Here is a 57,671-nt window from a genome sequence, read left to right as displayed (position 1 = left end):
ACCAAGGTCGTGATCACCTACGCGACCGGAGACTTCCATGTCGGCACGAAGGATTTCCCTTACACGGCGATGGATGGGTCTTCCCGGGTGCTGCACCACCGCGGTTACCTCAACTACCGGGCCGTCATGACGGAGGTGCAGAAGTGGATCCCGAGTCCGGAGAGTCTGGTGGTCGCGGGATGCAGCGGAGGGGCATGGGGCGCCGCGCTTCTGGCCGACGATGTCATCGGGCACTTTCCCGAGTGTCCCCGCATTGTCTGCTGCGCCGACAGTGCTCTCGGGCTCAAGGAGGACTGGCACCGGATCGCCACCGACGTCTGGGGGGCACCTGACGAAATCGTCGCGCGCCTCCAGTCCGAGGACATGGTGAGCGACTCTCTGGTCGCGCTCGCACAAGCGCACGGCGACCGGGTCCGCTGTCTCTACGCGAGTTCGGTCCGCGACAGCGGCTTGGCGCGGATGCAGAACTACCTCGACGGAAAGGGGCTGGTCTTCACCCAAGAAGCGGGAGGGAAGCTCGAGCGCGATATCGCTGGCATGGCTGCCCGTCTGATGAGCGACATCCCCGGGGTGGGCTTGTACATGTTCGACGCCCCAGATCCTGGCCAGAAGGGGTTGGGTCTGACGAAGCACTGTGTCATTGGAGACAAGGGTTTCTACCGCATAAGAGTGGATGGAAAGACCGCGCGCGATTGGATCTGGGATGCCGTCAACGGCGACGTGCGCAGCTATGGGCTGAGCCTCTTGACGGGATGATTCGCATACTCCGCACCTGAGCGCGCGTTCGTGCCTGGTGAAAATATAAGTACACTCAGATGTTGCGATGACCGATCGAGGAGGATCAGCATGACCGATCAGTATTGGAACCGGCTGCTGGCCAAGTACACGGAGATGACGCAGCTGGGCGCGGCGCATCCCAGCGCCGTCTTTCCGGACCCGAGCCTGGGCAGCCTGCTCGAGGCCCCGGTGGAGGGCGAGGAGGACTACACGCCCCCTGCAGTTCACACGCGTGATCTCCCGCTGGGAGTGGGGGCCGAATCCTTCCAGATCCGCGTGTACACGCCTGCGACGCCAGAGAGCTCCAACCGAGCGCGTGCGCTCTTCGTATGGGTGCACGGGGGAGCTTGGGCTTTCGGCGACCTCGAGGGAGGGGAGGGTGACGCGACCGCCCGCGAAGTAGCTGCACGAGCGGATGCGGTCGTCATCGCCATCGACTACCGGCTGGCACGCGCCGGTGTCCACTATCCCGTGCCGCTCGACGACGTGATCACCGCGTACCGGTGGGCGGTCGCCCACTGTGACGAACTCGGTGTCGACCCCGCACGCATCGTTCTGGGTGGCGCCAGTGCCGGTGGCAACCTCGCGGCCGGCGCGGTTCTCCGGCTGGCAGATGAAGGCGACACGATGCCAGCCGGCATCGTCCTGGCGTACCCGACGCTTCATGCCGTGCTCCCGCCCGCATCGGCGGAGCTGCAAGCGCGACTGGACCGGATGAGTGCTGCTTCAGGCTTCAAGCCCGAGATCTACACGCCCATCGTGGAGAACTACCTCGGCGGTCCGGCCGACGCGGCTCCCCCAAATGCGATGCCCGGCGTCGCGGACGATCTGTCCGTGTTCCCGCCGACCTACATCTTCAACTGCGAGTTCGACGGGCTCCGCGCATCTGGCGAGCGATTCGCGGAACAGCTTCGCGATGCAGGTGTGCCCGTTCGCAGCGAGACGGTGCGCGGCGTCGCGCATGCACATCTTGCTCGCCCGGGTCTCCCGCAGGCCCGTCAGTCCCACGCCGACCTCGCGGCGTGGGTGGCGGCGCGGGTCGCTCAGCCTGTTTGACCAGCACAGAAGGACATGATGAACATTTCGGCATCCGAACTTTCCCTCGACCAAAAATCGCGACTCGTCTCGGGAGACGGGTTCTGGCACACCTACGGGATACCGGAATCCGGCATCGAGGCCGTGAAGCTGTCTGACGGGCCTCACGGCCTGCGGTCCCAAGGCGAGGCGGGTGACAATTTCGGTCTCACCGCAAGTGAGGAATCCACGTGCTTCCCGCCGGCGGTCGCCATCGGATCGAGTTGGGATCCCTCCGTGGCCGAGCGGGTGGCTACCGCGATCGGCCGTGAGGCCCGCGCCCTCGGAGTCGACATCGTGCTCGGACCGGGCGTCAACATCAAGCGATCACCCCTCTGCGGCCGCAATTTCGAGTACCTCTCGGAGGATCCGCTGCTGTCAGGCGTTCTCGGGTCTGCCTACGTGACCGCGATCCAAGCCCAGGGCGTCGGGTGCTCGGTCAAGCACTTCGCCGCGAACAACCAGGAGAGCGACCGAATGCGCGTGAGCGCCGACGTCGACGAACGCACCCTGCGCGAGATCTACTTCCGTGCCTTCGAACGCATCGTGAAGGAGGCGCGTCCCGCAACCCTTATGTGCTCCTACAACCGGATCAACGGCGTCTTCGCGTCTGAGAACCGCTGGCTGCTCACCGACGTGCTGCGCGGAGAGTGGGGGTTCCAGGGCGCGGTCATGTCGGATTGGGGAGCAGTGCACGACGGGCCTGCCGCCGTTGCGGCGGGCCTGGATCTCGAGATGCCGGGGACCGAAGGGCGCACGCCGCCGCTGATCGCCGAGGCGGTCCGCGCCGGGACGCTCGCCGAACGAGAGCTCGATGTCGCGGTTGCGCGAATCCTCGGCCTTCAGCAGTGGCATGGCGCCGGGCGCCGGGTTGAGGCGGACTTCATCAAGCATCACCAGCTTGCCCGCGAGGTGGCCGCGGAGTGCGCTGTGCTCCTGAAGAACGACGACACCCTCCCTCTAAGCGCAGCGACGAAGCTCGCTGTCATCGGAGAGTTCGCGCGCAGCCCTCGATTCCAAGGGGGCGGAAGCTCGCATGTCCGCGCGACACGCACCGAGTCCTTTCTTGATGCGCTCCCCGAGTTCACAGACGGCGCCGTCGCCTTCGCGCCTGGTTACAATCTGGAAGGGGGCGGTGACGAGGCTGCGCTGCTTGACGCGGCTGTCGGGATCGCGGCGGATGCTGACGTCGCGCTGATCTTCGCAGGGCTGAGCGAGAGCGACGAGTCGGAGGGTTTCGACCGGACCAGCACGGAGCTCCCCGGCAGCCAGGTGGCACTCATCCGCGCCGTCGCCGCGGTCGCCCCGCGCACGGTCGTCGTGCTATCCAACGGTGGCGTGGTGACCGTGGAGGAATGGCACGCTGACGTGGCGGCCATTCTCGAGGGTTTCCTTCTCGGACAGGCAAGCGGGGGTGCACTCGCAGATCTGCTGTTCGGCAAGGTCAATCCGTCGGGCAGGCTGGCCGAAACCATACCGCGTCGCCTCGCAGACCACCCGAGCACACCCAATTTCCCGGGTGAGCGCGGCCACGTGGTGTACGGCGAGAGGCTGCTCGTCGGATATCGGGCCTTCACTACCCTCGGCAACCCGGCCCGCTATCCATTCGGGCACGGGCTGAGCTACACGGCATTTGAGCTCACCGACTTCCACGTGGATGTGACGAGGCCTGACTCCGCCGTCGCCACCGTCACAGTGACGAACACTGGTTCGCGAGAGGGCGCCTATGTCGTGCAGATATACGTGGCCGCCCCCTCCACCCTCGACATCCAGCGCCCTGCGCGGGAGCTCCGTGCGTTTACGAAGGTAATGCTCGGTGCGGGCGAGTCGATCTCTGTCTCGCTTCCGCTGGATCGCCGGGCATTCGCCTACTGGGACGTAGACGCATCGGACTGGGTCGTCGAAGCCGGTTCCTACACAGTGCAGCTCGGCCGTGACAGTGAGACGGTTCTCGCGGAACAGACGATATCGCTCACCGGTGATGACATCGTGCGCGAGCTCACGCTGTGGTCGACGCTCGAGGAGTGGATCACCCATCCGATGATCGGTCCGACCCTGCTGGATGAGATCGATTCGGACAAGCTCCGCTACGTATCGCAGCCGCACATCCTCCGCGGCATCGGTACGCTTCCCATGCGCAAGATCGCCGACACGCTGCGCGACACGGTTCCTGAGGACACGTTTCTGACGATCATGGCACGCACCCGAAAGACGAAGACCGCCGCAGACCCTGAGCCGAATAGGGTGCGTGCGACGACGGGGTGATCGGCGCGAATGCAAGAGCCGCGACGGGACCTGTTCACGGTCCCGTCGCGGCTTCGTTGTTGGGCTTGAGGGCTGAGCTCCGCGTCAGCGCAGGAGCCAGTCGGCCATGCGGCTCATGCCTGCGCGGCCGAACTCGGACTCCGGCTCGTTCAGGAATCCATGCTGCGATCCGGGGAGGTACTCGACCTCGACCTGGACGTCGGCTTCGCGCAGCTGGTTGGCGTAGAGCTCGCCGGATGCGCGCAAGGGATCGGCCTCCGCATTCAGAACGATCGTCGGCGGGTGGCCGGCCGGGACGGCACCGTTGCCGGGAAATGCGATCTCATCGTGGACCCCGGCCTCGCCGGCGAAGTGCCCAGTCGTGAAAGCGAGCAGCCCCGCGATCATGTCGGGCATATCGACCCGCGCCAGTGCCTCCGCGAGTTCGGCGGACGGCGCGGGTAGCTCCGCGTGGATCGCGGGGTACGCGAGGACCAGCGAAGTCGGCGCGGACCCACGGCGTGCAAGACGCTTCGCGACTCCGGCCGCGAGATTGCCCCCAGCGCTCGCGCCCCCGAGGTGCATAGCGATGCCCTCGAGGCCCAGCACCGGCCGCTCCGCAAGGGCCCAGTCGTATGCGGCGAGCAGATCGTCCGAGGGTATAGGGAACGTCACACCGCGCAGGGAGAGGTGATAATCGACTGAGAACACGGCCACGCCGCGCGATGCGAGGGCGAGACCGACCCAGTGCGATTCGGGCATCTCGATGCTTCCCCCAACCCACGCTCCGCCGTGCGCCCATACGAGCCCGGCACGCGCTGGCTTCGAGATCGGAAGATACCGCCGCACCACGATCTCTCCTGCGGGGGCGAGGATCTCCTCGTCCTGTACCTCGACATCCGAGAGGGCGTCATCGAGCTGGATCAGGCGAGCGGTGTCATATCCGTTCGACTGATCCTGGGGCGGGGCCGCCTCGAGCGTCGCGAGGATGGTCTCGAACGATGGTGTTGTCATGGGTGTCCTGTCAATCGGTATGAGTGGGGGAAAGCACGCTGGGAGACGCCGACTCACCAGCGGCCATCGCCGGGAGGACGACCGTCAAAAAGCGTCGGATCTCGGAGACGAGGTCGACCGAGTCCCGGTCGAGAAGCCATTGGAGCTGTAGCCCATCGGCAAGAGAGATAAGCTGCGTCGCGAGGCTGCGCGCTTCGACCGCGTTCCCGATGCGCCCCTGGTCGATCAGTTCCTGGAAGTACCGGGTGCCGGCTTGACGTTCGCGCCGATAGCGTTCGACGAAATAGTCATGCGCGGGGTGATCGGGGGACGTCGCCTCGGCGGAGAGCACGCAGTGCAACTCGGTCAACTCCGGCGTGTGGACGTTGCGCGCCGCGATCGCGATGAGCTTGTCGGTTGCATCCTCGCCGACCTCGATCCGGTTCTCGTCTCGCGATCGCCGATCGCGCTCCTCGAGCACGGCAGCCAGCAGCGAGTCCTTGTCCGGAAAGTGATGCTGTAGACCGGTGAGGGTCATGCCGATTCGATCTGCCACGTCGGTCAGGGTTGCCCCGCGATATCCCGTCGACGAGAAGAGCTCGAGAGCCGCATCCACCGCCCGCTGGCGCGTGATCGCCGACTTCGCGTAGGGGCCGCGCTTCTTTGCGGGTGTTGTGGTGGTCATCTCAATCCGCCTCGCTACGTGGAATTCCGGTGTGCGGTCAACATTAGGACTTCATCTCGGTCGCGAGCGGCGCCTCCGCGGTGAAGGGCGAAACAGTGCGGTACCGGATGAGGATCTCGCGTGCCTCGTGGTCCTAGATGGCGGGATGCCCCGGTACCTGATGGACGGCTGGCACACCAGACCGGCTTGGTCGGCCAGACTCCTTCGGCTGGGAGATCCTCAAGCCGCTGGCGATGGCGAGGGACTCGTTCTCGTCTGGGAATGCTTCGACCTTCACGAGACCCTCTGTGCACGCATATGCGGTATATATGAGTATACACATATATTCAGGTCACCAGATTGAACTCGCCGGCGCGCTAGCTGCCGCGACTACCCTCGCGGCGGTCTTTAGATTCGCGAGGGCAGCGTCGACGCCCGGTCGGGGTAACTTCGCCGGGGGGGTGGGTCAAAGTTCGACGGCGAGCAGAACGCCGATGTAGGTCCGAAGCTCCGTAGCGACGTCGATCGAACGGTTGCGCAGCCAAAGCGACTGCAACCCCAACGTCGTGGACAGCAGCAGGCGCGCGGCGACCCCGGGCTCGATCTCGGCGCGCAGTTCGCCCTGCTCAGCCATGGTGACGAAGGCCCGAGTGAGCAGCTCTTCGGCGCGTTGATACAGGTCGTTGAAGTACCCGTGCGCCGGGTTGTCGGCCGATATCGCCTCTGCAGAGAGCACGGCCTCGAGCTCGACTAGCACGGGTCGTGTGGTGTTCTCGGCGACCGATGCGATCCACGCGCGGATGACGTCGATTCCGATCGGCTGGGCGAGCCGGGCGCGTTGGAGTGTGTCGACTTCGCGCCACTTGAGCACGGCCTCGAGGAGGTCCACCTTTGTCGGGAAATGATGCCGCATACCCGCGTGCGTCATCCCTGCGCGCTCGGCGACTGTCCGCAAGGTTCCGTCACGGAACCCCGACTCGGAGAAGACCTCGACCGCGGCGGAGATGATGTCCGTGCGCCGCTGAGCGGACTTGGCATACTCGCCGCGCGCGCGAGGCGCCGCCTCCGATGTCGCCATGTGCTTGCATCCTCTTCATGGTGCGGCGGCCGCAGCGGGCCGCCAGCGTTCTCCACTACACCGTAGTCCGCCCCTGACGCGCTGATCTACGTGGAGTCAGAGAGCGAAAGGTGCACACAGAGAGGCGGAGGTCGGCTGCGGATGCCGGCGATGGCCCGCTCGGCCTCGCTCCTGCTGAGATCAGTACCTGCGGGAGAGCTGCGCTTCGCACTCCTCGCGGGAGATCTCGCCGCTGTTGCACTGCGCCATCAGTGATGCATCGCGGTCCCGGAGGCGGTAGAAGGCCATCATGACCCCGAACGCAAGGCAGCCGAGGGCAGGAAGCAGCGAGATCGTCAGCCAGAGCGCGGTGAGCGCGCTCGGGGGCTGCTCCATTCCCTGCGCGGCGAGGTCGGAGAAGTCCGTCGCGTTGACGGCCACCCAGCCGCCGAGAGCGAGGACGAACATCGCGAACGCCGCGGAGACGCCCGCGGACGCCTTGTGAACGAAGGACTCCAGCGCGTAGAAGATTCCGGAGCAGTCCTGGCCCGTCTTGTAGCGGGTGTACTCGATCGTGTCGGGCACCACGAACGTCATGACGACCACGATGAGCGCGCCCGGAATCGACATGATCGCCATGAGGGCCACCACGACCGTGACGTTGCTCGGGCCGAGGAGGAACATCACCACGCCGGTGATCGTGGCGAGCAGGGCGGCCGCCAGGAGGGTGTTGCGTTTGCCGAACCGGCGTACGATCCGGTCGGCGAAGAATTGGAGGATGAGGCCCGGCAGGAACGCGACAAGTACCGGCAGCGTGAGAATGAGCGAGTTGTTGAAGAGGAAGAACGCCGCGAACATGCCCGTCGTGAGTTGGGTCAGGCCAAGGCCGCGGACGACGTCGGCCGACAGCAGCAGCAGCATGTACTTGTTCGTCCGAAGAGCTCTGAACATCTCGCCCACGGTGTAGCGGGGGGCGGCCTCTTCGGCGACGTTTTTGAGTCCGACGTTGTGCTCTTGGACCTTGCGGGCGAGCGGGAGCATCAGGAGGAAAGCCACGATCGCGGAGCCGATGGCGACTGCGGCGACCGGCCAGCCGACGAACTCGCTGATCATCGCCTGCCATGCGAGCCCGGCGACGACGGCGAACACGACCATCAGGACACCCTTGACCTTGAGCAGCGCGTTCCGCTCGGTCACGTCGTCGGTGAGGGTCATGATCATCGAGCTCATAGGCACCTGGCTCAAGGTCGTCGCCACGTCGTAGAGCAGATACGCGATAGCGAACCAGGCGATCTTCGCGTATTCCGGCAGTCCAGAGGGCATCGCGAAGAAGATGATCGTCGCCAAGGGCAGAAGCGCGAACGTCACTCGATACCACGGGAGATACTTGCCGGTACCCGCGAGCCGACCGAGCCATTTCATCTTCGTCGGGTTGATGCGGTCGATGACGTAGCCGAAGAGAAGATCGTCTGCGGCGTCGATCAACTTCACGATCAGGATTAGCGTTCCTACGGCGGCGAGGCTCATTCCCTGCAGCATGAGGAAGATGGTGAGGAACGAGGCGAGTATGCCGGAGCCCGTCTGCCAGCCGGAATAGCCGAGGTAGTAGCGCACGCGCTCGCCGCGGCTCAGACGCCATCCTCCGCGGAGTTCTTTCCGCGGAATGTCGTCGCGAGCCGCCTGGACGGCTTCGACGGTCTCGTTGTCGATGGGGGGAAGAGCCACCGGCGATCCTCCTTGATCATGGTGTGCGGTGGAGCTGGTGCCGATCACTCGGGAAGTGGGCTGAGCTCAATTTCTGAATTGCATCATATATTCGTCGCCTGTGCAAGCTATTCTTGGAATGAGCGCGCGAGATGATTTCACGATGTCGGACTATGATGCCGATAGTCGGATTCAGGGAGCATCGTGGCCGGAGCGGAGTTGAGCCCAGACGGCGCTCGCGTCGTGGGCGCGGACAGAGTTCTCGCGGTGCTGATCGAACTAGGCGACCATCCGCAGGGCGCTACGCTCGACGAACTCTCACTGGCGATGAAGAGTCCGAAGTCAACGGTGCATCGCGCGCTGACGTCGCTGCGCAGGGCCGGCCTGGCGACTTTGGTCAGCCGAGGCACCTACGCGCTGGGCGACGAGTTCTTCCGCGTGGCCTTCCGCAACCTCGCCGACCGGCCCGATGCGCTGCGGATCACGCCGGTCCTCGAAGAGCTTACGCGCCGATATGGCGAAACCGCCCACTATGCCGTTCTCGACGGCGCGGACGTCGTCTACCGCGCGAAGACGGATCCTCCCGGTGGGGCGGTGCGGCTCACCTCTGTCATCGGCGGCCGCAACCCCGCGTACCGCACAGCGGTCGGCAAGCTGCTGCTGAGCTACCTGATCACCAGTGAGCGGGAACTGCGTGGGCTAGTGGGTGAGGGGCCGCTGCAATCGCGGACGCAGCACACCATCACGGATGTCGGAGCCCTGTGGCGTGAGCTGCAGGTCAGCGCTGAGCGCGGGTACGCCGTCGATGATCAGGAGAACGAGGTCGGCGTCAACTGCCTCGCGGTGCCGGTGCGACTGGACCAGAGCGGCCCGCCAGCAGGTGCGGTGAGCGTAAGCGCGCTCGCGTTCCGCTTGCCGCTGGCCGACCTGGTGGCCGAGGCCCCGGCGATCGCCGCGGTCGTCCGTGGCGAATCGGTCGCCGACCTTCAGTAGGTTGCACGGCCGCCGCTGATGTCGTAGACCGCGCCCGTCGAGAAGCTGACTTTCTCGGACGCCAGCCACGCCACCAGCTCGGCGACTTCGGTTGCTTCGCCCACGCGCTTCATCGGGATGAGACTCGTGATGTGCGCCAGCACATCCGGGGCGGTCGCGTCATTCATGGGTGTGGCGATGACGGCGGGCGCGATCGCGTTGATCAGGACGCCGGTGGTGGCGAGTTCTTTGCCCGCGGACTTCGTGAGGGCGATGACCGCGGCTTTCGAGGCCGAATAGACGGCCAGGTTGGGATTGCCGTCCTTGCCGGCCATGCTGGCGAAGTTCACGACGCGGCCCCATCCTCGTTCGACCATCCCGGGGATGAAGGCTCGCATCATCGCGACCGTGCCGAGCACGTTGACCTCGAACGTGGTCCGCCAGTCCGCCGGGATCGTCTCGACGAGCGGCATATTCGGGCCGACGATTCCCGCTGAATTGACGAGGATGTCGACCGGTCCGAGGTGTGAGGCGAGGTGGGCGACGGCATCCTCGTCGGTGATGTCCACGAGTTCGTCGACGTCGCCGGCACGGTCGACCGTCACGACCTCGATGCCGTCGGCGCGAAGGCGGACGGCGGTGGCGGCGCCGAGGCCGCGCGCACCGCCGGTGACGAGCGCACGTTTCATGACGGCTCCTGTTCTGATCGCCGAGCGATCTCAACGTGGATCTTGGGTCCCGCTCCGGCGCCGGTCGGGCGCGCGCCGGCGAGGGCGCCAGCAAGGTCCTCGAGACCGATGGTGGCGGCGATGAGCGGACGCGGGTCGACCGCGCCGTCGGTATACGCCGCGATCGTCGGGTCGAGGCCGGCTGATGCGCCGAGGATGCCGACGGCGGTGATGTCGCCGAGCGCGAGCATCCGCGTGTCGATGAGGCTGGGGCTGCCCGCGAGCCCGACGTGCACGATGCGCCGGCCCGGCTCCACGAGCTCGAGGGCCTTCGCGGGTAGGTGCGGCGCGTTGGAGGAGTCGATGACGGCGTGCCACGCGAGGTCAGGGAGGTCGGCCTCGGTCCAGACGCCGTCGAATCCGAACGACCTCGCGAACTCGAGCGACCGGCCGGGTCGGCCGAGGAGATGCACTTCGGCCCCGGCCGCGCGGGCGAAGAGAGCGCAGAGCAAGCCGATGGCTCCCGGCCCCAGGATGAGGACGCGGTCGCCGCGCTCGAGGCGGGCGGCGTCGACCGACCGCCAGGCGTTCCCGCCGGGTTCGACCATGGCGCCGGTCGCATCGTCGACGGCGTCGGGGAGCGGGTGCAGCGCCCAGGCGGGGACGGCGATCTGCTCGGCAAGAGCACCGGCCCGGCCGTTGCGGACCCCGATCTCATCGCGGAACTGGCACACGTGGTGCAAGCCGGCGCGGCAGCGTTCGCAGCGCTGACATCCGAGCATCGTGTCACCGGTGACGCGGCGGCCGATCCAGGCGGCGTCCACGCCCTCGCCGACGGCCGACACGGTGCCCATCCATTCGTGGCCGATGCGCATCGGGTACTGAGCGTGTCCCTCATGGAGGTACTGCATCTCGCCGGTGTAGAACTCGATGTCGGTGCCGCAGATGCCCGCTCGCGCCACGTCGACGACGACCTCGCCGGGCGCCGCCGTGGGCGGCTCGACGTCCTGCACCCCGGCCTCGCCGGGGGCGGTGATCACGAACGCCTTCATCGCGGCGCGAGCACTGTCTGTCGCTGCGAGCCGAGCCCGTCGATCTCGAGTTCCATGACATCGCCGGGCTGCAGCCAGATCGGCGGCTGGAATCCCATGCCGACGCCGGGAGGAGTGCCGGTGTTGATGAGGTCGCCGGGTTCGAGCACGAGGAACTGGCTGATGTAGTGGACGATGAACGCCGGATCGAACACCATCGTCGATGTCGAGCCGTCCTGCCGGCGGATGCCGTTGACGTCCAGCCGCATGCCGAGGTCGAGCACGTCGGGCACCTCGTCCCGCGTCACCAGCCACGGCCCGGTCGGGTTGAATGTCTCCGCCGACTTGCCCTTCAGCCACTGACCGCCCCGCTCCAGCTGAAACGCCCGCTCGCTGACGTCGTTCACCAGGACCCAGCCCGCGATGTGATCGAGCGCCTGCTCGGGCGAGTCGAGGTAGCTCGCGCGTCGACCGATGACGATGCCCAGCTCGACCTCCCAGTCCGGCTTGGTGGACCCGCGCGGAATCCGCACGTCGTCGTACGGACCGACGAGCGTGTTCGGAGACTTGGTGAACAGGATCGGCTCGTCGGGCACCGCCTGACCCGTCTCGGCCGCATGGTCGCGGTAGTTGAGTCCGACGCAGATGATCTGGTGCGGCCGTGCGATCGGCGCGCCGATCCGCTGATCGAGGAGGGGACGGATGCCGCCGGCCGAGGCGCGTTCGGCCACCACCGGTCGGATGCGGTCGATGCCGCCACCGGCGAAGAACGCCTCGTCGAAGTCGGTGACGACGTCCGACAGGTCGACGTAGGTGTCGTCGCCGACGAAAGCGACGGGCTTCTCTTCTCCGGCGGCTCCGATGCGGGCGAGCTTCATGGGGTCTCCTTCTCGTTCTCGGCCACGCCGCTCCACGGCGGCACGGGTAGTCCGCGAACCCCTGGCCGAGCGGTGAACAGCTTTCCTGACAGCGGGTACGCGGCAAGCTGCTCGTCGGTCAGGTCTTGCGTCGCGGTGGTGATGACGAGGGTGTCGAGGCTTTCGCCGGCGAAGGCGACGCTCGATACATGGGGGGCGGGGACTCGGATCGTACGCTCGTGCTCGCCCTCGGGCGTGTAGCGGCGCACCTCGCCCAGCCCCCACATCGCGATCCAGAGGTAGCCGTCCGCGTCGCTGCACATTCCGTCCGGGAAGCCGTCGGCGAACTCGATCAGTGCCCGGCGCTCGCCCGTCGCTCCTGTCGCCATGTCGTAGGACCTGGCGAAAACGACGCGCCGTAGCGTGTCCACCGAGTACAGGACGGAACCGTCCGGACTCCACGCCAGCCCGTTGGAGAGGGTGAGGTCATCGTCGATGGTCGTCAGTGAACCGTCCCGCTCGAGGCGGACCAGCACTTCGTTCTGCGAGTCGTCCCCGAGGGACAGCGTTCCGATGAGGAATCGTCCGGCCGGATCCGGCTTCCCGTCGTTGGTCCGTCGCAGCTGCCGGGCACGGATGACGCGGACGAGCTCCCGCGTCGACCCGGCGGCGGGGTGGACGAGCAAGGTCTCCGCGGCGGCGACGATCCAGGATCCGTCTTCGGCGACCGCGACGGCGCCGACCGTGCCCGGGAACGGCACATGCTCGACGTCGCTGATCCGTCCGTGCGCGTCCAGACGCCCGGAGAACACGAGTCCGCGCCGGATGTCGACCCACAGCACCACCTGTCGGGTGGGGTCCCACACCGGGCCCTCGCCCAACTCGCACCTGATGGGGTTGGCCAGAATGACGGCATCCGTGATGGTCAACTTCGTCCCCTTCAATGCATGGCGTGCTGACGCCGCTACTATAGTCATATTCCGTCAATCAGACGTAATTTCCGAAAGTTGGTAAACAATGGCGTCCGACCTCAGGAGCTCGGAGTGGTACTCGGGAGACGACCGGAACGCCTACATCCATCGCGCGTGGATGCGGCGGGGTGTGCCCGACACCGCGTTCCGCGGGCGCCCGCAGATCGCCATCGCCAACACTGCGTCGGATCTCACCCCCTGCAACGCGCACCTCGATGAAGTGGCGCAGTCGGTGAAGAACGGGATCTACGAGGCGGGCGGGATCCCGTTGGAGTTGCCGGTGGTGTCGTTGGGTGAGACGCAGGTGCGTCCGACGGCGATGCTGTGGCGCAACATGGCGGCGATGGCCACCGAAGAGATGCTGCGCGCCAACCCGATCGACGGCGTGGTGCTCCTGGGGGGATGCGACAAGACGATTCCGGCGCTGCTCATGGCCGCGGCATCCGTCGATCTTCCTGCCGTCGTGATCCCGGGAGGCCCCATGCTCACCGGTCACTTCCGCGGCGAGGCGCTCGGCTGCGGCACGGATGTCTGGCGGCTGAGCGAGGAGGTGCGCGCGGGCACGCTCAGCGAGGCGCTGTTCGAGAAGTCGGAGTCGTCGATGATCCGGTCGAAGGGGCATTGCAACACGATGGGGACCGCCTCGACGATGGCGCTCGTCGCCGAGGCCCTGGGAACGATCGTCCCGGGGCTCGCAGGGACGCCGGCACCCGACAGCAGGCTGCTGGAGGCCTCGCACGAGACCGGGCGGCTGGCGGTGGAGCTGGTCGCGGCGGATCGACGCCCGTCGACCTTCCTCACGAAGGCGAGCTTCCACAACGCCATCGTCGCGCTCGCCGCCATCGGCGGCTCGACCAACGCGGTCGTGCACTTGCTGGCGATCGCCGGGCGGCTCGGGATCGACCTGACCATCGACGACTTCGACCGCATCGGCGCCGACGTGCCGCTCCTGGTGAACCTGCAGCCCGCCGGGCGCTACCTCATGGACGACCTGTACCGCGCCGGCGGCTTCCTCGCCGTGCTCCGCGAGGTGAAGGACCTGCTCGACCCCACGGCGCTCACCATCACCGGCAGCCCGCTCGTGGACCACCTCGACGACGCGCGGATCTGGGACGCCGACGTGATCGCGTCGCGCACCCAGCCGCTGATCCCCGCCGCGGGGATCAGCGTTCTCCGCGGATCGCTTGCGCCGGGTGGAGCGATCATCAAGCCCGCCGCCGCATCGCCTCACCTCTTGAAGCATCGGGGCCGCGCGGTCGTCTTCGACTCGATCGAGGACTTCCACGCCCGCATCGACGATCCCGACCTCGACATCGACGAGGACTCCGTCATGATCCTCCGCGGATGCGGACCCATGGGGTATCCCGGGATGCCCGAGGTGTCGAACATGCCGCTGCCGAAGAAGCTGCTCGAGAGGGGAGTGCGCGACATGGTCCGCATCTGCGACGGGAGGATGTCGGGCACCGCCTACGGCACCGTCATCCTGCACGTGACACCCGAGGCCGCCGCGGGCGGGCCCCTCGGGCGGGTGCAGACCGGCGACTGGATCAATCTCGATGTCCGCAACCGCCGCCTCGACGTCGAGGTGCCGGCTGAAGAGCTCGCCGCGCGTGGTGTCAACGACGCCACCGTGCAAGGCTTCGCCAATCCCCGCCGCGGCTGGGAGCGACTCTACGTCGATCACGTCATGCAGGCAGATACGGGAGCCGACCTCGACTTCCTCGTCGGTTCTAGCGGTTCGAAGGTCTCCCGTGAGTCCCACTGAAACCGCCACGCTGCCCGCCCCCGATCCGGCGCTGCTGCGGGAGCTTGAAGCGACCGGCGTGGTCGTCGGAGTGCGGGCCACCGACCGGCTTGCCGCCGCGCACGACGGCTCGCATTACCTTCTGACGCCGCAGGCCGTGGTCACCGCGCGCGACGCAGACGATGTCGCGGCGACGATGCGCGCTGCTCAGCGCGCCGGCGTTCCCGTCACCTTCCGCTCCGGTGGGACCAGCCTCTCCGGGCAGGCCGGCACGGGCGGGGTCCTCATCGACACGCGGAAGAACTTCCGCACCATAGAGGTGCGGGAAGGCGGCGACCTCGTCCGCACCGGACCGGGGGCGACCGTGCGAGCCGTCAACACCCGGCTCATCCGGCATGGCCGCAAGCTCGGCCCCGACCCCGCCAGCGAGATCGCCTGCACCATCGGCGGCGTCGTCGCCAACAACTCCAGCGGCATGTGCTGCGGCACCCACTCGAACACCTACCGCACTCTGTCCTCGTCTATCTTCGTGCTGCCGTCCGGGACCGTCGTGGACACCACGGCGGGCGATGCCGACAACCTCCTGCGCGCGGCCGAGCCGCGCATCCATGCCGGGCTTGAGCGACTGCGCGACCGCGTCCGCGCGAACCTCGACTCGGTTGCCGCCATCGAGCGGCTCTACGCGATCAAGAACACGATGGGGTACGGCCTCAACGCCTTCCTCGACTACGACCGTCCGGTCGACATCCTCGAACGCCTGCTGGTCGGGAGCGAGGGCACTCTCGCATTCGTCGCCGAGGCCACCTTCCGCACGGTTGCGCTCAAGGCGCACGTCGCGACCGGCCTCCTGATCTTTCCGACCCTGGATGCCGCGACCGCAGCACTGCCGGCACTGGTCGACTGCGGCTTCGCCGCCATCGAACTCCTCGACGCCACCAGCCTGCGCGTCGCCCAGCGCGACCCGGACGCCACCGCCGGGCTGCGGGCCCTCCAGGTGGACGGCCACGCGGCGCTCCTCGTCGAGCACCAGGGCGAGAGCGCAGCGGAACTGGGCCGTTTGATCGCCGGTTCCGCCGCGCTCCTGAAGGCGCTGGCGTTGACGGTGCCGGCGGCACTCACGGCCGACCCGGTGACGCGTGCGCAACTCTGGCACATCCGCAAAGGCCTCTTCACCGCTGTCGCAGGCGCGCGTCCCTCGGGAACGACCGCGCTGCTGGAAGACATCGCCGTCCCGGTGGACCGGTTGCTTCCCACCTGCACGCGCCTCATCGAGCTGTTCGACCAGCACGGCTACGAGGACAGCGTGATCTTCGGGCACGCCAAGGACGGCAACATCCACTTCCTGCTCAACGAACGCTTCGACGACCCGCAATCGCTTCTACGCTACGAGGCATTCACCGACGAGATGGTCGACCTCGTGCTCTCCCAAGGCGGCACGCTCAAAGCCGAGCACGGCACCGGCCGCATCATGGCGCCCTTCGTCCGGCGGCAGTACGGCGACGAGCTCTACGAGGTCATGCGCGAGATCAAGACCCTCATCGACCCCGGGGGGCTGCTCAACCCGGGAGTGGTTCTGAGCGACGACCCGACCGCACACATCCGCAACCTCAAGATCGTCCACACGGTGGAAGAAGAGGTCGACCGCTGCGTCGAGTGCGGCTACTGCGAACCGGTGTGCCCCAGCAAAGACATCACCCTCACCCCGCGCGAGCGTATCGTGCTGCGTCGAGAGATGGCACGAGCCGAAGTGGCAGGAGATGCCGCGCTGGCGCAGCAACTGCGCTCCGAATACGACTACGACGGGGTCCAGACCTGCGCCGTCGACGGCATGTGCCAGACCGCCTGCCCCGTCCTCATCAACACCGGCGACCTGGTCCGGCGCCTGCGAACCGACACCCAGAACGCCGTCACGCAATCGGGATGGAAGCTCGCGGCGAAGAACTGGAAGACAGTCAGTCGCATCGGGGGCATGGCACTGACGGTGGCGGATGCCGTCCCCGCAGCTCTTCCCGGAGCTGCCACCGCCATGGGTCGTGCGGTCCTCGGCGACGACATCGTGCCCCGTTACACCAGCGATCTCCCCGCCGGCGGGGAAAAACGGCGGGTGTTCGCGGAGTCCGACGCGGTGGCCGTGTACTTCTCCAGCTGCACGACGACGATGTTCGGGCCGGCCAAGCCCGGCACGCGAGGGGTGGCGGAGTCGTTCCTGGACCTGTGCCGGCGAGCAGGCGTGCCTCTCGTAACGCCTGACGACCTGCCATCACTGTGCTGCGGAACGCCGTGGAAATCCAAGGGCCTCACCGACGGATATGCCGTCATGAAAGACCGCGTGGCGACATCTCTCCGTCGGGCGACGCTCGACGGAGAGCTCCCCGTCGTCTGCGACGCCTCCTCCTGCACCGAAGGGCTGCACGTGCTGCTGGACGCCGCCGGCGAGATCGGCATCTGCGTCCTCGACGCCGTTCAGTTCGTCGACGAGGTCGTGCTCGACCGGCTGCCCGTGGGGGAGCGAGTCGCGTCACTGACCCTTCATCCGACGTGCTCCTCCACCCGGATGGGGATCAACGACTCCCTCACCCGCGTCGCGGCGGCCGCCGCCGGTACAGTGCACATCCCGGAGGATTGGGGATGCTGCGCATTCGCCGGTGACCGCGGAATGCTGCACCCCGAACTCACCGCATCGGCAACCGCACCCGAAGCAAACGAAGTCGCCGTGGCAGGCGGCGTGGCGCACGCATCCCTCAACCGCACCTGTGAACTGGGCATGACACGCGTCACGGCGCAGCCGTACCGGCACATCCTCGAAGTACTGGCCGATACCTTCCCCGCGAAATAGCGGCGTCGTGCAGGAAATCACCGGACTATCCGCCGTCGTCACCGCGACGGCAGCGGCAGCGGCGCAGTCATCGTGACAGAACTCACCCATCGAGGCGCTCCTCGTCGAGTCGGCGTGCGGGTGCCGGCGGCGTGGGCCGCTTGACCACGGCGATACCGATTTCGCACACTTGGGTGAAATTCGTCTAAGGTCGTTGGAGACTCTTGCAATGCGGCTGTCCGTCGCAGTGCACCGACCGAAGGAGCGGCGAGGATGCTGCGCAAACCGTTCAACGACGGATGGACCGTCGTGCCCAAGCAGTCGCTGTTCGCGGCGGCTCTGGCGCCCGCCGCGCCCTCGCGGGTGACTCTTCCGCACGACGCTCTCCGAGACCTTCCGCGCACGCCCGCCAGCCCGAACGGAGCCCACTCGGGATACTTTCCGAGTGCGCATGTCGTGTACGACAAGGCGTTCCACGCCCCCCAGGAGTGGGCCGACAAGGCGGTGGTGGTGACATTCGACGGCGTGTACCGAGACGCTGTCGTGTATTTCAACGGCGACTTCGTGGCTCAGCAGCCCTCCGGATACAGCCCGTTCTCGGTAGACCTGTCTTCGCGTGTTCACGCGGGCTCTCGGAACACGTTGCGGGTCGAGGCGCGCACCCACCAGGACAGTCGTTGGTACTCGGGTGTCGGCATCTACCGCGACGTGTGGCTCGCGGTCGCCGATCAGATCCACATCCCGGTCGACGGCGTGACGGTGACGACTCCCGAGGTCGGCGCGGACTTCGCGGTCGTCGCGGTCGCCGTCGAGGTGAGGAACGACGCGCGCAGGCAGCAGACGGTACGGCTCCGGTCCCGCGTGACCGATGCCTCGGGCGCGACCGTGAGCGAGAAGTCGGTGCCCGTTACGACCGTGCCCGGCGAGCACGCCGTCGCACGCGTGCCGCACTACGTTCGGGAGCCGCGACTGTGGGACATCGATGCCCCGGATCTGTATCGCGTCGAAAGCGTCCTCATCGACGGTTCGGGTGACGTCCTCGACGCCGACGAGACGGTGTTCGGTGTGCGTTCGATTCGGATCGACCCTATTCATGGGCTGCGCGTGAACGGCCGATCCGTCAAGCTGCGGGGCGGTTGCATCCATCACGACAACGGCCCGCTCGGCGCCGCCGCCATCCCGGGTGCGGAGCGCCGAAAGGTCGAACTGTTGAAGGCGGCCGGCTTCAACGCGATCCGGAGTGCGCACAACGCGGCGAGTCGTGCCCTACTCGATGCCTGCGACGAGATCGGAATGTTCGTCATCGACGAACTCACAGACGTATGGACTGTCGGCAAGAGTTCGTTCGACACCTCGCTCAGCTTTCCCGAGTGGTGGGAGCGAGATGTCGAGGCTCTCGTCCGGAACGACCGCAATCATCCGAGCGTGTTGCTCTACTCGATCGGCAACGAGATCCTCGAGGTCGGCCGACCGGGCGGCGCCGTGTGGGGGCGGCGGATCGCTGAGAAGGTGCGCAACCTCGACCCCACGCGGCCGCTCATGAACTCGGTCAATGCTCTTGTGTCGATCATCGACTCGAAGGTGACGGCGCAGGACCACTCGGTCCCGGTCGACTTCAACTCGATCCTGAGCTCTGATGGATCCGCTGGAGTCGGGGCAGCCGAGATCGCAACGGTCCGCACGGAGGAAGCGCACGCCCAGGCGGATGTCGCGGGGATCAACTACGCAGAGGCGCGCTACGACCTCGACGCCGAGATCTTCCCGGATCGGGTGATCGTCGGATCCGAGACATTCCCAAGTCGCCTCGACCGTCTCTGGGAATTGGTGCAGAAGCACCCGCAGGTGATCGGCGACTTCGTGTGGACCGCCTGGGACCACCTTGGTGAGGCGGGTACGGGCCGCGCCGTGTACGCGGACGATCCTCTCCAACCGGTCGGCATGGCGTCGCCTTATCCGTGGCTGCTGTCACAGGCCGGCACCATCGACATCAACGGCATCCGCAGACCGATCTCGTACTGGCGAGAGACGGTCTGGGGCCTGAGGGGCGAGCCGTACATCGCCGTTCACCGCCCGCAGGGCTACGGGCGTGAACTCGCCGTTGGAAGGTGGGCATGGGACGACGTGCTCTCGAGCTGGGCCTGGCGCGTCGAGGAGGGAGCGCCCGTGGTCGTCGACGTATACACCGATGCGGACGATGTCGAGCTGTTGCTCGACGGCGTGAGCCTTGGCGTGCGTCCGGTCGGTATCGAGACGAGGCCGCAGGCCCGGGGGTTCATCGCGCGATTCGAGACGGAGTATCGGCGCGGAACCCTCGTCGCGGTGTCCCGTCGAGACGGCGAAGAAGTGGGGCGCGCCGAGCTGCGGAGCCTCATGGGCGATGCGGTGCTCGTCGCGCGTGCGGAGCGGAAGAAGATCGGTGCGACGCCCGATCATCTCGCGTTCGTGCACCTCACGCTGCAGGATGGTGCGGGCACAGTGGCCGTGGATGAGTCCGCCGAGGTCACCGTGACGGTGACCGGTCCGGGCGAACTAGTCGCGCTGTCCGGCGCGAAGCCCGACGACGACCAGCCGTTCGCAGGCCCCACGCACGTGACGCACGAGGGGCGGTTGCTCGCCGTCGTGCGCCCCACTGGTCGCGGCCGCATCCGTGTCGCCGCGACGTCGGCGCACGGCAAGACCTCGGTCCAGGTGACCGCAGACTGACCCGCCGAACAACGGCAACGCCGCGCGCCGTGTGAGATCGAGTCCGCGATGTTGGCACACCGAAGTCGCTACATGTGCGAATCATCCTTTCGATCGGGCCCCTGCCATGAGCGCTACGCCTGGCATGACAGCTCTGATGGTGCGGACGCGAGGAAGTGGAGCCGCGCGATGACCGAAGCCCATCGACTACGGGCGAAGAGCGCACCCCCGCGCCGAGCCCGCCATCACGTCCGCAACAAGGAGGAGAACACCCGTGTCCAGAGCTGTTATCGTCAGCGCCGCCCGCACCCCGATTGCGAGGGCCTACCGCGGCGCCTACAACAACACGCCGCCGCAGCACCTCGCGGGCCATGTGATCGCCGCAGCGGTGGAGCGCGCGGGTATCGACCACACCGACATCGACGACGTGATCCTCGGCGCGGCGCTGCAGCAAGGCGCCACCGGGGGGAACATCGCGCGACAGAGCGCGCTCCGTTCCGGCCTCCCCGTCACGGTGCCCGGGATGTCGGTCGATCGTCAGTGCGCCTCGGGGCTGATGGCGATCGCCGTCGCGGGAGCCCAGATCGTTCACGGCGACCTGCGAATCGCCGTGGCCGGCGGTGTGGAGTCGGTGTCGTTGGTGCAGAACGAGCACATTAACACCCATCGCGCCGTCGACCCGTGGCTCAAGGAGAACATCCCGGACATCTACCTGCCAATGCTTAACACCGCTGAGATCGTCGCCGAGCGCTACGGCGTGACGCGAGAGGCACAGGATGCGTACGCTCTGATCTCACAGCAGCGAACTGCCGCCGCGCAGCAGGCCGACCTCTTCGCCGAAGAGATCGTGCCGCTGGCTTCTGTCCAGGCGGTCGTCGATCGACAGAGCGGCGACATCACGTTCCGCGACGTGTTTCTGGACCGCGACGAGGGCAACCGCCCCTCGACGACGCTCGACGATCTCTCCGCGCTGCGGCCGGTCCTCGCCGACGGCGCTGCGTCGGCGATCTCGACGGTCACGGCCGGAAACGCCAGTCAACTCTCCGACGGTGCGGCGGCGACCGTCATGATGGCCGAGGACGAAGCAGCCCGCCGCGGTGTCGAACCGCTGGGCGTGTTCCGAGCGCTCGCCGTCGCGGGCGTCGCCCCCGGCGAGATGGGCATCGGGCCGGTGCCGGCGGTCTCGGCATTGCTGCGCCGCGAGGGATTGACGGTCGACGATATCGACCTCTGGGAGTTGAACGAGGCGTTCGCATCGCAGGTCGTCTTCTGTCGGGACGAATTGGGCATCGATCCACAGAACCTCAATGTCAACGGCGGCGCGATCTCGATCGGTCACCCATACGGGATGTCGGGTGCGCGCATGGTCGGTCACGTGCTGCGTGAAGGGCGTCGTCGTGGAGCGAGGCTTGCGGTCGTCACGATGTGCATCGGCGGAGGCCAAGGGGCGGCCGGACTGTTCGAGATCGTTTGAACGAACGAATGACCCGCGCCCTCGGCCGGCGCGGGTCATTCAATTCCGGGGCTTCATGTCGTGGAGGTGGCTAGCCGAGCTGAACCGGACCTCCCGACCGTCAGCCGACCGCTGTTGCCTCGACCTGCGCCGCGAAGCGCTCCACGAGCGCACGCCGAAGCACCTTGCCGCTTGCGCCGAGGGGCAGTTCGTCGACGATGTGCACAACGCGCGGGTACTTGTACTCCGCGAGCCGCTCGCGGGCGAATGCGATCACGTCTTCGGCGGTGACCTCTTCGCCCGGCTTGACGACGACAGCGGCGTTGACTTCCTCGCCGCGCCGCTCGTCGGGCAGGCCGAACACCGATACGGAGACGAGCTGGGGGTGACCCGCGATAGCCTGCTCGACCTCCGTCGGGTAGACGTTGTACCCATTGCGGACGATGAGGTCCTTCTTGCGGTCGACGATCGTGATCACGCGGTCGGTGATGGTGCCGAGATCGCCGGTGCGGAACCAACCGTCCACCACAGTCGCGTCAGTGGCGTCTTCGCGGCCGATGTAGCCCTTGAAGACGTTGTGGCCGCGCACGACGATCTCGCCGATCTCGTCAGCGTCGGACGTCAGCTCGATGCGATCGTCGACGTCCGCCTTCGCGATCGCGACGTCTACTCCCCACAGCGGTGTCCCGGCGGTGCCGGGGCGGATGTCCTCGTACACGGTGTTGAACGAGACCACCGGGGTGGTCTCGGTCAGGCCGTATCCCTCGTGCACCTGAGCGCCGAAGCGGGCGGCGAATTTTTCGAGGATCGCGCGGGGGAGCGCCGCACCACCCGAAATGCCGTACCGGAGTGTCGGTCGCGCGTCCGAGCGGGCGCCCGCCTGGAGCAGGTCGACGAACATCGTCGGGACAGCGGCGAAGATCGTCACGCCCTGGTCAACAATCAGCTGCAGTGCCGCATCGGCCTCGAAGCGGGGCATCAGTGCGATCGACGCGCCGCGGCGGAACGCGGTGTTCATCACGGCGGTCTGGCCGAAGGTGTGGAACAGCGGCAGCCCACCGAAGACGACGTCGTCACGACGCATGTCGACGGAATCGATCAGCGAGGTGTGCACCTGTTCGACGATCGAGAAGTGCGAGCTCACCGCGCCCTTGGGGGTGCCGGTCGTACCGCTCGTGTACAGGATGGTCGCGGCATCCAGCGGGTTCGTCCGCTCGATGTCGGTGATCGGCGTTGCCGCCGCCGCTTCATCTTCCAGGCGGGGGACGCCCGTCGCGGCGATCATCTCGTCGGGAACGAGCACGGAGAGAGTGGGAACCTGAGCGGCCACGGCTGCCGGGAGCGCTTCAACGAGGAACGGCGCGGCGGCGATGAATAGGTCGGCCTGCGCGTCGGACAGAACGAACGTGATCTCATTCTTCTTGAACAGCGGATGCACCGGCACCACGATCGCGCCAAGTGCCAGCGCGCCGTAGTAGACGCGCATGAAGTCGGGCACGTTCGGTGCCATGAGGGCGATGCGGTCCCCCTTGCCGATACCGCGAGCCTGGAGCGCGCCGGCGTACGCGCGGGCCTGGCCCCACAATGCGCGGTAGGGGATGGTGTGTCCGGCGAAGTGCACGGACGGGGCGTCCGGGTACCGCGCCGCGCTCTCGGCGAGAATCGTCGCTACGTTGAGAGTGGCGAATCCGTCTCCCTGGATGGCGCGGTCGGTGAGGGTTGTCATTACATGTGTCCTTTCGACGTTGAAAGCGGCGGGTGAGGCGGTGACGCTATGGAGCGTGGACGAACAGATGGATGGTCTCCGCGACGAGCGCGGGACGTTCGCTGCCGTCGATCTCCACGGTGTTCTTGAGGCGCGCGCGCACGCCGCGGTCCGTCTCGCTGGCTTCGACGAGCTCTGTGCGCGCTCGTATGTGTGCTCCGCTGGGCACCGGTGCGAGGAAGCGCACGCCGTCGACGCCGTAGTTCACGACGGCATCCGCGTTCTGAACGTCGACAAGGTCGCGGATCAGACGCGGCACGAGCGAGAGGGTCAGCAGTCCGTGGGCGATCGTCGTTCCGAACGGGCCTGCAGCCGCACGCTGGACGTCCACGTGGATCCACTGGTGATCCTCGGTCACCTGGGCGAAGGCGTCAATCCGCGCCTGCGACACCGAGAGCCAGTCGCCGACGGCGACCGAGCCGATGAGCGTCGTCAGGCCCCGTGGATGGGTGACACGGATCACGACTTTGGACCACCCGCGACGTACAGCACCTGTCCAGAGACGAATCCCGCTTCTTTCCGGCAGAAGTACGAGACCGCGGCGGCGATGTCGTCAGGGACACCGGCGCGAGAGACTGGGATCTGCGAGACCTGTGCATCCACGAGAGCCTCGAAGCTCACTCCCAGGCGCTCCGCCGTCGCCTTCGTCATATCCGTCTGGATGAACCCCGGCGCGATCGCGTTCGCGGTGATCCCGTACCGACCGAGCTCGACCGCGAGCGTCTTCGTGAATCCCTGGATGCCGGCCTTCGCTGCCGCGTAATTCGCCTGACCGCGGTTCCCGAGCGCCGAGGTGCTCGAAAGGTTCACGATGCGACCCCATGATGCACTCACCATGTGCGCCTGGGCGGCGCGGGTCATGAGGAACGCCCCCCGCAGGTGCACGTTAATCACCGTGTCCCAATCGGTCTCGCTCATCTTGAACAGTAGGTTGTCGCGAAGCACCCCCGCGTTGTTCACGAGGATGCCGGGAGGGCCCAGTTCGGCGGCGACGCGGTCGACCGCTGCCCGGACAGAATCTGCGTCGGCCACGTCGGCGGCGATCGCGGTTGCACGGCCCCCGTGCGCGACGATCTCTTCTGCGGTGAGGGACGCTGCGACCTCGTCGAGGTCGATCACAGCCACGGGGTGACCGTCTGTGGCGAGTCGCTTGGCGGTGGCAGCCCCGATGCCGCGGGCGGCGCCGGTGACGATGGCGGTGGTCATGTCGTTGATCCCTTCGCGGTTTCGTTCAGGTGAAGGCGGGGATGCCGGTGATCTCGCGGCCGACGATAAGCGTGTTCATGTCGTGCGTGCCTTCGTACGTGTAGATCGCCTCGGCGTCCGCGAAGCGGCGCGCGACCCCGTAGTCCAGCTGAATGCCGTTGCCGCCGAGGACTTCGCGGCAGAGGGCCACAACACGTCGCATCCGTTCGCTCACGCTGGCCTTGGCCATCGCCGATTGCTCATCGGTGAGCGCCTCTGCCTCTTGCAGCTGTGCGGTGCGGGTACAGAGGGCGATGGATGCTGTGATCTCCGTGAGGGCCGTGACGAGCTTGCTCTGCACGAGTTGATAGGAGCCGATCGGCCGCCCGAATTGCTCGCGCGACCGCGCGTACGCCACGGCGGCTTCATAGGCGCCGGCGCCGTTGCCCAGCGCCTGCCACGCGACATCCGATCGCGTTTGCCGCAGGATGTTCGCAACCTCGCGGAATGAGCGCACGCGCGCCAGGCGCGAAGACTCCGGCACCCGGACCTCGGTGAGCACGATGTCGGCGTTCTCGACGGCGCGGAGCGACTGCTTGCGTTCGATCTTCGTTGCGGTGAAACCAGGGGTGTGCCGGGGAACGAGGAAACCCTTGACGTTGCCGTCGGCGACGTCGCGCGCCCAGATGACGACGATGTCGGCGAAGGTGGCGTTGCCGATCCAGCGCTTCGCTCCGTCGAGCACCCACTCGTCCCCATCGCGGCGGGCCGTCGTGCGGATGCCGCGGGCTGTGTCGGAACCCGAGAGAGGCTCGGTGAGGCCGAACGCGCCGACGACCTCGCCACGCGCCATCTTCGGAAGGAGATCCGCGCGCTGCTGGTCGGATCCCCCGATGGCGACCGCGTTCATGGCCAGGCCGCTGTGAACGCCGGCCATCGTCGCGACGGAGGAGTCGACGCGGGCCAGCTCGTAGCTCACCCAGCCGCGGAAGAGAGCCGAGTTCTCGAATTCGGCGACGTCGGGGAACCCGGCGCTGTAGAGACCGAGGTCGGCCAGCGGGCGGAAGACGTGGCGAGGACTCTCTGCCCGCTCCCAGTACTCATCTGCGATCGGGGCGACCTCGGCCTCCAGAAAGCGGCGAAGCCCTGCGAGGCGTGCGCGCTCGTCAGTGGTGAGCAGTTCGCGGTAGCCGTAGAAATCCACCGGATCTGTTCCGCGAACTTCCTCCTCGATGGTCGGATCCAGCCCTTTGAGGCGCGTTACTGCCGCGATCGTCATTGATTCTCCCCGTCCAATAGTCGGTGACGGGGCAAACATACATGAAAAACACCCAACTGAGTGGTTTACGCTCAGATCAGACGTCCGGAGCGCTCAGATTTCGCACGGTTGGATGTGTTTCATCTAGGCTCGCTTCTGAGGCGCGAGGTGCGGCGTCGATAGGGCTCATCAGCGCCGACCCAAGCCGCACTGCTACCGGCACGACTCTGACTCGAGGGTGAGGAAGATATGACGCAAGAATCTCAGGTGCGCAACGCGCCGACGGCCTCGGAGGGCGTGGTCGAAGCGAAAGCCCACTGGCAGTCGGCACAGGATGTGGCTGACGACGTCCGGCAACTCCAAGCGACGTACACGGCAGCGACGCTGAACGTCGCGGCCGTGCTGTGTGACGACCACCCCGCAGGCGATATCGCGTTCACGCTGATCGACGGCGACGCGCGTGCAACCCCGCTGACCTATGGCGAGCTGTCCGACGCATCCAGACGGCTGGCCGGCGCGCTGAGAGCTCGCGGGATCGGCGAAGGCGACCGGGTGGCCGTGCTGATGAGCAAGAGGCGGGAGCTGCCGATCGCCCTGCTCGCCATCTGGCGACTCGGCGCTGTCCACGTGCCGCTGTTCACGGCCTTCGCCGCCCCCGCCATCGAGATGCGGGTCGCGGGATCGAGGGCGACGCTCGTCATCACCGAGCCCGACCAGCTCTCAAAGGTCGACGCTATTGGAATCGACACCCTGGTGACGGGGGCCGCCTTCGACCGTCTTCTCGAAGGCGAACCTCTCGACGGGCGGGGCGTCGCGGTGGGTGGCGGCGGCCTCATCGTGCAGCTCTACACGTCGGGTACGACGGGAACACCCAAGGCTGTCGGCATCCCGGCGCGTGCGATCGGATCATTCGTCGCGTACATGCGGTATGGCCTGGGGGTGGACGACGACGATGTGTTCTGGAATGCGGCCGATCCCGGGTGGGCGTACGGCCTGTACTACGGCATCATCGGCCCTCTCGCTATCGGCAGACCGAATGTGCTGCTCGGTGCGGGCTTCTCTGCTGACCTCACCCGCACGGTCATCGAGAGCATCGGCGTGACGAACTTCGCGGCGGCGCCGACTGTCTACCGCGCTCTGCGGATCGGCGACGTCAGACTCGAACGGTCTCGTCTACGCCGCGCGTCCTCGGCGGGCGAGCCACTCACGCCCGACGTCACCGCATGGGCACCGGGCGCGCTCGGTTCGACCGTGCGCGATCACTATGGTCAGACCGAGCATGGAATGATGATCGTCAACGCGTGGCACCCGGCATTGCGCCGCGACGTGCTGCCGGGGTCGATGGGGCAGGCGCTGCCGGGTTTCACCGCCGCGACGCTTGGCTCGCAGATTGTGCTGTCGACGACACGGAGCCCGTTGCTGTGGTTCGAGGGTTACCTCGACGCGGAGGAGAAGACGCGGGAGCGATTCACCGACGACCGAGACTGGTACCTTACTGGCGATGTCGGTCGCCACGACGGCGAGAACTTCTTCTTCGCCTCCCGCGACGACGACGTGATCCTCGCTGCCGGATACCGCATCGGCCCTTTCGACGTCGAGAGCATCATCGTGCAGCTTCCCGATGTCGTCGAGGTGGCAGTCGTCGGCCGTCCTGACGAACTGCGCGGCGAGGTCGTCGAGGCCTTTGTCGTACCCGCTGAGGACGCAAAACCTGATGAATCGCTTCGCGATGCCATCAAGCAACTCGTCCGAGACCAGCTAGGCGCTCACGCCTACCCGCGTCGTGTGCACTTCATCGACCAGTTGCCGAAGACACCGAGCGGCAAGGTGCAACGCTTCATCCTGCGCGCACCTGATTTCGAGGTCGACGGGTGATGGCCCCAGCGGCGGTCGCCCGAACGACATCTCGCGCGCGTCTTGGAATGGCTTCAACCGTCAGTTCCTCCCTTCGAACTTTGCCGAAGAGTGCACGGAGCCTCTGACCGGCATTGGCCGGTTATCGCGCGTCTACGCCGGCCACACCGAATCGACGTCACGCCGAGCCGTGAACCTCTCGCTGAGGCTGTGCGGGCGGCCAACCGCTGTCCCGATGCGGCTGGCGACGTCGGTGTTGCGCCGGAGACGGATCGCGAGGAATAGAAATCTCAGTGGGATCAACTTCATGCTAACCTGATCGAAAACTGAAGAGAACTGAGATGTTCGTGTCGATCGAGGAGGATCGAATGATCGAGTCTGGGCTGGACCAGGGGTCGACAGCTTCGCTGGCGCCTGCGGCGGGGCCGCGAAGCGGCGGCGGTCGGCATGCCGGCTGGCGCACCACCACCCGAGAGCGCGTCTTCTATTACCTAGGTGACGTCGGGCGGATGAACGGCGGCAATATCGTCACTGTCCTCGGCGCGCTCTTCCTCCTCTTCCAAGGCGTCGACGTGCAGGTGGCCGCCGGTCTCACTCTGATGGTCAAAGTCGTGGACGCGGTCAACGACATTCTTTTCGGCTTCGTGGTCGACCGCTGGCGCATCCAAGAGTGGCCCGTGTTCCGCCGGTTTGCCGGTCCAGGACGTTACCTGCCCTGGTACCGCTCGCTGTTCTGGCTGTTTCCGATCACTGTCGTCCTGCTGTTCGCCATGCCGTCGGGCCTCGGCGACGCCGAGAAGCTCATCTGGTATTTCGTGCTGATGGTTCTATTCGATTTCAGCTACACGTTCATCGAGGTGCCGATGAACTCGCTCATCATGACGCTGACCGACAACCCCATCGAAAGAAACACGATCCTCCGCAATCGGGCGATCATCTTCCTCTTCCTGACAATCGTCGTCTCGATGCTGTGGCAGTTCTTGATCAGCGAGAACGTCGGATTGCCACTGACCGGTGTCGCAATCGTCTCCATGATCATTCTGTTCCTGCTGATGCTCCCGCTCGCCTTCGGGGTCAAGGAACACAATCCTGGGCTGAAGAATGTCGACGAGTCCGCGGTGAGGCGATACACATTCGGCGAGATGCTCAGAGTCGTCCGCGCGAACAAGTACATGGCGATCTACCTCGTTTCCGGAGCCATCTCACTCATGCTGGCAACGGGAAGCGCCGTGACCATGTTTGCGGCGTTCTATCTCTTCGGAAACTCCTTCATCCTGAATCTGCCGAACTTGATCGCGCTGCTGCCGGCACTCGCCCTCCAGCTCGCGTCTGTGAGAATCGCCAAACGATTCGGAAAGCGTGGACCCATCGTCGCTACGGGACTGGTGATGGCCGCAACGTCCTTCGCCCTCTTCTTCATTCCGACGAGTCAGACGGCGCTCATCGTGGCGATCCTGTGCGTGGCGGGCCTGCCAGCGACGATACTCGGGACATTGCGCAGTTTCATCGCCCCTGATGCGATCGAGTATTCGCGTTACAAGACAGGTCAGGACTGCTCGGGCATTTTCTTCGCGCTCGACTCATTCGTCGCGAAGGCGTTCGGCGGCGTCGGCGCGGCCTTGGCGCTCTTCGCTCTCGGCCTCTTCCAATGGACACCGGTCGACGCGGCGGGATTCGGCGATCTGGTTGCACAAAATGTGCCCCAGTCGGACCTGGCTCTCACGGGATTGTGGGTGCTACTCACGATCGTCCCTGCGTGCGGAATTCTGCTGAGCGCCCTCGCCATGCTGTTCTACGACCTTAAGGACTCGGATGCGGAGCTGATGGCTCATTGCAACGCAGGAACCATCACCCGCGAAGAGTGCGAGGCGCAGCTCTCGCGTGCCTACTGACCTCGCCACCCGCGTCCAATTCCCAGGAGTCGCAATGTCTTCCAGCACCGCTCAACCACTGATGCGAGACGCACCGTTGAAGACGCGGCTGCTGGCCCCGCTGCTACGGCGGCTCCGGTTCCCGGCGCTCCCAGACCATCCCAAGTTGGGTAAGTGGTATCGCATCACGCCACCGGGCGCGGTGTCGGCGAATGGTGAGCCGTACCATGGGAGCATTCGTCTCGGAAGCGAGAACAAGCTGATCGTGATGTTCCACGGCGGCGGCGTGAGTTGGAACGAGTACATGGCGGCTCGCCCCGCATCGATGTACTCGAAGCCTTCCGGATCGACGTTCTACGCCTCGGATTCCGACCTCGTAGCCGATCTGGTCACGGCGCACGGCGTGGGGAGCAGCAAGGACGGCAACCCGTTCCGCAACTGGAGCATGATCTCCATCAGCTACGGCAGTGGAGATTTCCATGTCGGAACTGCGGACTACCCGTACACGGGGTTGGATGGACAGCAGCGCACCCTCCATCACCACGGCTATACGAATTACCGGGCCGTCATGCAAGAGGCGATGAAGCTCGTGGGCCGAAGCCCGGAGCAGATCGTCGTGACAGGATTCAGCGCCGGAGGATTCGGTACGGCGCTGCTCACGGATGACATCATGCACCTGTTCCCGGACTGCGGCGACGTCACCTGTTGTGTGGACGGTGCCTTCATGCTCTACGACGGCTGGCGGGACGCGGCGGAGCGGGTGTGGCAGGCACCGCCCGAGGTTGTCGAGCGAATCCACTCGGACAACCTCGTGCTCGACGCATTGCACGCGCTCCGACGTGATCACGGGCCACGTGTCCGGACGCTCTTCGTGAGTTCCACACGCGACGTGGCGCTCGCCGAGTACTGGACCTATGTCGCCACCGGTGATCTTGCAGCCGACTCGGAGGCCGGCATCGCCTACCAGCGCGACCTGAAGGTCATGTGCGACGCCCTGCGCGAGGACGACCCCGACGTTGGCCTCTTCATCTACGACACTCCCGTGCCTGCCCTGATGAAGGCACAGCGTGCGGCCGGCCTCACGACTCATTGCATCATCAACTCGAGGCAGGCCGAGAGGGTCCGAGTCGACGGCGTCACGCCCCTCGAGTGGCTTTGGCTCGGTGTCCAGGGGCGCCCCTCTCAGGTGGGCCTCGCGCTCCTCGGGTGAGACGAGTTGCAGTCTCGCCGCGCATTGCAGCGCATGGCGCACTCATCTGGCCGACGGTGAGGGTCCGGTGTCTGTCCTCGTCCTCCTACCTCGAGGTGGCAGCGGCGGTCGCCCGAACGACATCTCTCGCGCGTCTTGGAATGACTTCAACCGAGAGTTCCTGTCGTCGAACCTTGCCGGAGAGTGCGCACGTACCCTCTGGCCGGTATTGGCCGGGCAACGCGCGTCTACACCGGTATGCGGTATTCGACGTCACGCCGAGCGGCGAACCTCTCGCTGAGCCTGAGCGGGCAGCTAACGGCTGTGCCGATGCGCTCGGCGACGTCGGTGGAGTTGGGTTAGTTCACGTACAGAAGACGCACAAGCGGGTGTTTTTAGAGTTGAGGCATGTACACCCACACCCCATCCGCGTCCGTCGAGCCAGAGCATGCCGTGGATTCACGTGGAGCGTCATTCCTGTTTCGCCGAGCACTCAGGGTCGGCCTTCTCGTCGTGAGCGCACTTATCCTTCTGCCCAGCGCATTCCTGATCGTCGGCGCGTTCAATCCGCAGATTCCGTATGTCGGTGGACTGGGCTCACTCATCTGGCCCACACTGATCGGCCCGGCGCTTGTGCTCGTGCTAGCGGGGACACTGCTCGCGCTCGGCGCGCTGCTTCTCGGCAGCCGGCGCATTGCGGCGATCGTGGCTGGGCTAGGAGTCATGGCTCTCGGAGGCACGTCGGTGATCTTCGGCGAGCAGGTCAGGACGGCCGCAGCCGCCGGCGTCTCCGTGACACCGACCGTGTTCTCGGCGCCCGATATTCAGCCGCCTCGCCCCGACGAATCTGTCACATATCTGACCGACGAGACAGGCGCTTCGCTCGCCTTGGATATCTACCAGCCGAACGCGGACGTCGAGCAGTCCGCGGCCGGTGCGCCGATCATCGTATACATCCACGGCGGAGGGTGGATCGGCGGCTCACCCGATGAGGTGTCGGCCGACCTGCGGTGGTTCGCCGATCAGGGGTACTGGGTGATATCGCCCGAGTACACGCTCGCGACCGAAGACCGCCCGACCTGGGATACCGCGATGCCTCAGATCGGATGCGCTCTCGTGTGGGCAGCCAAAAATGCGGCCGCGTATGGGGCGGACGCGAGCCGCATCGCCGCCTGGGGCAGCTCAGCAGGTGGCAACCTGGCGGTGACGACGACGTACGCGGCTGCAAGCGGCCAATTGAAGCCTGCCTGCGATGGTGAGCTGCCCGCCGTGCGCGCGGTGGCAGGAGAGGTGCCCGCAGTGGATCCGGCTTACATCTACGACAACGCCGACCCGCTCTTCGGTCCAGCCACACGCAATATGGTCTCCACCTACATCGGCGGAAGGGCTGAAGATTATCCCGAGCGCATCAGGGCGATCCAGGCGGCGACATACCTTTCGGCGGAGGCGCCTCCAACCCTGCTCTCCGTAAGCGAGGGCGATCATCTGGTGCCCGTGCAGAGCGTGAGGTCGTTCGTGGCGCGGGCTTCCGAAGCGGGGGTGGAGATCCACGCGCTGTACCGGCGGTGGGCAGACCATGCCATTTCCTCGGTGTATGACTACCTGCCGAACCAGACATTGATCCAGATGCTGCTCGATCATTTCCGCACCAATGGAGTCTGACGAGTCCTTCGCCCACGGTGACGTCCCCCGGGCTGGTGTAGTTTCCCAGCTCAAGTATCACGTCGAGGACGTGGTGAGCCATCGTGCAATGGTCAGTGAGAACTGTCTAGGAATCTCACGGAAGGACACATACGCACGATGACTCTTGACAAGTCTGCCCTCCTCGAGCTGCTCGGGGAATGAAACTCACGGATGTCTCGGACCGGATCCGGGTCGCGACATGACGCTCTATCAGGAGCTGATTGACGTGGAAGCGGCCGCGGTCATCGGCGCCGCCCCGTTCAAACGCACCCCAGCAGGACAACTCACCGCAACAAAACCTGTCCACGCATCCTGACGACCACAGCCGGGGAGTTGGAGCTGCGGATTCCGAAGCTGCGGACCAGTTCGTCCTTCCCGTCGCGGCTGGAGCGGCGCCGCCGGGTCGATCAGGCGCTGTTCGCGGTCTCGATGGAGGCGTACGTGCACGGCGAGCACCCGTAAGGTCGACGACCTGGTGAAGGCGCTCGGCGCCGAACCGGGATCAGCAAGAGCGAGGTGTCGCGGATCTGCGGCAACCTCGACGAGGACGTCGCCGCGTTCCGGGACCGGCCGCTCGCGGACACAACGTACCCGCACGTGTTCCTCGACGCCACCTACTGCAAGGCCCGCGCCGGCCCGCGCGTGGTCTCGTAAGCCGTGGTCGTCGCGGTCGGATTCGCCGCCGACCGACGCCGGGAAGTGCTGGGCTTCGACGTCGGCGACACCGAGTCGCAGCCGTTCTGGACCACCTTCCTCCGCTCCCTGAAATCACGCGGGTTGGACGGGGTGAAGCTGGTCATCTTCGATGCGCACACCGGCCTGATCGCTGCGATCAACACCGTGTTCCAGGGGTCTTCGCGGCGACGACGGCTTGAGATCGGCGTCCGCGCCGACCCGGAACTCGAACAACGCGCCAACCTCGCACTCACTCAACGCGGCAGGCCCCGCAGACTGCGTGACAGCACATCCACTCAGCGGCACGTCACCTCTCCCACCTGATGGAGGGACCGGAAACCCGGGATTGATCTGCTGCTGGTCCTACGCGGTCAGCGCGGTGGTAGCGCGGCCAGACTCAAACGCACGTCTTGCAGCATGTCCGACGGGACCAGCTCGGCCAAGATCTCGAAAACGGCTTCCATGGGCATCAAGCTGACGACGGGGTACGCGGGGTGCTCGCGAAGGTCGAAACCCATGCGATCGAGGATGTCCCTCGCCTCGTCGTCCTCTACGACAGTTGCCAGCGCAGCCCTCGTGAGGTCATAGCGCGCAGTTTCCGTCTTCCGCTCGATCGAAGTCGTCGACGCGGCGGGGCGCTCGGCCGGCGTCCAGTCCGCGTAGCGGAGCCCGTGGCCGTAGGAGAACGTCGGGCGCGCCGTGTCCGCGGGCACATCCGGACGACTCCCCGCCACGGCGTCCATCGACTCGGGGATATCCACAGGCAACGATCCTCGCGGCTCTGCCGCGCCGAACACGACTCGCGTGAATGCCTCGTCGCACGCCCCGAAGTTGACCAGGATCGTCGAGGCGAAAGTCAGAAGCGGTGCGAGGATCGCCGGGCGATCGAGGTAGATATCGAGGATGAGAGGCGCCTTCTCGGAGAGAGCCCGAAGATGGCTGATCGTTTCTGCCGGGAAGTCGAGTGAACCGGCGTGGAAGAACGAGTCCAACACGCCGCCGCGCTGCTCCCATGGTGCGTTCAAGCGGACGATCGCCACATCTGCGCGCTCCGGATCGCTCACGACGTCGGCCCAACCGGCGAAGTCACCGGGCTCGCCGCCCTCGAGGTACACCGACGGCTGACCCGAGAGGGGAAGGTGGGCCGCACCCTCGCCGTTCGTGAGCAGTGTGAAGGCTGCCGATTGTGCCTCGAGACCGGCGGCACGGGCATCCGCGCTCCCGACCAGCTCATCAGCGGAGTCCACGTCCACGTAGCGCGCTTCGTCGAACAGTCCCAGTGAGAACTTCTCTCGAAGGAGGCGCCGAACCGAGATATCCAGGCGTGACTCGGAGACTCTGCCGCCTCTCACGAGGTCGATCAGGGCCTGCACATCCGTCTCGCCGCCGAACTGATCGACGCCGGCTTCGAGGGATTTGATCAGCCGCTCGTCGAACGTAAGGGATTCGACCCCCCAGAATTGGCTGGACAGTACGCCCCAGTCGGTGCAGACGACGCCGTCGTATCCGAGTTCTTCTCGCAGTAGGTCGTTGATGATCTGCTTGTTGAACGCAAACCCGACTTCCTCGTACTCGGTGCCGACCGGCATGCCGTAGTAGGGCATGATCTGGGAAACGCCGGCATCGAGCAGGTCGCGGAACGGCTGAAGGTGCAGATCGAACCGTCCTCCCGGGTACACCTGCTCCCTGCCGTAGGAGAAGTGCGGGTCCTCGCCGTCAAGCTGGGGGCCGCCGCCGGGGAAGTGCTTGGCCATCGCGGCCACGGACTGCGGTCCGAGGGCGTCGCCCTGCAGCCCGAGCATGTAAGCGAGGCCGAGTCGTCCCACGACGTCTACGTTCTGTCCGAAGGTACCGATGCCGCGCGACCAGCGAGGCTCGGTCGCCAGGTCGATCTGGGGATGAAGCGCGCTCCGGATGCCGACGGCCAGGTACTCCCGGCGGACCACGTCGCCGAAGCGCCGTGTGAGCTCGGGGTCGTCGAGCGCTCCGAAGCCGAGAAACTCCGGCCACTGCGAGAAGGGGCCGGACATCAGTGCAGTCGCGGGATTGTCGGTGAAGGCGTGCCGTGGATCGCTCGAGATGGTGAACGGGATGCCGAGGCCGATCTCGGATGCTTCCCGCTGCAGCGCGTTGTGCCAGGCCGCCATCTCGCGGGCGGAACGGGTCGCGACGACGTTCGCATGAGTGATGCGGCGCTCGAGAAGGTCACGGTTCGAAAGCGACCCCATCACCCGGGTGCCGAGGTCGTCTGCAACCTGGATCGGCGGCTGAAACATCAGTCCCGCCTTGTCGGCCAGAGTCATTCGTGCAAGCAGGTCCTCGACCCGCGCCGCGATGGCAAGCGAGGCGTCTTGGTAGGGAAATGCGGTGTCGCTCACAGGACTCCTTTGTGCGGGGCGTCAGATAATATCTGAGTATAGCCATATTTTCGATCCGCGTGAATCTGGCGGATGAAGAGCACCAGGCGGATATCTCTGGTTCTCGAGTCGCATTGAGGGGAAGTCATGGGCGATAGCGATCTCGAAATGATGCGACGGCGTGCGCCGGGGTTCGAGGTCAGGGAGGGGCAGGTTCCGGGCCGTGGCGGGGCGATCCGCATCCGTGACTATCTGCCTCTCCGCCCCCTATCCGCGATCCCGCTCCTCTGGGTGCACGGCGGTGGGTGGTTTGGCGGAAGCGTCGACATGAAGGAATCCGATGCGCCGGCGAAGTACCTGGCGGCGCACGGTCGTGTCGTGCGGACCGTGGACTACCGACTGGCCCCTCGGCCGCGTCGAAGAGCGGCCGGGCGCGAGAACACGTCCAATCGGTTCCCGGCGGCGCTTCACGACGTGGTCGATGCCGCACTGGATCTGTGGGCGCGTCACAGCAGTCTCTCGCTGGGCGGAGCGAGCGCTGGCGCGAATCTCGCCGCCGGGGCGACTCTGATGCTCCAGGCGGAAGGGTGTGCGCAGCCCACGTCACTGGTCCTCGCATACGGCGTGTTCCACGGAAAGCTGCCAGAACACTCCGAAGTGGAGAAGTCGCTACGCGGGTCGCTCGCCGGATCCAAGTTCATGCTCGCCGAAGTACACCGAATGACTGCGAATTACGTCGGCGATGAGCGTCTGCTGGAGGATCCTCTGGCGTTTCCGGCTTACGCGTCGCTCTCGAACCTGCCGCCGACCCTGATGATCGACGCCACGCATGACATCCTTCGCCGCTCGAGCAGCACCTTCGCGGACGCCGCGACGGCGGCTGGCGCGAATATCGAGTACCGCCTCATCAAAGGCCACCACGGATTTCTGAATAGGCCACGATCGAGTGCCTTCTCGGAGGCCGTCGCCCGCGTCGAGCGATTCCTCGACGCGGGACGGTTCCCCGACGACCCAGGATCAGTTCACGATTCTGAGTTCAACGCCTTTTGATGCGGGTGGTCAGTAAACGCGGGACAGCCGGGCCTCGCACTCCTCGCGGGATATCTCGCCGCCGTTGCACTGCGCCATGAGCGCGGCATCGGCATCCCGCAGTCGATAGAAGGACAGCACGCCCGCGCATGCCAGGCTGCCGAGCGCCGGCACGAGGGCAACGGTGACCCACAGGGCGGCCAGGGCGCTGTCCGGCTGCGTCACGCCCAGCTCCTGGAGCTCCGCGAACGAGCCGGCCTCGATGGCCACCCAGCCGCCCAGTCCGAGGATGAAGAACGCCAAGGCGCTTGCGACCCCGGAAGTCGTCTTCTGTACGAACGAGTCCAATGAGTAGAAGATGCCCGCCCAGTCCTGACCGCTCTTATAGCGGGTGTACTCGATCGTGTCCGGGATGAGAAAGGTGCGCATGATCACGTTCACGGCGTTGGGGATAGCCCCCGCCGTCATGAGCAGGATCACGAGGAACACATTGCCTGGCCCGACGAAGAAGAGGATAAGTCCGCATGTCGCACCGATCAACGCACACAGCACGATCGCATTGCGCTTTCCCAGACGGTGGGCGATGCGATCCGCGAAGAACTGCACGATCAGCCCCGGGATGAAAGCGATGATCACGGGCAGGGTGAGCACCATGGAGTTGCCGAACAGGAAGAACGCCGCGAAGATGCTGGTGGTCAACATGGTCAGGCTTGCACCCGCGACGACGTCGCTCGTCAAGATGAGCAGCAGGTATTTGTTGGTTCGAATTGCCTTCAGCATCTCGCCAGGCGTGTGCTTGGGCGGCGCACTGTCGTCGACGTTCTGGAGTTCGACGTTGTGTTCGGTGACCTTGCGACTGAGGGGGACCATCAGCACCAGTGCGATGACAGCCGAGGTGATGGCGACGGCGCTGATCGGCCAGCCGACGAACTCGCTGATCATGAATTGCCATGCAAGCCCGGAGAGCACCCCGACGAGCACGGTCATCACGCCTCGGATCTTCAGAAGGTTATCCCGTTCGCTCACGCGATCCGTCAGCGTCACGATCATCGAGTACATGGGCACCTGGGAAAGTGTGCAAGCGAGATCGTAAAGAAGGTAGGCGGCGGCGAACCAGAACAGCTTTGCGACCTCGGGGATGTTCGCCGGCATGGCGAAGAACAAGACAGTCGTCAGTGGCAACAGGAAGAAGGTCACGCGGTACCACGGGAGGTACTTACCGGAGCCGGCCAGTTTTCGGAGGAACTTCAACTGCGCCGGATTCGCGCGATCGATGAAGTAGCCGAACAGCAGGTCGTCGACGGCGTCGATGACCTTGACGACGAGGATAAGCGTCCCCACGGCCGCGAGACTCAGCCCCTGGAACATCAAGTAGATGCTGAGGAAAGAGATCATAACGCCGGCGCCGATCTGCCAGCCGATTCCTCCAAGGTAGTACCGCGTTCGCTCGCCTCGCGTCAGACGCCACGTCGCCTTCTCGGCTGCCCGGGAGACGGGCTCTCGTGACGTGGCCGGTTCCGAAACTGTGGTTGCCTCACTATTCATTTGTGATCCTCCTTGATCTGGGCGCTACGGCGCTTACATTGTGGGTAAGTCGGGAATTCATCGAAAGCGCGAGAAGGCGGCAGCTGGGTTACTCGAGGTCGGCGCCCATCCCGGCATGGCGCGACCTCTAGGGCTGGAACCTTCTCATCGTCACGCGTTCGTACGGGTACTCGTGCAGGTTGGGCTCAATGCCGCTCGAGCGTCGAACGCATCGCGTCGAGGATCGGGCCGACAAGGTGAAGGTGTGACAACCGGTTGGTTACATATCCGAATCCGATGCCCCACTCAGGATCGGCGAACCCGCACTGACCGCCGGCGCCGTCATGCCCGAAGGAGCGTCGCGTCAGAAGTGGAAGTGCAGCGGACGCCAGCTGAACGCCGGCACCCCATTCATGCCCCTCGCTTGCATCCGGGTTCTCGCCAAAGGCCGTGCCGTGGCTGCGCACGCGGAGCAGACTGGCCAGCGCACCGGCCGACAGCAGCGGAACGCGCGCGACCGTCGCGGCCCAGATGCGAGCAAGACCCAGCGCGCTCGCGACGCCGCCTGAGCTGACGAGGCCCGAGCCGAGTACTCGGGCGTCGTTCAGCCCGATTCCATCGCCGACGAGCGTGGGCGGGAGCGCGCCTCCGGCGGTCAGACTAGCCGCCGCGAGTTCGCCCAAGAGCGGCACAGTCTGGGTGCTGAACAGTTCCAACTCGGGGGAGAGGGTGACATATGCGACGTCTCGCGCCTCCGATTCCGTTGGCGCGAGCGTCGCGTGCGCGGCAAGTGGCGCTGCGATCTCCCGAAGGAAGATGTCGCTGATCTCCTCGCCGGTGGCCCGGCGGACGATCTCACTGACGAGCGGGCCCCATGTCACAGGGTGGTACAGGTGCGCGCTCGCTCCGGGCCAAAGTGGCGGTTGGGCCGCCAGTCTCGCGGCGAAGGCGCGATTATCGATGAGCTCGTCCGTGCTGAGCGGTGCATCGGGGGCCACCAGGCCCGCGCGATGGGACAGGACGTCGCCAATGGTGATTCCGCTCTTGCCATGAACGCCGAACTCCGGCCAGATCCCCGCGACTTCCGCCTCGATGTCGAGGCGGCCGCGGTCGACAAGGAGAGCGACCGTGACGGCCGCCAGTCCCTTCGTCGACGAGAAGAGCACCGCCGGCGTATCAGCCGCCCAGGTCCGGCCGGTCCGGGTGTCGGCCGTGCCCGCATACACGTCGACCACGTCGCGGTCCTCGTGCCGAATCGCCAGCGCCGCACCGCCGACAGCAGGATCGACGGTCCCAGCGAAAGCGTTGACCACAGCCTCCCAGCCGTCGTCAAAATGCCCGCGCACCGTCGTAGTCTCACTGGTCATCGTATGCTCCGGCTCAGTTCGTCTGCAGCCGGAGACGCCACTGCCACTCATGCTCACTCTCGGTGATCCGATGCTGGGGCAGCGTGTCAGGGCCGAGTGCGCCGGTGCCGACGCCGCGATGGGCAACGTCGAGCGTGATGTGTGTGAGGTCGGATGGCGGGAGCTCCCACCAGTGCGCCGTTCGCTCTAGAGCATCCGTCGAGTGGCGGGAAGCCGTCATCCAGAGCGGCTGACCGGCAGTGATGTCCGCGCGCCCGGCGACGCCGCGCAATGCGAGTTCATCCACACCCCCGCGGGTTCCGTTGTCCTGCGGCCTCACATACGGGGTGGCGAGCTCGTCAATGGTCGCCGACCATCGGCCGAGCATGGCCGATGCGCGGCGGTCGGGATAGTTCTCCCACGGGCCTAGCCCAGTCCAGTCGACATGGTCGATGCCGGCCGCAAGGCTGAACTGCACGCCGACGCGGAGAACATCGACGGGTCCGTCTGGAAGCCGCACGTATTCATCGAGCAGGTAGTCATGTGTGCCGAGCACCCGGATCCGGGTGCGATGGGTGATGGCGTCGCCAAAGGCCCCTCGCAGCGTGCGCTCCACGAGCGTGGCTCCGCTCTCCTCGCGAATGTGTGTTCGCTCGACGTCCAGGCGGAACAGACCGGACTTCTCGAATCGCCCATCCAGACCGACCGATGCGTCGTTGTCGGTCTGCGCTCGCCAGAGACAGAGCTGGGGCGGCGACTGCAAGAGGGGATGACTGAGCGCCCCGTCCGGGGTGAGCGCGGCAGGCTGCGTCGAAGTAACGGCTGCGGCTGCCGGCCGAGAGGTGAGCGGCAGTGCAGTCGGTGCCAGCTGCACTTGGTGTGCGGAGAGCTCCGTGCCGGCCGGCGCCCACGCACTGTCACCTCTCAGTGTGACGACGAGAGTGAGGGCGAGGGCGTCCGCGGCGTGCAGGGCGCCGACGATCTCGGGCGGCAGCGTGACCGACTGCTCCGCACCGGGCGCGAGGTCGAGGTGCACAGCCATGTCGTCGCCCGCGCCGGAGCGCGTCTCGACGCGGATGGTGAAAGACAAGTCAGAGACGTCCGCGAAGTGGCGTCGACTGCGGATGCGCACCCTACCGGCGAGCGCCTCGGCGGCATCGGACTCGATGCGAACCGGGCTGAAGAGCCCGCGCGCCTCATATAGGGCAGGCTTCGGAGTGAGGTCGGCGAACGCGATGCCGCAGAGCAGGAAGGCTCCGTCGTTGGGCGTGTCGCCGAAGTCTCCGCCATATCGGAAGCGTCCGTCGCCCTCCGGGTCCAGTGCATGATCGAGGAACTGCCAGATGAATCCGCCCTGGAGTGCAGGGCTCGTCTCGAACAGATGCCAGTAATGCGCGAGGCCGCCGCTGGAGTTTCCGAGCGAGAATGCGTACTCGCAGGAGATCAGTGGTCGATCCGCGCGCCCGTCACGCGCATATGCCTCCAGGCCCGGGAAGGACGGGTACATGGGGCAAACGATGTCGGATGCTGAACGCCCTCCGTGCCAGTCGGCTGCGATTGCGCCCTCATACTGCAGGGGACGCGTCGGGTCCGCCCGCCGCAGCCATCCCGCCGCGGCATCATGGGCGGCGCCGTAGCCGGTCTCATTGCCCAGAGACCAGATGATGACGCTCGGATGGTTACGGTCGCGCAGCACCATGCGTTGGATGCGTTCGACGATGGGGGTGAGATACCGTGGGTCGTCAGCGATCGTGGACGTATAGGCGTGACCCTCGACGTCGGCCTCGTCCACCACGTACAGGCCGTACTCATCGCACAGGTCCAGCAGGTACGGGTCATTGGGATAGTGCGAGGTGCGAATCGCGTTGAAGTTGAACCGCTTGAGTAGGGAGAGTTCGGCGCGCATCCGCTCGCGGCTCATCACCCGGCCGGTTCGCGGGTCCACGTCGTGGCGGTTGACGCCCTGGATCAGAATCCTGCGGCCGTTAACGAGAAGGTCGGGGCCGACGATCTCGACGCGGCGGAACCCCACCCTGTATTCGACTGCGTCGATGACGGCCCCGGCGGGATCCAAGAGCTCGACGCGGAGATCTTCCAGATGAGGGCGCTCCGCTGACCACGCCTCCACAGCGAGGTCGCTCAGGCGGACCTGTGCGATCCCGGGCAGGGGTGCGGGCGCCGCTCCCGCTGCCGCGAACTGCGCGACGAAGGCGGCCATGTCAGGAGGCAGCTCGCCGCCGGCAGACATGATGCTCAGAACGTCGGGAATGTCATCCGGCAGCATGCGCGGCAGTCGCTGGGAGCGATCGCTGGGAGCCGGCGCCATGACTTGGGAGGCCGGTTCGCCACCGACCGGCGTGTCATGCTCGGCACCGAGAATAGTTGCGCGGATGCGGTAGTCGCCGCTGTGCTCGCCGTTGAGTCCGTCCGTGAACGCGTCGACCCGGAGTGAGCCGCGGGCGCTGGCAGGGTCGAAGTCAGCATGCACCAGCACGTCGATCAGCCGAGCGCGAGATGTGGTGTGGAGGCTCACTGACCGGCTGAGTCCGGAGTGCCACCACTGGTCCTGGTCTTCGATGAAGGTCTCGGCAGACCACCGGGCGACGTGGAGCTCGAGGTCGTTATCTCCAGGGTTCACGGCATTGGTGATGTCGAATTCCGCGTGGAGGTGCGAGTCCGTGCTCACTCCCACGACCGTGCCGTTTACCTGCGCGGTGAGGTGGCCCTCTGCCGCGCCGACGTGCAGGATCACGCGTTCATCGTCGCCGACCTTCGGCAGGGTGAAGCGCGTGCGGTAGACACCCACTGGGTTGTCCTCGGGGATGAGCGGGTAGACGCCGCCGAATGGCATCTCGATGTTCGTGTACTGCGGGTGACCGAACCGTTCGTCCATGGTCCACAGCGAGGGGACCTCGACCTCTGCCCATGCGTCGGCTGCCGGCGCGACGGCAGGTGATGGCAGCAGTTGGAATTGCCAGACTCCGTCGAGATTCAGTTCGGGTGACCGGCGGATGCTGCTCATGGGCTCGCGCAGGACGCCGGACGGCGCGTGATGGGTGCGGGGGGCAGGCGGTGCGGAGGTCATGGGCGTCCTTGCGATGACAGGAGAGTGATTTGAAAATCGTAGCACGCTGAGATTTATGGCTCCCGGATCGCGGCACTATCCCTACGCGTCACGGCGGCTGCACATTCTCGGGTGATACTCTGGTGAAAACTTCAGCACGATGAGAAATAACGTGCGGGCCGGGTAAGGAGAGCGAAGTGCCTCAGGAAAGTGTGACGGCAGCGACCGCTGCGGGCGCAGTCATCGGGCGTGTGATCGGTGACGCCCTCGCGTTCAGCGGAATCCCGTACGGCCGCGCGGAGAGGTTTCGCAAGCCAGAGCCGGCAAGTCCATGGTCCGAACCGTTCGATGCCACGGCGCCCGGGCCTCGCGCGATCCAGGGCGGTGAAGCTGATCCGGAGTTCGGAGGGATCCCGACTGACCTGCTCCGCTACTTCACCGGTGGCACAAGTGCCGTGGCTGAGCCGATGAACGAGGACTGCCAGGTCCTCCATATCGTCACCCCGGCCGTCGATCAGGCGGCCCGCCCCGTCCTCGTGTACATCCACGGCGGTGGATTCGACTCGGGCAGCGCGGCCCCTGTCCTGCGGTCGTCTCGCCTGGCTGTCGAGGAGGACGTCGTCGTTGTAGGAATCAACCATCGCCTCAACGTCTTCGGCTTTCTCCGGCTGGAAGAGTTCCCGGATGCCTCCAACGCCGGTCTGCTCGACATCGTCGAGGGGCTGCGCTGGGTCAGTACGAATATCGCCGCATTCGGTGGCGACCCGGCAAACGTGACGTTGTTCGGCGAGTCAGGCGGAGGGATGAAGATCGGTGCGCTGCTGGCGATGCCGACGGCCAAGGGGCTCTTCCATAAGGCGATCATCCAAAGCGGTTCGCGACTGAAAGCCGGAGACGCGGAGGTGTCTGACGCCGTCTCTGCAGCGTTGACGTCGCGGCTCGAAAAGTCCGCCCACGAGCTAGCCACCATGCCTGCCGGTGAACTCTTCGATGCATGGCAGTCGTTGGGATTGTCTCTGGCTGCCACAGTCGACGACAGATGGCTGCCCAACCCCCCGTTCGACCCGGGCGCGCCGGAAACCGCCGCCGATGTCCCGCTCATCGTGGGAAACACTCTGGATGAGTTCTCGCTCTTCTTGGCCTTTGCGGACGATGCCACCCTGGCGGCTATGGTTCCTTTCGATGGAGAGGTGCGAACGCGCATCGAGGGCGCCTATGAGAAGGACTTCCCAGACGTCTCGCACCGCCAGCGCCTGGTTCGAATCCTCAGTGACATCACCTTCGGAAACGCTGCGGTCTTGCAAGGCGAGCGCAAGGCGGCGCAAGGCGCGGCGGTATTCCGTTACGTTGTCGCGTACTCGCCCTCGGTTGCCGACGGAGCCTTCGGCGCGTTCCACGGCATGGACGTACCCTTGTTGCTGCGATCGCTTTCGAAGCCTGAACTCGAGCCCGTTGCGTTGGCCATGGGCTCCGCGTGGGCTGCGTTCGCGCGGACGGGGGATCCGAGTACGGAAGAACGCGTATGGCCGCGTTTCGACGCCGACGCTCGGTCGACGATGATCTTCGATGACGAGTCCGGCGTCGAGGAGAATCCGTATCCGAACGTGCGCGGTGTCTGGGCGGAACTGCCGACCACGATGTCAATTCGTGAGTCACTTGGCAACGGCGTCCTTTGACGCGGAAAGCCTGGGGACTGGACGGTCGACCGGTTCGAGCATGACTACCTGAACAGGCACGCCGAGAATGCCACTGCGGCATATTGCATAACGCGGAGGCACGCACTCGCTTAACGGGTGATGAGTGAGCGCAAGGCCCAACCCGGCGAGCTATAGCGCGCAACTAGGAGGTCCGGGCCCGGGCAGCTGGTGCGCGCGGACGTGGAGAAGCCGGGGCCAATGCCCGACGGCGGCTGACGATCTGAGCCGTACACGGCATCCGTCAGAAATTCATGAGACCCCCTGCCCTGGCAGAACGGGAAGGTCGAGACTCAACCGCACCCTGCGGATCGGGCGGCCTGCCGGCAACCAATCGACCTCGAACGCCGATCGCACGGCAGCCGACTGCCGCCAACGTCGTGACCCGGTACAGCCGGCACGCTCCACACCGGCGTGACGCACGATGTGGAGCGTGACCCCAGACGTTCAGTAAACGCGCGAGATTTGCGCCTCACATTCGTCGCGCGTGATCTCGCCGGCGTTGCACTTCGCCATCAGTGCGGCATCCGCGTCGCGAAGCCGGTACAACGACAGAACGCCCGCGCAGGCCAGGGCTCCAAGCGCCGGAACGAGCGTAACCGTGATCCACAGCGCCGCGAGAGCGCTGTCAGGTTGCGTGACGTTCTGCGCTTGCAGCTCGGCGAAGGAATCCGCCTGGATGGTGACCCATCCTCCGAGACCGAGGATGAAGAACGCGATCGCCGAGGCTACCCCGGCAGTCGCCTTCTGGACGAAACCGTCCAACGCGTAGAAGATGCCCGCGCAGTCCTGCCCTGTCTTGTAACGGGTGTAGTCGATGGTGTCGGGGATGAGGAAGGTGCGCATGATCGTATGCAAGGCATTAGGGATCGCCCCGATGGTCATGAACAGGATCACGAGGAAGAGGTTCCCGGGCCCGACGAAGAAGAGGGCCAGCGAGCACGCCGCTGAGAGCAGTGCGAAGACCACGATGGCGTTGCGCTTGCCCATGCGGTGTGCGATCCGGTCAGCGAAGAACTGGAGAATGAGGCCGGGGATGAAGGCGATGAGCACGGGCAACGTCAGAACCATGGAGTTGTTGAACAGGAAGAACGCCGCGAAGATGCTTGTCGTCAGGATGGTCAGGCTCACCCCGGTCACGACATCGCTGGCGAGAAGGATCAGCATGAACTTGTTGGTTCGGACCGCTTTCAGCATCTCCCGGAACGTGTAGGTCGGCGGCGCGGTCTCGTCGGTGTTCTTGAGTTCCACGTTGTGCTCGACGACCTTCCGAGTGAGGGGCGTCATCAGGACCAGGGCGATAATCGCTGATCCGATCGCGACCGCGGAGATCGGCAAACCGACGAACTCGCTGATCATGAACTGCCATACGAGCCCCACGCTCACACCTACGAGGAGAAGTAGAACGCCTCGCATCTTGAGGAGATTGTCACGCTCGCTGACGCGATCCGTGAGCGTCATCACCAACGTGTACATGGGTAGCTGCGACAGCGTGCCGGCCAGGTCGAAGAGCAGGTAGGCGACCGCGAACCATGCCAGCTTCGCCCCTTCCGGCATGTTCGACGGCATCGCGAAGAACAGCACCGTGGCGAGCGGCAGGAGGAAGAATGTGACGCGATACCAAGGAAGGTACTTGCCCGAGCCGGCGAGCTTCCGAAGGAACTTCAGCTGGGCCGGATTGATTCGGTCCACGAAGTACCCGATGGCAAGGTCGTCGACTGCGTCGATGATCTTGACGATGAGGATCACGGTTCCAACCGCCGCGAGACTCAACCCCTGGAACATCAGGTAGATGCTGAGAAAGAAGGCCATGATGCTGGCGCCTGTGGTCCACCCGATTCCGCTGAGGTAGTAGCGCAGGCGTTCGCTCCGCGACATGCGCCATGTCGCACGTTCCGCTTTCCGCGACATGGATGCACTCACACTGGGCGACGAAACGGTGGTGGCGTCATTACTGACCACGCGTGATCCTCCTTGATCATGGAGCGCCGGGCGCTGGAATTTTTTACACTACACATAAATTCGGTTGCACCCTAGGCCAGTGGATCGAGGCCGGCGCCCACGGCCCCGCAGCGTGGCAGGCGAAGGCCACGGCGCCGCGTGTGCAACGCCCGGGTCCAGACGTGTGGGGGGTCTTGCCATATAGCGTGAAAAAAGCCCAAATGTGTGGTTTTGTGGTGCACCATGGAGACAGCGAGATCTCGGTCACCGCACCAGCGCGCAGGGTGCGCTCGCCAGAGGCGACGGGCTGGGACATGACGGCCGCAGCTGTGCCCGCAGCGCCATTCACCCCGCAGTGGACGATGCTGACGTTCCCGTTTGCACGCGAGATCTGCGTCGGGCGCATGAAACTGAACTCGCTGTTCGCTCTCGCGCGCTCGCGCGGGCTCACCGGACTTGACATGTTCGCCGTCGAGATCTGGCTCTACGGCGCGAAGCGCGTCAAGCACGGACTCGATCAGAACGAGCTCACGCTGTCGAGTCTCATCGTAGGCGTCGGCTTCCTTGCCGACTCGGCAAAGATGAGCCGCAAGATCGAAAAAGCGGTGCGCACCGCGAAGAGGTTCGGATGCAGGCGCATCATGCTCGCGCCGATGGATGCGTTGACGTCGGGCAAGGGCTGGGCGCAGGTGTCGGAGCGCGACAAGCTCGAGCACTACGTACGCGGATTCGGGCTCGCTGTTGACATCGCGAGCCGGAGTGGAATCGAGATCCTCGTCGAGGACACACCGACAATCGGCTCGGCACTGTCGTCGGCGGCCGACTGCCGGGCACTTCTGGATCGCGTTCCTGGTCTCGGTCTCGTCTACGACACGGGCAATATGATCCCGTCCGGCGACGACCCCATCGAGTTCTTCCACGCGACGAAGGACCGGATCCGCTATGTGCATCTGAAGGACGTCGAGGTGGCGGACAAGGGCACCGGAGATCGCACGGTCGACGGCCGCCACGTGGAACTGCGCGCGTTCGGCGACGGTATCGTGCCGCTCGCCGAGATCGTGCAGCTAATCGCGGCCGACGGATACCGCGGCCCGATGGCGATCGAGTACATGCGGCCGCCCAGCGGCGCCTCGCTATCGGCACACAGCGCCCAGCTTGATCGCTTCGTCGGAGCTGCCCGGGCGCTGGTCGAACCGCTGTCGCCCGAGCCGGTGCTGACGCCGGTCCCGCCGTTCCGGTGGGCGTACGTCGGGTCGGGCGCGATCGCAAAGTCCACGTCGCGCCAGATCCTGCGCACGACGCGCCACGAGATCGCGACGGTGTTCTCGCGCAACGCTGAGAAGCGCGCCGCATTCGCCAGCAAAGTCGGCGCTCGACCTGCGCCCACCCTCGAGGCAGCGATCAACGATCCCGCCGTGGACGGTTTTATATCGCGTCCCCGGCCAACAGCCACGCGGAGCTCACCTTGCGAGCGATCGCGCTGGGCAAGCCGATCCTCCTCGAGAAGCCCTTCACGGTCGACCACGCGAGCGCCGAGCAACTGTTCACTTTGGCTAAGGAAAGTGACGTCTACCTCGCTGAGGCGATGTGGACGTGGTTCTCTCCAGTCGCCCGACAGGTCAGGACCTGGGTGAATGGCGGACGGATCGGCGACGTCAAGGATGTCCAGGTGACGATCGCGCTCGGCATCCTCCCGTTCGTCCCACGCCTCAAGGACGCGTCACTCGTGGGCGGGGCCCTTCTGGACCTCGGCATATACGGGACCAGCTACGCGGTCAACCTCTTCGGTGTCCCCGACCGCATCGAGGCGACTGGCGAGATGAAGTACGGCGTCGATGTGGACGAGGAGATCACGTTCCACTACGACAGCGGTCCGACGGTGCGCATCGTGATCTCGATCGTGAAATCGAAGGGCGAGATGATCACCATCAACGGGACGAAGGGCATGATCAAAGTGCCCGGATTCCACGGCGGCGGCAAGGCCATGCTGATCCCGGGGAGGGGTCGGCGCGTCGTGTTCCACGGAAATGGCGGCTACGACAACGAGTTTGACCTCGTCGCCCGGGAAATGCGTGCCGGATGCACGGAGAGCGCCTATGTCACCCCCCAGATGACGCTCGACAACCTCAAGGTGCTCGACGAGTGCCGGCGTCTGCTGGGCATCCGGTACCCGTTTGAGGCAGCGGTCGACACATGAGCGGAATGACCTTCGGGCACTTTCCCGGTGCGAGGAAGCCCGTCGCGCGCATCCTTTACGGCACCGCGCGCAAAGAGATCATGCTCGGCGGGCGCTCGGCCTTTCGGCTGCTGGACGAGGTCGCGGACGTCGGCGCGACCTCGATCGAGACAGCGCGGGCCTACCCCGGATCCGAGCGCACCATCGGCCGATGGATGCGGGAGCGCGGTAACCGCGAGTCGGTGGTCATCGTCACCAAGGGTGCCCACGGAAGGGGTAGGAAGGGCCGTGTCACGCCCGCCGACATCCGGTCCGACGTCGCGACATCCCTGAAGCAGCTCGGCACGGATCGTGTGGAGGTCTACCTGCTCCACCGCGACGACCCAAACCAGCCCGTCGGTCCGATCGTCGAGGTGCTGAACGAACTGCATGTCGAGGGAAGGATCGGGGCGTTCGGCGGCTCCAACTGGACGCACGAGCGCATCCAGTCCGCCAATCAGTACGCGCTCGAGCACGGCTTGGTGCCGTTCGCCGCCTCGAGTCCGAACTTCGGTCTCGCCGAACAGGTCGAAGCGGCGTGGGATGGCGTCCTCACAATCTCCGGTCCATCGAACGTCGATGCACGCGAATGGTACGCGTGCAACGATATGCCGATAGTCGCGTGGTCGAGCATGGGGCGCGGTTTCTTCTCCGGCCGCATCAAGAGCGACCATCCCAATGAGGCCAAGAAGCTCCTCGACGGTGCTGCCCGGCGGGGCTTCGCCCATCCCACCAACTTCGAACGCCTCGAGCGCGTCGAGAAGGTAGCGGACGAGAAAGGGTACTCCGTGGCGCAGATAGCCCTCGCCTGGGTGCTCAACCAGCCACTCGATGTCTACCCCGTCGTCTCAGCGTCCAGCGGCCGCCGCATGCAGCAGAACATCGATGCACTCGGCATCCGGCTCACGCCCAACGAGCTGTCCTACCTCGACCTGGCGCGGGCCGCCGCGTTGTAGGACCGACCCTTGTCTCCGATCCGTCCACGGATCCGGTAGGTAGCTCCTCATCGCGGACTTCAGCGTGGTTTGCTCGACGGATCCCGGATCGCCACCTGTTGTGCTTGTCGAGCACCGTTGACGCGACGGGATTCGACGCGGACGCTGCCGTTGCGGCTCTCTTCCTCAACCCGCCGGCACGGAGTCCAGGAAGTGCACCATGCGGTCGAAGGCGTCGACCGCGATCTGGTCGCCGGCGGGCAGGCCGCCCAAGAGGCCATGACCTGCCTCTGATCCGTCGTCGCGGCGTTCGTAGAAGAACTCGTGCCGCACGCCGTGTTCCTTGAGTGCATCGCCGAGGAGTTCCATGTCGTGTGCATAGCCATTGCCGTCGTAATTGCTTCCGAGCAGGAATGACGGGGGGTACAGGGCTGTGACGTCGTCGATGGGGTTGTAGCGCGCCCGGTCGGCCGCGCTGGGATGAAGGGTGCCGTCGATGTAGTTTCCAACCAGGATCATCGTGGCCAGATCGAAGTCGTCGATCGCGAGCGGTCCGTCGTCGATGATGAGCGAACGGACGCTGTCGAGCGGGATTGAAGGGACCAGGTCGAGGAGAGCCGCGTAGCTCGGATTGGCCAGCGCTGCGCCGTACTGTGCTGTCATGATGGCCCCCGCTGAGGAGCCCATGAGAATGACGTTGTCCATGTCGAGTCCGTACTCAGCGGCGTGATCGCGGAGGAATTCCAGGGCCTCGTTCAGCTGGTGGACAGGGGTCGGGAACCGGTACTGAGGGACGAGTGCGTAGTTGACGTTGACGAACGCGAAGCCCCGTTCCACCATTCGGTCGGGGAAGAAGTTCACGTCGCTGTCAACAGCCAACGGGTCGCCCAGGACCTTGTCGCCCCCGAAAAAACCCCCTCCGTGCGTGTAGACGATGGTGGGCAGGGGGGCATCCGGGCTATCCGCGGGGTAGGAGATGTCCAGGTGGCTGTTCGGAAACTCCGTGCCGTACTCCAGGTCGTTCACGTATCGGATTCCGTTATCGCGGAGGTGTTCGGCCGGGGGGTTCCGCGGCTCGTACGAGTTCTGCGACTGATAGCCCTGGAAGATGCCGACAACGATCTGCGTGTTGTTTGCGACGAGGCGGCTGCGATGACAGACAAACCGACGACGGCGATAGCAGCGATCAATAGGCGACGAGGCCACTTTCGGCGACGGAGTGCAGGGGACGGGGGCTGGCTCGCCGTGTGGGACATGTGTTCCACTTTGACCCACGAATTTATGAGGAAACTGAAAAATCAATCTGCAGTGTCGCGCCGGCTGCAGTCGAGCGGGCGGCGACAGAAGAGGGGGCGCCGCCGCGCCCCCTCTTCCAGATGTCAGGCGAGCGCGAGCTCGCGAGTCCGGTTCCGGTGGTTGATCCGATGGCCGATCCAGAAGCCGACTGCGATCAGTGCGATCAGTGCGGCGATGGCAAGTCCCGACGTGAGACCGGGTGCCATACCGCCAGCGATGCCCGACAATGCCTTGCCCCCATCGGCGAGTGCGCCATTACCCTCCGCGAGAGCGGAGGCGCCGTCGTTCAACCCGGTGCTTCCGTCAGCCAAAGCCACTGCTCCGTCGGAGACGGCGATGACCCCATCGTTCAGCGCTCTGACACCTGTTGCAAGGCCCGAGGCTCCCGTCGCGAGTGCTCCCACTCCATCTGAGAGGGCGGATGCCCCCGTGGACATCGCACCGCTGCCGTCTCGCAGGGCGGCGACGCCGAGCGCCAGCCCGCCTGCGCCGGTCGTCAGGGCATCCGCTCCGCTAGCCAGCCCGACGCTGCCGTCCCGGAGTGCTGCAACGCCGAGCGCCAGCCCGCCCGCGCCGGTCGCCAGGGCATCCGCTCCGCTAGCCAGCCCGACGCTGCCGTCCCGGAGTGCTGCAACGCCATCAGAAAGTCCGCGAGCGCCAGTGGCGAGAGCGGCTGCGGCGCCGTCCGGCCCCGCCAGCATCACGGTTCCGGGCCAGCCCAGCGCGGCATCACCGTCGACCAGTCCGTTGGCACCGACCAGAACTGCTCGGCTGTCGCCGCGCCGACTACCAGGCTGGTGGCAAAGTCGTCAGCGGCCTCAGCCGCCGGCGTGAGGACCCCGACGTTGGTCTGCAGGTTCGCGGCCGTGGTCACCAGTTGCTGCAGTTCGATGTTGGTGGGGTCTGCCGCGGCCATAGCCTCCAGTGAGGCGAGCAGTTCTGCTGACTCCTCGGCAGCTGCAGAGGCGGCGCTGCTGACTGCGGCACCGTTCTGGGACTGAAGGAGCGTCGAATCGGTGACACCGGCGGCGAGCATGTCGCGCATCGTTTGTACGCCGGCTCTCACCCCGCCCGCGAACGCATGTGTGGCATCCACTCCCGCGGCCAAGCCCGCGGCGCCCGTCGCAAGAGCGGCGGCGCCGTCGGCTGCCCCGGTCGCGCCCTGTGCGAGGGCGTCTGCACCGGAAGCCAGCGCGCCCGAGCCCTCGTGTACAGCGGCGGCGCCGTCCGCCGCCCCGCTCGCGCCCTGTGCGAGCGCGCCTGCACCGGAAGCCAATGCCCCCGAGCCGTCGTGGAGAGCCGCGGCACCGGTGGCAGCCGCGTCTGATCCGGCGAGCAGTCCCGCCGCGCCCAGAGCGAGCCCGCTCGCGCCAGTAGCGGCACCTTGGGCGCCTGTGGCCAACGCGTCTGCGCCGGTCGATGCGGCGTCGGCGCCGGCCTTCAGCCCCTTGGAGCCCTCCGCCAACCCGGAGGCCCCCGACGCCAAGGCGTCGGTTCCGGAGGCGAGGGCGACCGATCCCTCTGCGGCGGCGCCGGCTCCCTTCGCGAGGCCGTCCGACCCGCTGGCCAGCATCGTGGAGCTGAAGATGCTGTAGGCGGCGAGGATGCCGAGGGCAATGCTCAGCAAGATCACAGTGACGCGCATGCCAGTGCCGTGCGTGTGGTGAACAGATTTCATCGTTGAAATTCCTGTCAGTGTCCATGAGGTAAAATATGGGTTTACTTCAGTATTCGAAAAGTACACCACGGCGCGGTTGTGAATATATGAGGCGAGTAACATTTATGTCTCGATTACCACGACGACGCCCGGTGAGCGCTTACCGGTTCGAACCTGATCCGACATCGCCGGCGCTCGCTGGATAGCGCATCCGCGGCATCGACATGGCGAGCTGCGAACAGACGCCGCAATGGGGCCTGAAATCCACTCGCCCACCTGCACAAGCCCCTCAGTGAGCAGGTCTGACAAGCCGTCTTCGACAGAACCCCGTCGTCACTCATCCCCGCGCCGCACCGATTACTCACCCGCTGAGGTGCTCGAACCGGCTCCCGACGGTCCCCGATCTCCGTTGCCCGCGCGAAAGCGGACTACGCGAGCGACGCCATGGGATGCGCCAGCCCGCTCTGCGAGTTCGCGCCTTCTGTGCCGCGGCAGTAGCGAACTGTGTGGAAGGCGATCTGGGAGGCGTCGCCGGCGGCGATATTGAAGATTCCGAGCGTCACGCCGACGAAGCCGCCTGCAGTCTCGGTGCTCAAGCTGGTGCGAGGCAGGCGTGCGACTACGTCATGCCGGTCGCTCGTGGCTGCCGTTACCGCGTAGTGCGTTTCAGTCATCCGGATGCCGACTCGTACGTGCCCTGAAACGGCGAGTTCTCCGAGGAGTGTTGAACCTGATTGCTGCGCATGCGTCGCGCGAAGGACGACCCCGGTGTCCCTCCTGACGAGGCTGACAGTTAGGCGTGCCCCGCTGCCCTGCAGTGCTGCCAGCCCCGCCTCGTGAGCAATGATCTCGTCCGTGTCGATGCCAGCTTCGAACGAACCCATGTGGTGGTCTTGCCGAACGCCGAGGAATGCGGGTGATTCGGCGGAGTCCAACGGAGCGGGGCGGGGTGTCAGCACGATGCGCTGATCGGCGACCTCCGCCTCGACCGGTCCACGCAGGCTGATCCAATCCTCCGATGATCGTGCTCGGCCAGCCGGGGCGGCTCCTTCTACAATGCGACCTTCACCTGGCGCGAATACTGGTCCCGTCCGACTCCACTGAACCGGAACGACAAATGTCTCTCGCCCGAGCGTGTGGTGACCGTCGATGGGCCGCACGCCTAGCACCACGGCCCAGGATCGGCCGTCGGAGCCATCGACGATGTCGGCGTGGCCAACGTTCTGGACGGTGGCGTGATCGCCGAGGTGCCGGTGAGTGAGGAGCGGGCTGCGGGGATCGGTCCGGTAGGGTCCAGTGATCTCGGTGGCGCGCGCTGCAGTGACGGCATGGTTCCGCTCGGTCCCGCCTTCTGCGCAGATCAAATGGTACGTACCATCACGTTTGTATAGATGCGGGGCTTCGACCCACGTCCCGGTGGCCGCGCCGTGCCAGAGGATGAAGGTCGGTCCAATGAGCGCGCCCGCGCTGGGGTCGAATTGACGCATCCAGATCTCGCCGGGCCCGCTCGCGTGTGGCGAGGTGGCGTCCCGGGCGGCGGTGAGGAAGACCTTTCCGTCGTCGTCGAAGAACAGCGATGGATCGATTCCGTCGCCGTCCAGTTGGCGCGGTGACGACCACGGCCCTTCGGGACGTGTAGCCGTGGTGACGTATAACCCGGCGCCCGTGCGGCCTGCTGCGACGGTGAACACGATGTAGAAGACGCCGTCTGCGTGGCGGATTGTCGCAGCCCAGATACCGTCGGAGACGTCGACCGGCCCTAGTGAAGGCCATGACTCGTCGATAAGCGCGTGCCCTATGAGATCCCAGTGGTGGAGGTCGCTACTGCGATAGATGGGCAGGCCGGGGTAGAACGCGAAGGTGGACGTCACAAGATAGAAGCTGTTGTCGACGCGACATATCGACGGGTCGGGGTGCCACCCGGGCAGCACGGGATTCGGCGATGTCAACCGGCCGTTCCTCTCAAGAGTGTTCGCGTCGGATTATCCGATGGTAACGTTTCCAAAGTACAGGGATGCTCAGGCAGATTCGACCCGCGGCGCGTCGAAGGAGCATGGTCTGGATTTGGACTCCTGGAAGACCATCCGGCGGGCTCGTCGTGAGTAGCAGTGGCCCGCGGCGTTGAATGTGACCGAGATCGGCTGGGTGATCACAACAAGGTGTTGCGGGGGCCACTAGAGATGGGGTTCGCGGCAGCCCGAGTGGCGGCTAGACGACATGGGCACCAACTGGTTGCTTGCGAAGGCGTGTGCGCTCCCCAAGCGCTCGCGGCCGAGTCGGTTCGGGCATAGTGGTCGAACATCCTGTCGTGGGGATAGAGGAGTGAGCGCGTGCCGGATTCCAAGAAGTCGAAGGCGCCGAGCATGGTGGACGTTGCGCGCGAAGCCGGTGTCGCCCTCGTGACCGTCAGCCGGGTCCTCAACGAGCCGGATGCGGTGCGCCCGGACACGCGACGACGAGTGACGGACGCGATCGCACGCCTCGGCTACCGACGGAACGACGTCGCGCGCGCGCTCAAAAGTGGCCGGTCCACGACGATCGGGGTCGTCATCGCTGGGTCCGAACTGTTCGAACTGCCGCGCATCCTGCGTGGCGTTGAGAGTGCGGCACGGCAGGGCGGCTACTGGGTCAATATGGCCAGCTGGCAGGAAGGCTCCAACGAGGAGCTTGTGACGGCAGTGGAACGGCTCGCGAGCCAGGCTGTCGAGGGAGTGGCGATCATCGCCGATCGCCCTGTTGCGGCTGCCGCGCTCGAACAGCTGATGACGCGCGTCCCTATCACGGTCGTGATGTCGGGCGAGCTGCGTAACCCATCGATCGGCTCCGTCGAACTCGACCAGGAACTCGGGGCGCGGTTGGCGACCGAGCACCTACTTGACCTCGGACACCGAGACATCGTGCACCTGACAGGGCCTCTCGACGTGTTCGATGCGAAAGCGCGCCTGAATGGCTGGCGGAAATCGATGGAACGCGCCGGAGTCGACGACCCCCTTCACGCCGAAGGCGACTTCTCGGCCGCAAGCGGGTTTCGCCTGACGCAGGAGCTGCTCACCCTCAACCGAATGCCTACTGCGATATTCGCGGCGAATGACCAGATGGCGATGGGCGTGCTGTCCGCCTTGGCGCAGCATCAGGTGGCCATCCCCGAAAAGATCTCCGTTGTCGGGTTCGATGACATCGCGGGATCCGAGTACCTCGTTCCATCGCTGACCACGGTGCGACAAGACTTCGTTGCGCTTGGCCGCACCTCCGTCGAGTTGCTGCTCGGCATGATCGGGGGAGCGGCGGCAGCGCACTACTTCATCGCTCCCACGCTCATCGCGAGAGACAGCTCCGGGCCCGTTCCGTCTCACTGAAGCCAGCGGCAATGTCCTCGAGATGCCCTCATGTGACGCTTGACGAATGGCAACGTTTCCATCAGGATGGGGCGCATCCCGATATGGGGTACGACAGCCCGCCGCAGTTAAAGGAGAGATCGTGAGCCAGGCCATTCCTCGCATGGATGCAGGGGAGAAGATCGCGGCCAGGGTCGCTCCGCCGATGGGCTGGAACAGCTGGGACTGCTACGGCACCACGGTGACCGAGGCGGAGGTGCTGGCAAACGCCGAGTTCATGGCGGGTCACCTTCTGCCGTACGGGTGGGACACGGTAGTCATCGACATCGACTGGGCGGATCCGACGGCCCGCTCGCACGGCTACAACGCGGAAGCACCACTCGCGATGGACGACTGGGGCCGTCTCATCCCCGATCCGGGCCGCTTCCCAAGTTCTTCCGACGGTGCCGGCTTCGGCCCGCTCGCGGACACATTGCGCTCGTGGGGCCTGCGTCTCGGCATCCACACGATGCGCGGCATCCCGAGGCGCGCGGTCGAACTGGACTTACCGGTCCTCGGCACGACGTGGCGCGCATCAGAAATCGCTGACCGGAACAACGTCTGCGAATGGAACCCGGACATGTTCGGGCTGCGGCACGATCACCCCGGAGCGCAGGCGTACTACGACTCGACGCTGAAGCTCTACGCAGGGTGGGGTGTCGACTTCATCAAAGCCGACGACATGCTGTGGCCGTATCAAGCCGACGACATCGAGGCATACGCTCGCGCCATTGTGCGGTCAGGACGCGACATCCAACTCTCGCTGTCGCCGGGGCGCGATCTGTCGCTCGCCCGTGTCGATCATCTGCGCGATCACGCCACGATGTGGCGGGTCTGCGACGACCTGTGGGATCGATGGGAGGACGTCGAAGCGAATTTCGCTCGCCTCGCGCGCTGGGCTCCTTACGCCACGGAAGCCGGCTGGCCGGATGGTGACATGCTGCCGCTGGGTCGTATCGGGATCCGTGCTGAGCGGGGTGAGCCTCGCGATGACAACCTGACTCCAGCGGAGCGAATCACCCTCATGACGCTGTGGGTGATCGCCCGTTCCCCGCTCATGATCGGTGGTGACCTGCCTTCCACTGACCCGAGCACGATCGCGCTGTTCACCAACGGGGCGGTGCTCGATGTGCTGAGGTCCTCGTCGGGAAACCGTGAGTTCTTTCGTGAGGGCGATCTCGTGGTCTGGGGCGCGTCGGCAGGGCTCGGCGGCCGCTATGCAGCCGTCTTCAATCTCGCGGACGAGCCGAGAGAAGTCGTCGTGGACGTTCAGAACCTCGGATTCGCACCAAACGCCCGCGGATCGATCCGCGAACTATGGACCGATCAGGTCATCCCGCTCGCCTCGGTAAGAGCCCAGTCAAACGATGCGCGGGGCGTTGCCCCGGGAAGTGTTGCGCTTACGCTCCGACTCGATCGCCACGGGGCGGCTCTGCTACTCGACGCCGGAACCGAGAGCCTCCCGCGGCTGAACGACGGCATCGGCGAAGACCTCCGATGACCACGCAGGCCCAGGCGCAGACGGTCTTCCAGGAGGCGGCCGTCCACAACCTCGATCAGAACGCGAAGAAGCGGCGCGGCCGGCGGCTGCGGCCCGCGGGCAGCCGGACCTCGTTCACGCTGTTCCTCTGCATCGTCCCCTTCCTCGTCCTGGCCTTCCTGTTCTCGTACCTGCCGCTGTACGGCTGGATCTACTCGCTGTACGACTACAAGCCGGCGCTCGGGATCGAGGGCAGCGAGTTCGTCGGTCTGCAGTGGTTCCAGATGCTGGTGAGCTCGCCCACGCAGATGGCCCAGATCGGCCAGGTGCTGATGAACACCTTGGCGATCAGCTTCCTGGGGATCGCGACATCCGTCCTGCCGCTCTTCTTCGCGATCCTGCTCAACGAGATCAAGGCGCCCTGGTTCCGCAGCTCGGTGCAGACCCTCACGGCGCTCCCGAACTTCATCTCGTGGGTGCTCGTCTACATGATCGCCTTCTCGCTGTTCTCTAGCTCGGGGCTCGTCAATGACGTCCTCAACGACGCGGGCCTTATCACCACGCCGATCAAGT

At 65.7% G+C, this 57,671-nt stretch carries 40 protein-coding genes and 2 pseudogenes (1 of these 42 running past the window's edge); 21 read left to right on the top strand and 21 right to left on the bottom strand.

Annotation, left to right across the window (positions count from 1 at the left end; translation table 11 throughout):
- From B2K11_RS11555 to B2K11_RS11545, 3 genes are all read left to right on the top strand, one after another.
- On the top strand, positions 1-756 hold the 3' portion of the coding sequence (locus tag B2K11_RS11555) for a pectin acetylesterase-family hydrolase (RefSeq protein ID WP_163618433.1). The gene continues 381 nt to the left of window position 1, outside the view; only the last 756 of its 1,137 coding nucleotides appear in the window; its start codon lies beyond the left edge, outside the window; the stop codon is at positions 754-756.
- Between the two features lie 90 nt (positions 757-846).
- Positions 847-1,833, top strand: a complete 987-nt coding sequence (locus tag B2K11_RS11550; protein WP_163618432.1) for an alpha/beta hydrolase — start codon at positions 847-849, stop codon at positions 1,831-1,833.
- Between the two features lie 15 nt (positions 1,834-1,848).
- Positions 1,849-4,116, top strand: a complete 2,268-nt coding sequence (locus B2K11_RS11545; protein ID WP_163618431.1) for a glycoside hydrolase family 3 C-terminal domain-containing protein — start codon at positions 1,849-1,851, stop codon at positions 4,114-4,116.
- A gap of 84 nt (positions 4,117-4,200) precedes the next feature.
- Here B2K11_RS11545 and B2K11_RS11540 read toward each other — a convergent pair whose 3' ends face one another.
- From B2K11_RS11540 to B2K11_RS11525, 4 genes are all read right to left on the bottom strand, one after another.
- A complete protein-coding gene (locus B2K11_RS11540; RefSeq protein ID WP_163618430.1) occupies positions 4,201-5,109 on the bottom strand; it encodes an alpha/beta hydrolase in 909 nt (302 codons plus the stop codon).
- Between the two features lie 10 nt (positions 5,110-5,119).
- Positions 5,120-5,773 carry a TetR/AcrR family transcriptional regulator gene (locus B2K11_RS11535; protein WP_163618429.1) on the bottom strand — a complete coding sequence of 218 codons (654 nt, stop codon included), beginning with the start codon at positions 5,771-5,773 and terminating at the stop codon, positions 5,120-5,122.
- A gap of 445 nt (positions 5,774-6,218) precedes the next feature.
- Complete coding sequence (locus B2K11_RS11530; RefSeq protein ID WP_163618428.1) at positions 6,219-6,830, bottom strand: TetR/AcrR family transcriptional regulator; 612 nt, start codon at positions 6,828-6,830, stop codon at positions 6,219-6,221.
- Positions 6,831-7,010: 180 nt separating this feature from the next.
- Positions 7,011-8,534 (bottom strand): MFS transporter, encoded by a 1,524-nt coding sequence (locus B2K11_RS11525; protein WP_163618427.1) that lies wholly within the window; start codon positions 8,532-8,534, stop codon positions 7,011-7,013.
- A gap of 183 nt (positions 8,535-8,717) precedes the next feature.
- On the opposite strand from B2K11_RS11525, the gene B2K11_RS11520 reads away from it, so the two are divergent.
- The gene (locus B2K11_RS11520) at positions 8,718-9,506 is read left to right on the top strand and encodes an IclR family transcriptional regulator (protein WP_204260095.1); all 789 of its coding nucleotides are present in this window, start codon (positions 8,718-8,720) and stop codon (positions 9,504-9,506) included.
- Here B2K11_RS11520 and B2K11_RS11515 read toward each other — a convergent pair.
- Genes B2K11_RS11515 through B2K11_RS11500 form a run of 4 tightly spaced genes read right to left on the bottom strand, consistent with a single transcriptional unit; the run spans position 9,500 to position 12,970 of the window.
- Positions 9,500-10,174, bottom strand: a complete 675-nt coding sequence (locus B2K11_RS11515) for an SDR family NAD(P)-dependent oxidoreductase (RefSeq protein WP_163618426.1) — start codon at positions 10,172-10,174, stop codon at positions 9,500-9,502. The genes B2K11_RS11520 and B2K11_RS11515 overlap by 7 nt on opposite strands.
- Complete coding sequence (locus B2K11_RS11510) at positions 10,171-11,193, bottom strand: alcohol dehydrogenase catalytic domain-containing protein (protein WP_239525962.1); 1,023 nt, start codon at positions 11,191-11,193, stop codon at positions 10,171-10,173. Before B2K11_RS11510 ends, B2K11_RS11515 begins: the two co-directional genes overlap by 4 nt.
- 8 nt (positions 11,194-11,201) lie before the next feature.
- On the bottom strand, positions 11,202-12,062 hold the full coding sequence (locus B2K11_RS11505; RefSeq protein WP_163618424.1) for a fumarylacetoacetate hydrolase family protein: 861 nt from the start codon (positions 12,060-12,062) through the stop codon (positions 11,202-11,204).
- A complete protein-coding gene (locus tag B2K11_RS11500; protein ID WP_239525961.1) occupies positions 12,059-12,970 on the bottom strand; it encodes an SMP-30/gluconolactonase/LRE family protein in 912 nt (303 codons plus the stop codon). Before B2K11_RS11500 ends, B2K11_RS11505 begins: the two co-directional genes overlap by 4 nt.
- Positions 12,971-13,058: 88 nt before the next feature.
- On the opposite strand from B2K11_RS11500, the gene B2K11_RS11495 reads away from it, so the two are divergent.
- The 4 genes from B2K11_RS11495 (at position 13,059) to B2K11_RS11480 (ending at position 21,727) form a co-directional block, all read left to right on the top strand.
- A complete protein-coding gene (locus B2K11_RS11495; RefSeq protein ID WP_163618422.1) occupies positions 13,059-14,777 on the top strand; it encodes an IlvD/Edd family dehydratase in 1,719 nt (572 codons plus the stop codon).
- Positions 14,764-17,592, top strand: a complete 2,829-nt coding sequence (locus B2K11_RS11490) for an FAD-binding and (Fe-S)-binding domain-containing protein (RefSeq protein WP_163618421.1) — start codon at positions 14,764-14,766, stop codon at positions 17,590-17,592. The genes B2K11_RS11495 and B2K11_RS11490 overlap by 14 nt, the downstream gene beginning before the upstream one ends.
- 252 nt (positions 17,593-17,844) lie before the next feature.
- A complete protein-coding gene (locus B2K11_RS11485; RefSeq protein WP_163618420.1) occupies positions 17,845-20,274 on the top strand; it encodes a glycoside hydrolase family 2 TIM barrel-domain containing protein in 2,430 nt (809 codons plus the stop codon).
- Between the two features lie 253 nt (positions 20,275-20,527).
- A complete protein-coding gene (locus B2K11_RS11480; RefSeq protein ID WP_163618419.1) occupies positions 20,528-21,727 on the top strand; it encodes an acetyl-CoA C-acyltransferase in 1,200 nt (399 codons plus the stop codon).
- A 100-nt stretch (positions 21,728-21,827) separates the two neighbouring features.
- Here B2K11_RS11480 and B2K11_RS11475 read toward each other — a convergent pair whose 3' ends face one another.
- The 4 genes from B2K11_RS11475 to B2K11_RS11460 are packed head-to-tail and all read right to left on the bottom strand — an operon-like array spanning position 21,828 to position 25,935.
- Complete coding sequence (locus B2K11_RS11475; protein WP_163618418.1) at positions 21,828-23,432, bottom strand: AMP-binding protein; 1,605 nt, start codon at positions 23,430-23,432, stop codon at positions 21,828-21,830.
- A gap of 46 nt (positions 23,433-23,478) precedes the next feature.
- Entirely contained in the window at positions 23,479-23,934 is a 456-nt protein-coding gene (locus B2K11_RS11470) for a MaoC family dehydratase (RefSeq protein ID WP_163618417.1), read from the bottom strand.
- Positions 23,931-24,677 (bottom strand): 3-oxoacyl-ACP reductase FabG, encoded by a 747-nt coding sequence (gene fabG / locus B2K11_RS11465; protein ID WP_163618416.1) that lies wholly within the window; start codon positions 24,675-24,677, stop codon positions 23,931-23,933. Before fabG ends, B2K11_RS11470 begins: the two co-directional genes overlap by 4 nt.
- Before the next feature lie 25 nt (positions 24,678-24,702).
- On the bottom strand, positions 24,703-25,935 hold the full coding sequence (locus B2K11_RS11460) for an acyl-CoA dehydrogenase family protein (protein WP_163618415.1): 1,233 nt from the start codon (positions 25,933-25,935) through the stop codon (positions 24,703-24,705).
- A gap of 228 nt (positions 25,936-26,163) precedes the next feature.
- Here B2K11_RS11460 and B2K11_RS11455 point away from each other — a divergent pair, with 228 nt between their 5' ends.
- The 5 genes and pseudogenes from B2K11_RS11455 (at position 26,164) to B2K11_RS11435 (ending at position 33,510) form a co-directional block, all read left to right on the top strand.
- Positions 26,164-27,789 (top strand): AMP-binding protein, encoded by a 1,626-nt coding sequence (locus B2K11_RS11455; RefSeq protein ID WP_163618414.1) that lies wholly within the window; start codon positions 26,164-26,166, stop codon positions 27,787-27,789.
- Positions 27,790-28,109: 320 nt separating this feature from the next.
- Positions 28,110-29,660 (top strand): MFS transporter, encoded by a 1,551-nt coding sequence (locus B2K11_RS11450; protein ID WP_163618413.1) that lies wholly within the window; start codon positions 28,110-28,112, stop codon positions 29,658-29,660.
- Between the two features lie 34 nt (positions 29,661-29,694).
- Positions 29,695-30,849, top strand: a complete 1,155-nt coding sequence (locus B2K11_RS11445; RefSeq protein ID WP_163618412.1) for a pectin acetylesterase-family hydrolase — start codon at positions 29,695-29,697, stop codon at positions 30,847-30,849.
- Between the two features lie 387 nt (positions 30,850-31,236).
- The gene (locus B2K11_RS11440; RefSeq protein WP_163618411.1) at positions 31,237-32,490 is read left to right on the top strand and encodes an alpha/beta hydrolase; all 1,254 of its coding nucleotides are present in this window, start codon (positions 31,237-31,239) and stop codon (positions 32,488-32,490) included.
- A gap of 330 nt (positions 32,491-32,820) precedes the next feature.
- Positions 32,821-33,510: pseudogene (locus tag B2K11_RS11435) on the top strand (transposase).
- A gap of 47 nt (positions 33,511-33,557) precedes the next feature.
- On the opposite strand, the gene B2K11_RS11430 reads toward B2K11_RS11435, so the two are convergent.
- Positions 33,558-35,564 carry a glycoside hydrolase family 3 N-terminal domain-containing protein gene (locus B2K11_RS11430; protein WP_239525959.1) on the bottom strand — a complete coding sequence of 669 codons (2,007 nt, stop codon included), beginning with the start codon at positions 35,562-35,564 and terminating at the stop codon, positions 33,558-33,560.
- Between the two features lie 126 nt (positions 35,565-35,690).
- On the opposite strand from B2K11_RS11430, the gene B2K11_RS11425 reads away from it, so the two are divergent.
- A complete protein-coding gene (locus tag B2K11_RS11425) occupies positions 35,691-36,593 on the top strand; it encodes an alpha/beta hydrolase fold domain-containing protein (RefSeq protein ID WP_163618410.1) in 903 nt (300 codons plus the stop codon).
- Positions 36,594-36,602: 9 nt separating this feature from the next.
- On the opposite strand, the gene B2K11_RS11420 is transcribed toward B2K11_RS11425, so the two are convergent.
- The 3 genes from B2K11_RS11420 to B2K11_RS11410 form a co-directional block, all read right to left on the bottom strand.
- Positions 36,603-38,117: an MFS transporter gene (locus B2K11_RS11420; protein ID WP_163618409.1), complete on the bottom strand. Its 1,515-nt coding sequence runs from the start codon at positions 38,115-38,117 to the stop codon at positions 36,603-36,605.
- 185 nt (positions 38,118-38,302) lie between these two features.
- Positions 38,303-39,514: a serine hydrolase domain-containing protein gene (locus B2K11_RS11415; protein WP_239525983.1), complete on the bottom strand. Its 1,212-nt coding sequence runs from the start codon at positions 39,512-39,514 to the stop codon at positions 38,303-38,305.
- A complete protein-coding gene (locus tag B2K11_RS11410; RefSeq protein WP_163618407.1) occupies positions 39,477-42,527 on the bottom strand; it encodes a glycoside hydrolase family 2 TIM barrel-domain containing protein in 3,051 nt (1,016 codons plus the stop codon). The genes B2K11_RS11415 and B2K11_RS11410 overlap by 38 nt, the downstream gene beginning before the upstream one ends.
- 176 nt (positions 42,528-42,703) lie before the next feature.
- On the opposite strand from B2K11_RS11410, the gene B2K11_RS11405 reads away from it, so the two are divergent.
- Positions 42,704-44,182: a carboxylesterase family protein gene (locus B2K11_RS11405; protein ID WP_163618406.1), complete on the top strand. Its 1,479-nt coding sequence runs from the start codon at positions 42,704-42,706 to the stop codon at positions 44,180-44,182.
- A 465-nt stretch (positions 44,183-44,647) separates the two neighbouring features.
- On the opposite strand, the gene B2K11_RS11400 is transcribed toward B2K11_RS11405, so the two are convergent.
- Entirely contained in the window at positions 44,648-46,162 is a 1,515-nt protein-coding gene (locus B2K11_RS11400) for an MFS transporter (RefSeq protein WP_163618405.1), read from the bottom strand.
- 2 nt (positions 46,163-46,164) lie between these two features.
- Between B2K11_RS11400 and B2K11_RS11395 the strand changes: the two genes are divergently transcribed.
- Genes B2K11_RS11395 through B2K11_RS11385 form a run of 3 tightly spaced genes read left to right on the top strand, consistent with a single transcriptional unit; the run spans position 46,165 to position 49,312 of the window.
- On the top strand, positions 46,165-47,775 hold the full coding sequence (locus B2K11_RS11395; protein WP_163618404.1) for a sugar phosphate isomerase/epimerase family protein: 1,611 nt from the start codon (positions 46,165-46,167) through the stop codon (positions 47,773-47,775).
- Between the two features lie 35 nt (positions 47,776-47,810).
- On the top strand, positions 47,811-48,338 hold the full coding sequence (locus B2K11_RS11390; protein WP_204260100.1) for a hypothetical protein: 528 nt from the start codon (positions 47,811-47,813) through the stop codon (positions 48,336-48,338).
- Between the two features lie 5 nt (positions 48,339-48,343).
- Positions 48,344-49,312 carry an aldo/keto reductase gene (locus B2K11_RS11385; RefSeq protein WP_163618402.1) on the top strand — a complete coding sequence of 323 codons (969 nt, stop codon included), beginning with the start codon at positions 48,344-48,346 and terminating at the stop codon, positions 49,310-49,312.
- A 165-nt stretch (positions 49,313-49,477) separates the two neighbouring features.
- Here the strand turns inward: B2K11_RS11385 and B2K11_RS11380 are convergent, their stop codons facing one another.
- From B2K11_RS11380 to B2K11_RS11365, 4 genes are all read right to left on the bottom strand, one after another.
- Positions 49,478-50,317, bottom strand: a complete 840-nt coding sequence (locus B2K11_RS11380) for an alpha/beta hydrolase (RefSeq protein ID WP_163618401.1) — start codon at positions 50,315-50,317, stop codon at positions 49,478-49,480.
- A 353-nt stretch (positions 50,318-50,670) separates the two neighbouring features.
- Complete coding sequence (locus B2K11_RS11375; protein ID WP_163618400.1) at positions 50,671-51,288, bottom strand: hypothetical protein; 618 nt, start codon at positions 51,286-51,288, stop codon at positions 50,671-50,673.
- Positions 51,288-52,214 carry a hypothetical protein gene (locus B2K11_RS11370; protein WP_163618399.1) on the bottom strand — a complete coding sequence of 309 codons (927 nt, stop codon included), beginning with the start codon at positions 52,212-52,214 and terminating at the stop codon, positions 51,288-51,290. Before B2K11_RS11370 ends, B2K11_RS11375 begins: the two co-directional genes overlap by 1 nt.
- Before the next feature lie 458 nt (positions 52,215-52,672).
- Positions 52,673-54,175: a glycoside hydrolase family 43 protein gene (locus B2K11_RS11365; protein ID WP_239525982.1), complete on the bottom strand. Its 1,503-nt coding sequence runs from the start codon at positions 54,173-54,175 to the stop codon at positions 52,673-52,675.
- A gap of 399 nt (positions 54,176-54,574) precedes the next feature.
- On the opposite strand from B2K11_RS11365, the gene B2K11_RS11360 reads away from it, so the two are divergent.
- From B2K11_RS11360 to B2K11_RS11350, 3 genes and pseudogenes are all read left to right on the top strand, one after another.
- The gene (locus tag B2K11_RS11360; protein ID WP_239525957.1) at positions 54,575-55,600 is read left to right on the top strand and encodes a LacI family DNA-binding transcriptional regulator; all 1,026 of its coding nucleotides are present in this window, start codon (positions 54,575-54,577) and stop codon (positions 55,598-55,600) included.
- 142 nt (positions 55,601-55,742) lie between these two features.
- A complete protein-coding gene (locus tag B2K11_RS11355) occupies positions 55,743-57,119 on the top strand; it encodes an alpha-galactosidase (protein WP_239525981.1) in 1,377 nt (458 codons plus the stop codon).
- Positions 57,116-57,671, top strand: a pseudogene (locus B2K11_RS11350) (sugar ABC transporter permease); the annotation flags it as partial. The gene B2K11_RS11355 and the pseudogene B2K11_RS11350, both read left to right, overlap by 4 nt.

Source organism: Microbacterium sp. B35-30 (assembly GCF_010634855.1).
Classification (GTDB): domain Bacteria; phylum Actinomycetota; class Actinomycetes; order Actinomycetales; family Microbacteriaceae; genus Microbacterium.
This window is presented reverse-complemented; position numbering and strand designations above follow the sequence as displayed.

What these genes read in the sequence shown, in the direction of transcription:
- B2K11_RS11420 (WP_163618409.1), bottom strand. Translation starts at nt 38,117, where the DNA reads ATGAATAGTGAGGCAACCACAGTTTCGGAACCGGCCACGTCACGAGAG.
- B2K11_RS11505 (WP_163618424.1), bottom strand. Translation starts at nt 12,062, where the DNA reads ATGAAGCTCGCCCGCATCGGAGCCGCCGGAGAAGAGAAGCCCGTCGCT.
- B2K11_RS11460 (WP_163618415.1), bottom strand. Translation starts at nt 25,935, where the DNA reads ATGACGATCGCGGCAGTAACGCGCCTCAAAGGGCTGGATCCGACCATC.
- B2K11_RS11550 (WP_163618432.1), top strand. Translation starts at nt 847, where the DNA reads ATGACCGATCAGTATTGGAACCGGCTGCTGGCCAAGTACACGGAGATG.
- B2K11_RS11425 (WP_163618410.1), top strand. Translation starts at nt 35,691, where the DNA reads ATGGGCGATAGCGATCTCGAAATGATGCGACGGCGTGCGCCGGGGTTC.
- B2K11_RS11485 (WP_163618420.1), top strand. Translation starts at nt 17,845, where the DNA reads ATGCTGCGCAAACCGTTCAACGACGGATGGACCGTCGTGCCCAAGCAG.
- B2K11_RS11450 (WP_163618413.1), top strand. Translation starts at nt 28,110, where the DNA reads ATGTTCGTGTCGATCGAGGAGGATCGAATGATCGAGTCTGGGCTGGAC.
- B2K11_RS11355 (WP_239525981.1), top strand. Translation starts at nt 55,743, where the DNA reads ATGGATGCAGGGGAGAAGATCGCGGCCAGGGTCGCTCCGCCGATGGGC.
- B2K11_RS11375 (WP_163618400.1), bottom strand. Translation starts at nt 51,288, where the DNA reads ATGCTGGCGGGGCCGGACGGCGCCGCAGCCGCTCTCGCCACTGGCGCT.
- B2K11_RS11515 (WP_163618426.1), bottom strand. Translation starts at nt 10,174, where the DNA reads ATGAAACGTGCGCTCGTCACCGGCGGTGCGCGCGGCCTCGGCGCCGCC.
- B2K11_RS11540 (WP_163618430.1), bottom strand. Translation starts at nt 5,109, where the DNA reads ATGACAACACCATCGTTCGAGACCATCCTCGCGACGCTCGAGGCGGCC.
- B2K11_RS11385 (WP_163618402.1), top strand. Translation starts at nt 48,344, where the DNA reads ATGACCTTCGGGCACTTTCCCGGTGCGAGGAAGCCCGTCGCGCGCATC.
- B2K11_RS11455 (WP_163618414.1), top strand. Translation starts at nt 26,164, where the DNA reads ATGACGCAAGAATCTCAGGTGCGCAACGCGCCGACGGCCTCGGAGGGC.
- B2K11_RS11440 (WP_163618411.1), top strand. Translation starts at nt 31,237, where the DNA reads ATGTACACCCACACCCCATCCGCGTCCGTCGAGCCAGAGCATGCCGTG.
- fabG (WP_163618416.1), bottom strand. Translation starts at nt 24,677, where the DNA reads ATGACCACCGCCATCGTCACCGGCGCCGCCCGCGGCATCGGGGCTGCC.
- B2K11_RS11535 (WP_163618429.1), bottom strand. Translation starts at nt 5,773, where the DNA reads ATGACCACCACAACACCCGCAAAGAAGCGCGGCCCCTACGCGAAGTCG.
- B2K11_RS11530 (WP_163618428.1), bottom strand. Translation starts at nt 6,830, where the DNA reads ATGGCGACATCGGAGGCGGCGCCTCGCGCGCGCGGCGAGTATGCCAAG.
- B2K11_RS11495 (WP_163618422.1), top strand. Translation starts at nt 13,059, where the DNA reads ATGGCGTCCGACCTCAGGAGCTCGGAGTGGTACTCGGGAGACGACCGG.
- B2K11_RS11475 (WP_163618418.1), bottom strand. Translation starts at nt 23,432, where the DNA reads ATGACAACCCTCACCGACCGCGCCATCCAGGGAGACGGATTCGCCACT.
- B2K11_RS11445 (WP_163618412.1), top strand. Translation starts at nt 29,695, where the DNA reads ATGTCTTCCAGCACCGCTCAACCACTGATGCGAGACGCACCGTTGAAG.
- B2K11_RS11545 (WP_163618431.1), top strand. Translation starts at nt 1,849, where the DNA reads ATGATGAACATTTCGGCATCCGAACTTTCCCTCGACCAAAAATCGCGA.
- B2K11_RS11410 (WP_163618407.1), bottom strand. Translation starts at nt 42,527, where the DNA reads ATGACCTCCGCACCGCCTGCCCCCCGCACCCATCACGCGCCGTCCGGC.
- B2K11_RS11415 (WP_239525983.1), bottom strand. Translation starts at nt 39,514, where the DNA reads ATGAGTGGCAGTGGCGTCTCCGGCTGCAGACGAACTGAGCCGGAGCAT.